Raw genomic sequence first — 57,671 nt, 5'->3', positions numbered from 1 at the left:
ATTCGGCTAACGGTAAGTCCAAATAGGCTATTTAATACCATATAGTGGTTATGTTGGGCAGGGCGCTTGCTAGGTACTTTCGTATATGGAATATCCTGGCCTAAGAGGCGGGTGTAGTATATGGAAACGGGTCGGTTATTATTGTATTTCTTCTGTTTTCTTTAAATGGGAAAGGGCTTTGGATCCCAATCGGGATTTTGAGGGTTGTAGTGTTGGAATGGCCCATGTTATTGTGAATAGTTTGTAATAATCCCTTTATATTTAGCCTGTCAAAATTAATTTTTGTACCGCAATAAAAACAAGGCAATGATGAGACAGCAAGGTACCCAAAAAGGGAATGTTGGTAGGGAACCGCGTATAGAAGTGGTTGCTGAAAAGAAATTGGTGGGTATATATCTGCCAATGTCCTTGTCACAAGACCGTACTGGGGAACTTTGGGGAGCATTTATGTCGAGAAGAAAGGAAGTACTATCTCCCATTTCAACTAATTTGATCTGCATGCAGATCTATGAAGGGCGGCCGAGCTTTTCCCAATTTAATGCGGAAACGGAATTTGTAAAGTGGGCAGCTGTTGAGGTGAAGGATGCTGCTGAGGTTCCGCATGGTATGGAAGCCTATACCTTGCTAGGAGGTATGTATGCAGTATTTGTACACAAAGGCTTACCAAATTCCTTTTCACAAACTGCTCAGTTTATTTTTGGGAATTGGTTGCCTAAATCAAGATATGAGCTGGATAATAGGGAGCATTTTGAGGTTATGGGGGAAAGGTATAGGCGCAACGACCCTAATTCCGAAGAAGAGGTTTGGGTGCCAATTAGGATTAGAAAATAAAATAGTAGGATATGGGAACAAATTGGTTTATGGGTATTTTGATACTGGTTTTTCAGTTGAATTATGCCCAAGAGGGTACAGAAATGATTTGGTGGAACCCGGCAAACACGGACGAAATGGTAGTAGAGGGGCAGGCGTGGCCAGGTCAGGTATCTTCTTTTTATCATAGGTTGCCAGAGCATGCCAAAGAAGTGGTGCGCCCTGCCGTTTGGAATCTGTCCAAACATTCGGCTGGACTTTCTATAAGGTTTAGTACGGATGCCCAAATTATTAAGGTACGGTATAAAGTGAAAGGCAGGCATGCTATGCCCCATATGCCGGCAACTGGGGTTAGCGGGTTGGATCTCTATGCAAAGACAAGTGAGGGGAGTTGGTTGTGGCATAGGGGGAAGTATTCCTTTTCCGATACCATACAATATCATTATGCCAATATCGACCCAAAGGATAAGTTTCATGAAATGGGCAGGGAGTTTCAATTGTATCTGCCGTTGTATAACGAAGTGGAATGGTTGCAAATTGGAGTGCCTAAAGATGCTGTGTTGGATCCACTGCCTTTAAGGCAGGAAAAACCCATAGTGGTATATGGGACTTCTATAGCCCAGGGTGCCTGTGCCTCCCGTCCTGGTATGGCATGGACCTCTATTCTGGGCCGTAAATTGGATAGGCCACTTGTTAATTTGGCTTTTAGTGGAAATGGGCGATTGGAGAAAGAACTGATAGCGTATATTGCCCAGATAGACGCCAAAGTATATGTGCTGGATTGTTTGCCTAACCTGGGGGCCACCAAAGATCGTTCGTTGAACGACGTGCGACAGCTTATTATGTCTGCTGTGAAACAAATAAGAACAAAGCGTCCCACTACCCCCATTTTAGTCGTAGAACATGATGGATATTCGGATGCCACTGTGGATGCGCAGCGTCATAAAACCTATACAGATCTTAATAGAATAGCCAAGGAGGCCTTTGCTCAATTACGGGCCGGTGGAGTAAGGGGTGTTCATTTGTTGACCAAGGAAGAGCTGAATCTGTCCATGGAGAGTTTTGTAGATGGCACCCACCCTACGGATTTGGGAATGATGGAATATGCGGTCGCCTATGAAAAAAAGATTCGGCATGTAATAAATGAGCCTATTGGGACTACATCCACAACCATACCGGTAACCCAAGCTAGGGAGCCGGGATTGTACCACTGGGAAAAACGTCATCAGGAATTGTTGAAAATGAATCGGGAAAAAGCCCCTCGCATCTGTTTTTTCGGAAATAGTATAACCCATTATTGGGGAGGATCACCTGAAGCCCCCTTGCGTAATGGGGCCGATTCTTGGAAGAAGAATTTGGAAGGGCTTCAGGTTCGTAATTTTGGTTTTGGTTGGGATAGAGTGGAAAACGTACTCTGGAGAATATATCACGATGAACTGGATGGCTTTGACGCGGAGCAAATAGTGCTGATGATTGGCACCAACAACGAACATTTAAATACGGATGAAGAGATTCTCAGTGGATTGGAAATGGTGATCAATGCCGTGAAAGTAAGACAGCCTAAGGCAAGGTTGTTATTATTGGGTTTGTTTCCAAGGGTAGATAAGGAGGATCGTATGCGTAATTTAAATAGGAGAATGGCTACACTGGCGACCTCTAAAAATGTGGATTATGCAGATATCGGTGGCGTGTTATTGGGCAAGGATAAGAAAATAGATGCCAGTTTGTTTTCGGATGGTTTGCACCCCAATGCAAAAGGTTACCGAAAAGTGGGCAAAAAATTACAATCAATACTCAAGAATAATGAAAATTAGACTATTTAAAAACACCGTGACATCACTACTGGGCCTATTAATGTTGTGTTGTAATGTAAAGGAAGATTCGGCCTCCAAAAATCCATCTCTGGAAAATATTGCGCTGGAAAGTGTGCAGAATAGGCAGGAGGCTCCCATTATGGGATGGGCGAGTTGGAACAATTATAGGGTGAATATCAATGAAGAAATAATTAAATCCCAAGCCGACGCTATGGTGGCAACGGGCTTAAAGGATGTTGGTTATTCCTTTATTAATATTGATGACGGATTTTATGGGGGAAGGGATAGTATTGGGCGTTTAAAGGTTCATAAGCGGCGGTTTCCATCAGGTATGAAATCCTTGGCGGACTATATTCATTCCAAGGGTTTAAAGGCGGGAATTTATTCCGATGCCGGAATCAATACCTGTGCTTCCTTTTGGGATAAGGATACCATAGGTTCTGGAATGGGGCTTTATGGCCATGACCAAATGGATTTGACCCTTTACCTTAAAGAGTGGAAATATGACTTTATAAAAGTAGATTGGTGCGGAGGGGAATGGTTGGGATTGGACGAGGAGACACGGTATACTGAAATAGGAAGGATGATTAAGAGTATCAATCCCAATGTGGTGTATAACGTATGTAGATGGAAGTTTCCGGGAAAATGGGTGACACAAGTAGCTGATTCCTGGAGAATTTCCGGTGATATATCAAACAAATTTGAGTCTATACTGCATATTGTAGATTTGAATGCGGATCTTTGGAAGTATAGCTCCCTGGGTCATTACAACGATATGGATATGTTGCAAGTTGGAAGGGGTATGACGGAAGAAGAGGATAGAACCCATTTTTCAATGTGGTGTCTAATGCAATCGCCTCTTTTGTTAGGGAATGATTTAACAAATATGTCTCAGGAAACCTATCAAATTGTTTCCAACAGGGAGATGATAGCCATTAACCAAAGTCCTTTTGTCTATCAGGCCAGGCGAATTACGGACAAGGGCGACCTGGAGGTATGGGCCAGACCTATGGTGTCTACTATGAGTGGTGAAGTGGTAGTGGGGCTGCTAAACAGATCGGAACAGCCTTCGGTTATTTCCTTTGATCTTTCCAGTATAGGGATCAATTCCTCAGCAGGTTACACCCTTAGGGATATTTGGAAAAAAAAGGATTACGGTACTGCTACTACCGAAAACATTACTAGGGAGGTTCCAGGGCATGGTATTGTAGTACTAAAGATTAAGGGGGCAGCGAAGCCCTTTAATGTATTTCAGTATAAAGATCAATAGGGGTAGGGCACTATATGTCATGATTATAAGGGGCGTGCAACCATAATTCCCGTATTGCTTTTAATGCCCTTTAGGTAATCGGATAATGGCAATTGTGAGACTTCCACTTCCATAGACCCTGTGGAAGCATGCAATAAATGAATTCTACCATCTGCCTCCCTGCTTGCTATTCCAGTGTGTGTTATGTCTAGCCCGTTAATAGAGGTGGTCAGTGCAATAATGTCGCCAGACCGAATCAAATGTTCATTGGCCTCGATCTGGTCCTGTGGCAAAATACAGAGCGATTTATGGTTTAGAAATTTTTCCGAGGCTTGAATTTTTCTAAAGTTGTCCTCATTTTTAAGAAAGGGATAAAGGTCCCTATGTGTGCTCATAAAATTGATTTCTTTGTTGGTCTCCACACCGCCTATTTCTGAGGTGATATTTCTTATGAGCCCCTTTTTTTCATTGTTGGCGATCCATTCGGAAAAATAATGTAAGCGGGAGGCATACCCATCCAATTTTCCATTTTTATACCGTATGGTTTCCATAAAATGGGTGAAGGATTCAAAATCGGTTTTATGCTGCAGTAGCATTAGGTTAAAGGCCAGGACGTTCTCCACAAAGGTGGTGCAATCCAATTGGCGCAGATTAATTACCAGGGATTCTGTTGCGCCTATTTCCAAGGTTTTGGCCACATAGGGGGTGCCCATAAACATCTTACCTATGGCCACCATATTATCACCTATTGCGGCTCCTTCCAATGGGGAGATGGCTTCCATTCTGGCAGAAAATGCCTCCCGGTCCTGAATGGGGCAAATTATATTTTGGGCAAATCCCAATTGTAGAATAAAGACAATAATTAAAAGTAACGACCATTGTTTCATGACGATCTGTTTAAAGTGTTGGTTTAAATTTTTTTTATAAATATCTAAAATATAAATATATATAAGTTTATTTATACTATTTGGTATTAAAAATGTTCAAGGATCTGTAACACGCATATATTCTTAATTTGTTCAATGATTGTGATCACAGTCTTTGGGTTGCAACTGAGTTGTTCTTCTTAATGCATAAAACCCGCATAGGAAGAAGGGTCGTTCACAATGGCCCGTGGTCTGTTCCTTAAATTATACTCTTCGGTAGTTAATTTTATGATCTCCTCATCAGTACTAATGTCCGTTATATTAAATCCTTTGTTTATATAGAATGGCCGTGTTTGAATATTTCTTGAATTACGAAATACCAATAAGTACATTTTTCCATTGTTTCCATAGCTGTCCTTGTCCTTTACCTTGAACATATATCCTTTGTAATCTGTACTGGGATAGTACATTTTTTGGTCATTGACGAATTCTATTGTGTATTGTTCTTTATTTAATTCTAGCTGTTTGAAAAGTATTGCTTCGGCTATGGATTTTTGACTTCGGTATTGGGCCGGAAAAATGTGCAATCTACCATTCTTTTTTAATTTGTTGAAAAGTGTAAGGCGGGTACTGGGATCTTCGCTTAATTTAGAGATTAAACCTTTTGGTATGTTGTTTGTTCCTCTTCCGTGATTTCCTTGATGTTTGGCAAGTAAGGCAATATAGGACATTTGTATGTTGGGGTCTTCTACCAAGGAGAGTCTTCTGAAAAATGCGGCCACTTCACCTTCTTCAATATAGGGATAAAGAAGTATGGCATAGTTTTCCAAGATATCGTAATTGTTGTTTTTCGTTCTTGGCGATTCTTTTTGTGATAGCAGGTCCTGGGCCAAACTTAATTGTCTTTTTAGTTGAATCTTGGCGTCGTTCAGTATTTGGTTTTTATATTTTTTGTAGCTCTTGGGCTTTACCAGACCACGGGACATTAGCTTTGCCAACATGGAGAAGATGGGCGATTTGTATTCCTCTATGGCACTATAATCCAATATTTCGGGATATAATTTTTTGGCAAGGGGCAGGCTGTCCAGATAGGGTTGAAATATATTGTTTATTTCCTGTTTGCTCGAAACCAGGGGCAGGTCGGTTTGCATAAGGCGTAGGAGCAATTCTGCGGAAGCCTCGTCCTTCTTCTTGGCAATGGCCTGTAATATTTTGGTTTGGGCCTTGGAGTTGTTATAGGACTTTGTGTAATAGGCTTCAAAGAAGGCTGTAGGGTCTACTCCTTTTAGTTGGGCCAATTTTTCTATGAGGTAGGATCGTAAGTATCTTTGATTGTCTTTAAAAGCGTAGGTCCCAATATAGTATTTTAAGGAATCTGCGTGTTTTTTATAAAACTTCACAAAGGGATAGCCATCTAGCAATATACTATCGTTTTGGCGAATGGCCTTAAAGAATTGTGGTGTCTTATCCGCTAGTATGGAAGAACCTATAAGGGTATCCGAGGGAGTGAAGTTTTGGAAAAACTCCGCAACAAACCTATTTGGCTGTGTTAAGGTATCCACAATTGCCTTGACCTCGTACAAGAGTCCGCCTTTCACAATATTTTTTATAAGGATTCCCCTGGTACTGGCCGTATCGGTCAATGTTAAATTAATTTCATGGTACTTGTTGTTGTATTGTGGAATCTGCTCCCTGCTAATATGAAAGTTTTTTTGGGAGTACAATTTTTTCCTAAGTGCCCATACCGAATCGATATTGGGAAACATTAGGAAATCATGGGCCTTGTTGACCGTGACCAAAATGGCTTGGTTATCATGGTGCTGGTAAACCGACTTCTTGGTATAAGCGCTATACGGTTTAGGTTTTTTGTGACGCTCGTAATAGTTGATGCTGTTTTCTACAAATTTTGGAGGACTAATGGGGCTAATAGTGGAGAAGAACATGGCGGTATCCCTAATTTTTTTAAACTCATTGGTATATTGAGGTTGCTGCAGGGTAAAGGAGTCAAAATATTCTTCGGACAGGGAGCTGTCCTGGGTAACACTTCCCAATAGGTAGTAATTATTTGCATCTATTATAGTCTTTAGGTAAAGTCTTTGGTTGACATTGGATCCAAACTGTGCGGAGGATTTTAGGCTATGGCCGTCTATGGATCCGTACTCGGGTTTTAACTTGAGGTCCTCGTAGATTCTGTGCTGGATTTGCTTTAACTCAAAGCTATCTTGCTCTATAAAATTAAAATCATTAAGGGTAGCCTTTTTGAGAAAATAGTAGGATGAGGTTTCAGGGTCAACCGCCTGGATCAACCTATTTCCCTTCCTTTTTTGGTTGGTAAAACTGTAGTTGGACGGCATCTCGACCTTAAAATCCCGGAATTTTGAAAAAAGTACCGTTCGTTTTTTTATTGGCTCCCTAAAACTGATGCTATTAAAAATAGTGTCGGAGTGCCGGGGTACAAAATCCCCTTTTCCGCTCATTTTAAATAGTAGGATCTCCAAAGGGGTTATATAAATTTGATAGCGTTGAAAATCCCCATTTTTTAATTGGTTCCTAATGTCCATTCCGGGATAACGGGAGTTTTTCAATCTCGATTTTTCTAGGATGGTACCGGGAATATTCTCAAACAAAAGTTTGTCTATGTCGTCCAAGGTGTAGGTGTGGTCCTTTTTTAAATAGGAAAAGGTGGGGATCCTGTTGACCATCACATAACTCCCATTGGCAAGGTCCGGTGAAACGTAGGTGGTGTTCTTGTATTCTGCTATGGGGTAGAGCTTATTGGGCAGGGCTATGCTGAAAAGCTCGTCGTCTGGAGTCCGCTGGTCATATTGATTGATCAGGATCCTGCTTTCCAAGGAGTCTTTTAGCGCTTTTCCCTTATAGGAATACCTGGAGGTTAAGGGTTTAACGGTATACCCCTTATTTCGCAATAATTCGATAACCCCATTTTTTCCGGGTAAGTGGGCGGCGCCTATACCGGCAAAGACTTTTTTTATGCCTATTAGAGAGTCTAGTCTGGCAACCATATTCCTGTTCCGCGCATAGAGCATGTTTTTTAAATAATGATCGGTATACATGGCCTGGTCCAAGGAGTCTATCAAATTGATGTTGCGTTCCCTATAGGCGTCCTGTAGTAGGGACATTACATCTTGGGATTGCATCTTTTTTTGTAACCATTCATCCGGTTTGGGCTTCATGGCGTTCATATTGGCCTTGCCAACAAGGGCAGTGGATTCTTCCAAGTCTTCCAAGGCCACAATGGGTTTGTGGAATTTTTTCCCGGCCTGGTATATAAACATATCCAGATAGGTCTCTTCCTCAAAGTTTTGAGAGGTTTTATTGGTGCGGTAAAGAATGTTGTTTACCAATTGGTCATCCAAGGACAAATAGGCGGCCAGTATTTCTTTGGAAGGGTTTTTAAAGGAAAATGGGTGTACGTAAAACCCCTTGGTGATAAAACCTGTCTTGAGGCCCATGCCGGGTTTTTGAATTTTGTCATAATCGTCCAGCCATTTGTCCGGGTCCGATTCCAATGCTACCACTTCACTTTGGTAAAGGGCGTCATAGAATACGTCGTCCAATCTGAAAGCTATCTTTTGGCTAACGTGCATGGTCCCGTACAAATAGGATGTCTTGTTCAAATGATTTCCGGAAATTTCCCATAAAAGACTATGCTTTTCCTGTGAAAAAGAACCCTGGGTTATGAAGAAGAGAATAAAACCCAAAAATACGCGCATACCAATCTGTAAATTAAGCGTTAAAAATGCCTATAATTTTTATAGAAATAAAAGCTTAGTACATAATTAACTTTTTATTTGTATTAACCCATCAATAATTATACCGTTTGTATTAGTTGTTTTTGTCTTCTTTTATATTGTTCTTAACCTCAGTGCCTTGGGCAATGTAAACACGGGAGTGGGCTAAACTCTCCGGATAATTTTGTTGTAAAAAGCTAATTAATTTTTCCCTGACCAGCACACGCAGGTCCCAAGCGGTGGGGGAGTCCACTGCGCTCATAAGAGCCCTTATTTCCACGCTCTGTGGCTTGGAGTCTGTGACCTGTAGCACGTTTACCTTGCCGTCCCAAAGATGGGTATCCTTTAAGATGCGGGTTAATTCTTCCCTGAGCTCCTTAAAAGGAACCCGATAATCTGTATGGAGATAGACGGTTCCCAATATGTCGGACGAGGTTTTTGTCCAATTCTGAAAAGGGGTCTCTATAAAATAAGTGGTAGGCACTATAAGTCGCCTTTTATCCCAAATATTGACAACCACATAGGTCAAGGTTATTTCTTCTATACGCCCCCATTCCCCCTCAACCACCACAACGTCGTCAAATTTTATGGGCTGGGTGATGGCAATCTGTATTCCGGCTAAAATGGTACCTATGAGTTTTTGGGCAGAGAATCCTATTATAATACCGGCTACCCCGGCAGAGGCAAAGACACTTATCCCAACTTCCCGTATACTTTCAAAACTCATTAAGGCGGCCCCAAGGGCCAAAATTATAATGAGGAATATAAAAATGCGCTCCAAGATATTGAATTGGGTGTATATCTTTCTCGCTCTTAAATTGTCCGAAGCCTCCACGTCATAATTATGCACAATTAGCTTCTTGGTAATTTTTAGTGCCACTATTATAAGCCAAGTGATAGAAAATATGATCAATATGGTGCTTATTTTAGTGATGGTAGGGCTAAAATCGCTTAAAAGTAAGAGGGAATGTATAGATTTTGATCGGATCAATAAGGACAGGAACAATATTAATAACGGATTCATAACCCTTTTCATGGCATCTTTTGGGATTAGGTATTTTGGATTCCTTCCCAATTTTCGCAGGGTGTAGGTGATGAGGATATACAGTACGGCCAAAAGAACAAAGGTTGCCGAGGCATATATCAATGTTTCATTGTCTACATTTTTCAGAATATTTTCCATTTAGTTGCAGTTTTAGGTTTTGTAACATACTAAAAACCAGTTAATATATGAACCCTAATCGGTATAGGTTTTATCGTTGTTGGAAATTTTGTAGTAAACATTCCAGAACACTTCTTAATGGCTATTGTAGTTAGGTTTTCAATTCAACTATTATACTTTTCGGTATTTAATTGACTTGGACATTCAATAAAGCCTATCAATTGGAATTATCTATGGCCGTATAGAAAAACAAATTATGGGAATTAAATTATAGTTCCTGTGCAAATGTTATTTTTGTCTGGAAAGTAACAGTTTAAAATAGTAAGATGAAAGGAGTTTTGTTGGTAAACCTAGGTTCCCCTGATAGTCCCACACCTAAGGATGTAAAGCCGTATTTGGACGAGTTTTTAATGGATGAAAGGGTGATAGATGTGCCTTTATGGTTGAGAAACATTATAGTTAGGGGGATTATTTTGCGGACAAGACCTAAAAAATCGGCCGAGGCCTACCGGAAAATATGGTGGGAAGAAGGCTCTCCCCTCATTGTTATATCGGAACGTTTTAGCCAAAAGGTGAAGCAGAAGACCCAAATCCCCGTTGCCTTAGGAATGCGGTATGGGAGTATGACCATCAAGAAAGCAATGCAGGAACTTCATGCAAAAGGTGTGGATGAGGTGTTGTTGGTGCCATTGTACCCTCACTACGCTATGTCCTCCTTTGAAACTGTAGTGGTCAAGGCCATGCAGGTCAAGGATGAGTTTTTTCCAGATATGGCCATTACCACACTTCCTGCCTTCTATAAGAACGAGGACTATATAGATGTTCTTTCCAAAAGCATAGCTGAGGGGCTCAAGGATTTTAAGTACGATCATATTTTGTTTTCTTACCATGGTATTCCGGAAAGGCATATAAAGAAGTCCGACCCCACAAAATTCCATTGCAAGATAGATAGCAACTGTTGTAAGACCAATTCGGTGGCACATCATACCTGTTATCGCCATCAGTGTTATGAGATGACCGAAAAAGTAAAGGAAAATCTTGGCCTTTCCAATGATAAGGTGAGTCTGTCCTTTCAGTCCAGGCTCCCCAATGACCCTTGGCTAAAGCCGTATACCGATTATGAGTTTGAGCGTTTTCCAAAAGAAGGTATTAAGCGCTTGGCTGTCATTACGCCGGCCTTTGTGGCGGATTGTTTGGAAACCTTGGAGGAGATTGCCATGGAAGGGAAGCATCAGTTCCAGGAAGCCGGTGGGGAAGATTATAAGCACATACCTTGTCTTAACGACAACCAAGATTGGGTAGATGTAATGGTGAAGTGGATAAAAGACTGGGAGCTTAAGGAAACACTTCCAGTATAATGGCAAGGGTTTCTGCAGAACAACTGGGCAGTGAGCCAATAGGTAAATTACTTGTTAAGCAGGCGGTACCGGCTGCTATAGGTATATTGGTCATGTCCCTGAACGTACTGGTCGATTCTATCTTCGTTGGGAACTGGATAGGATCTATTGCCATTGCTGCCATAAATGTAGTACTGCCAGTGTCTTTTTTTATTGCTGCCCTGGGAATGGCCATAGGTATTGGTGGTTCTAGCATTATTTCCCGGGCATTAGGGGAAGGTAACAAACAAAAAGCCTTAAAGACCTTCGGAAATCAAATAGCCTTAACGCTTTTGGTCACCATTTCCATGGTAATACTGGGACTGTATTATGTAGACAGTCTTATTCCAATTTTCGGTGGAAAGGGTGAGATATTTGCCTCGGCAAAGATTTACTATATCATTGTATTGTACGGAGTGCCCTTTTTGGCGCTTTGTATGATGGGCAATACCGTAATCCGGGCAGAGGGGAAACCAAGGTTTGCCATGAATGCCATGATAATTCCTTCGGTTGGTAATCTCTTAATGGATTATATCTTTATCTATCTTCTGGATTGGGGTATGGAAGGTGCTGCCTGGGCTACCACTATTGGATATTTTCTGTGTTTTGCCTATATACTGTATTTTTTTCTATCCAAAAATTCCGAATTAAAGCTCAATTGGTCCCATTTTGGACTGGATGGAGCTATATTAAGGGAAATAGGTGCTTTGGGCTTCGTAACCTTGTCCAGGCAAGCAGTAATCAGCCTAATTTATTTGTTGATGAACAATATCCTCTTTGGCTTAGGTGGTGAAGCTATGATTGCTGTCTATGCCATTATTGGTAGGATGCTCATGTTTGCGCTCTTCCCTGTTTTTGGCGTCACCCAAGGCTTTTTGCCTATTGCAGGTTTTAACTATGGTGCAAAAAAATACCAAAGAGTACGAGAATCCATTAATACCGCCATCCGGTATGCTGCAGGTCTGGCATTTATTGTATTTATAGGGTTAATGATCTTTCCGGAAGGCATCGCGGCACTGTTTTTAAGTGACCGCCCCGATATGTCGTCCCATGAACTCGCCATGAATGCTTTTGTGTTGGAACACACCCCCTCTGCCATGCGCTTGGTATTTGCGGCAACTCCCATAATAGCCGTTCAATTGATCGGTGCAGCTTACTTTCAAGCTATCGGAAAAGCCGTACCCGCACTATTGCTGACCTTGAGCCGGCAAGGCTTCTTTTTTATACCACTTATATTAATTTTGCCAAATTACCTAGGGGAACTAGGGGTGTGGATTTCCTTTCCCATCGCAGATGTCCTAGCTACCCTGGTTACAGGTTTTTTCTTGAGGAAAGAGATACAAACCACTTTGGTAGAACACCAAGCCTAGGCAGTCAATATGAAAGCAATAGGTAAACAAGCGGTTTATTACTAATTAAAAAACTTAAAAAAGGGGTTGGATTTTCTATTTCTGTATCCGTGGAACAATATTACGGACAAAAGAATTGCACTACACGCCAATGCGGTATTTGCCAAGATTTCCAAACTGTTTTGGTGCCTAATATAAATTGCGAACAGTGCCCAGACACCAACAGCTGCAAATTCGCGCATGTTTCTTTTGTAAATGATGACCAGGTTTATCAGCGTGGCAACGACAATAAGTACAATGGTCCATTGTAGTTCGGTTAAATATCCGCCCTTCCAACCTATTTTGGTGAGATAAAGGGCAACATTGGCAATGGTGGCTACGGTAATCCATCCGCCGTAAAGACATATGGGCCACCAGGAAAAGGCTATTATTTCTTTGGGGGCATCCCACCGTTCCATGTTGGTGTTGATAATAATTTTGAGAAGGGAGAATAGTATTCCCGCAATAATAACAACCGTTAGGCCCATGTAATCATAGGCAAAAACAATGACCCATAGGGCATTTAGCACATTGGCAATGGCAAACCAATACCCGGTCTGTTCTATATACGCCAGTTCTTTCCTGTCAAATACAACAACTTTTATTTGATAAAGGGCATAGGCCATTAAGCCTAAAAAGATAAGGCCCCAAATAGCAAATGCATAACTGGCAGGGGTAAAAAGATTGGTATACCGCTGACTTGTTTCCCCAATAGTGGTATCGTTAATTTTCAGGGCTTGTGATGCATAATTAACGGCAATGACCAAAATCACTGATATTAGGTTTATAATGGATAATTTTTTTTGCATGTACCTAAATTACGGAACTTTATAGGGAATCCCGTACATGTTATAAATATAGTCCCTTGCACAGTTCAAAATTTCATTGCTGCTGCCCTTCCTTATTGGGGTTAAGGAATTGTGGGTGAAATATGAAGGAAAAACCCGGGGGCTTAAGTATTGCTTCGGTATATGAGACATTGTTTATAAAGATGAAAAGCGCTTGGGGGCCAAAGATTAGTTTTATATTAATGCGTCTACTATCTTTACCGTACAATTGTCTACTTATGACCGATTATTACAATTATATTAAATCCTTGCACCTTATTTTTGTGGTTACCTGGTTTGCGGGATTGTTTTATATACCGCGATTGTTTATCTATCATATTGAGGCCAATCAAAAATCCTCCCCGGAGAAGGAAATACTAACCCGTCAGTTAAAGCTGATGACCAAGCGCCTATGGTTTATTATTACCTGGCCCTCCGCTGTTTTGGCAACCTTCTTTGCTATTTGGTTGTTGATATTGTATCCTGCATGGTTACAGCAACCATGGATGCACATTAAGCTTGTCTTTGTACTCTTACTAATTGCCTATCACCTAAAAAATCATCAGATCTTTAAACAATTACAGCGGGATGAGGTAAGATATACTTCAAAATTTATGCGCATATGGAATGAAGGGGCCACCTTAATACTGTTTGCCGTGGTTTTTTTGGTGATTTTAAAAGGAACCTTTAATTGGATTTTTGGTGTTGTGGGGATTGTAGGCTTGGGCGTATTGTTAATGTTGGGCATTAAACTCTATAAACGGATCCGTGATAAAAACCCGGATGCCTAAGTTTACTTCAATGTATTGTTGATTTGTTTTGGCTTGATAATTGCTACCTTTATTATAAAAATTAATTTCAATTGCTGACGAATATTTCATTGCGTTCCCGAATTTTTGTTTCCATGATCTTTTGGGTGATCGTTGCCTTTATTCTTATTGCTTCGGTTACCATTTATCAATACAGTGAGCAAAATAGGGATTACCATGCTGAACGAATGGAGCGTAAGGAAGAGCAGATAAAGCAGAGTATTGATCTGGTGCTGCAAAAAACTACTTATCCGGTCACTACGGAAAATTTAGGGCATATTTTTAAGGATGAGATCTATGAGATTGCCTTGGTTCAGAATATTAATTTTAACATATATGACTTGCAGGGCCAGCTCATTAAGAGCTCCAGGCCCAAATTTGAAATAGATTCAATATCTACCTGTTTGGATGCAGAGGTGTTGAACAAATTGGCTAGCACGCCCACAAAGCGATACGTGGAGCAAAAGTCGGCTGCAGGGTACCATTATCAGGCTTCTTATACTTATATTAATGATAGGAGATTTAAACATGTAGGGATATTGAATCTCCCTTATTTTGAGGATAATTCCTTTAATGACAAGGAGTTAAAGGAAATCTTATTAAGGCTTACCGGAGCGTACCTCCTACTGATGCTATTGGCTATTGGGTTGGCATATTTAATTTCGAAGTATATTACCAGGTCTTTGCAGACTATTTCCGATAGGTTGGATCAGACTGACCTGACCAAGAGGAATGAGAAAATAATCATAGAAAATCCCAGTGAGGAAATTGGGAAGTTGATCACCTCTTATAATGAAATGATTGATGAGTTGGAAATTAGTGCGGCCAAACTGGCCAAAGGAGAGCGGGAGCAGGCATGGCGTGAGATGGCCAAACAAGTGGCCCATGAGATAAAGAATCCACTCACACCAATGAGATTGAGTGTTCAAAACTTTGAAAGGAAGTTTGATCCCAATGACCCGGATATAAAGAAAAAGGTGTCTGAATACTCCAAGACCTTGATTCAGCAAATAGACACTATGAGTAGCATAGCTTCGGCTTTTTCCAACTTTGCTAAAATGCCTGCCCAGCAGAACGAAACACTGAATGTGGTGAAGATCGTAAAAATGGCGGTTGATATATTTGATGAAAACTATATCCAGTTTTCTTCGGATGAGGAGGAGATAATAGCTAAATTAGACCGTACACAGCTCATTCGAGTGGTGACCAACTTGGTTAAGAATGCTACCCAGGCCATTGCTGGGCTAGAGGAGCCCAGTGTGTTGGTGACGGTTAACAAGGACGGGGATTATGTTAAGATTACCGTAGGGGATAATGGGGTAGGAATACCTATGGAGTCCAAAGAAAAAGTGTTTGAGCCCAAATTTACTACTAAGACCAGTGGAATGGGCCTAGGCCTGGGAATGGTTAAAAATATTGTGGAAACCTATAACGGTAGTATTCAATTTGTATCCCAAGAAGATAAGGGGACGGTTTTTACGGTGCATTTTCCCTTGGCAAAGGACTAGGCAGATCAATATATTTTCACTAAGGCTGTAATTGTCTAAGTGGTTTTCATGAGAATTTAAAAGGACTAACAACTAAATTATAAAACAATGCAATATCAAAATTTATTGGTGGAAACGGATTCAAAGGTATCCTTGATTACCATAAATAGGCCATCCAAACTAAACGCGTTAAATAGTGCTACCATAGAGGAATTGCACCAGGTATTTAAGGTCTTGGAAGAGGATGGGGACACCAAGGTAATTGTATTGACCGGTAGTGGAGAAAAGGCCTTTGTGGCAGGGGCCGATATTTCTGAATTTTCTAATTTTTCGCAAGAGGAAGGGGAGAGATTAGCGCTTGAAGGCCAGCGGAAATTGTTCGATTTTGTAGAGAATTTAAGTAAACCGGTCATTGCGGCCGTGAACGGTTTTGCCTTGGGAGGTGGACTGGAATTGGCCATGTCATGTCATTTTAGGGTAGCCAGCCACAACGCTAGAATGGGCTTGCCCGAGGTTTCCTTGGGGGTTATACCTGGTTATGGAGGTACTCAGCGCCTACCACAACTTATTGGTAGGGGCAGAGCCATGGAAATGATTCTTACCGCTGGGATGATAGACGCCGCTAGGGCTTTGGAATACGGACTGGTAAACCAAGTGGTGGAACAAGAACATTTGTTGGATCTTTGTGAAAAGTTGGCAAGCAGGATATCGAAAAACTCCCCAGTTGCAATCGGCTACGCAATAAAAGCGGTAAATGCTGGTTTTAACAATAGCATTAATGGGTTTAAGACAGAAATAGAGGCTTTTGGCAGCTGCTTTGGAACCGCTGATTTTAAGGAAGGCACAGAGGCCTTCCTTGAAAAACGTAAGGCCGACTTCCCCGGAGCTTAACCCTTGATTAAATATCTTGTTATGAATCTTAGGAAAATTCTTGGGTCACTTGTATTCTTCACGTCTTTTATCTTCTTGACAAATGCTCAGGAAATGCCCATAAAATATAGCTTTGGAGAGAAATATAACGATAGGTATAAGTATTCCAACCTCTTGGAGATTTCTGATGACGGCATGGGAGGTTCCATTCTGGTAAGGTCCTACTATACGGGAATTATACTAAAACCCAAGGGCTATTTTATTGAACATTACAATAAGGATCTGGAATTAATTGGGGAGTATAATTACAAAATGAAGGGGGTAGATTTTGTAAACGCCTTTGTGAAAAACGGTCAATTGCATCTGCTGCTCTTAAAATATGTTGCAAGCAAGGGATCTTATGACTACGTGGTACACAGTAGTCCTATTGGAAATTTCAATTTTGTGACCAAAACAATTCTTTCCATTCCCTCTGAAGAGGTTACTAGTCCTACGGCCCATAATTACTATAGAAGAAATTTTTCATCTGGCTTTACCACAGCCACCTTTTTCAACGAGAATAAGTCGGCCTTCGTTATTAGCACCCACTTTAAAAAAGGACGTGATGAAAGACATTTTATTTATTTGTTTAACAGCGGTTTGAACAAGTTGGCTGAATATGATTTTTCCGATCAGATAGAAGAAAAGAATTATGCCTGGGAAAATGTTGTGACTTCCAAGAATCTAGAACAGGTGTATTTGGTAGGAAAGGCCTTTTATAAAAAGAAACGTTTTGCTGTAACCGATCGTAAATTTCAATACGAACTGTTGAAAATTTCCAATAATAGTGGCACAACACAGACCTTTGACGATCCGGGGAGATTTTCAGAGGCCTTGAAACCTATTCTGATCGATAATAAATTGGTTTGTGTTGGCTTTTATGCAGATAGAAAGGACAATAGGTATAATGGCTTGGCCTATTTTGAATTGGATAAAAACTCCTTGGCAATTAAAGAAAAGAAATATAACCCCTTCTCACAGCAGTTTATGGATGATAAGTTTGGTAGGGGAGAGGGAACCGAGATTAAAAATCTAGTGTTTAAGAATGTAAGCATTACAGATGACAATGACATTCTTTTCAATGCCGAGGAATATTTTGTGACCTCCAGTGTACAGCAGGATCCTACTGGCTCTAGGGTAAAAATAGAAAGGTTTCACTACAATGATATTGTAAGTGCCAAATTAAACAAGAATGGGGATATTATATGGGCCAGAAACATAAATAAGTCGGAGGTTACCCAAGGAGATGCCGCATATACTTCATATAGCTCTTTTGCCCGTGGGGATAATACCTATTATCTTATAAGTACGGCCGCGGAGAATCCGCAATTGTTGAGTGGCGAAAGGCTGATTTTTAAGCAAGGTCTTAGCAGGAACCGAAATGTTTTTATGATACGCTTGGACGAAGAAGGGAGAATCAGCTACGAAAAAGTAATAGATGACCGTGAAGCCCGACTCCCTTTAATGGTTTCCATGCCTTTGAAGGACCAAGAGAACAATAGCCTTTTGTACTACGCTAAAAGAGGTAACAAAAAGCAATTGGTAAAAGTGGACATTGGAACACCTTAGATGGCCCTGTATTTTTATAAAGTCCTCTATTGGTTTAAAGTTCTTGGGTCATGTTCTTGTTGCCCACACTTGAGTAACGCTTTGCGCCTGGGGGCAAGGGACCTCTTATGTTTTTCCAATAATCTGTTCCGTATTCCTTATCTATTGCCAAGTATAAACTATCCAGTTGTTCGCCGGTAGGTTGCGTTGTTTTATGTTTTCTAAAGAAGTCTCCAATTTTTTTAGCGATCTGTCCCTCTTCTGATTGTTGATAGGCGGCCATTGCGGCAACTTGTTTTTCAAATTCAGCCTTGGTCATGGGCATCAAAGGCGGTTGTGAAAGGTATTTGGCCAATTTAGGATCTGTGCCCTTCAGGGAAGACATTGTGGAATCTCTTGGATGTAATATTATGCTTCCCTCCAATAAGTTGTATTTGTCAATAATGGCCTGTGCCTCTTCTATGGTAAAATCAGTGCCATCTTCCAAATCTCTTTTTTTCTGGGCGTTGCAACTATAGCTAAATACTATAAAAAGGATGATTGCCAAGCTTGGTGTGGATTTTTTAATAGCTGTATGTTTATTGCTCCAAAATGTGGAAAGCGTCATCACTCTTAGCGCGAAATGCCAAAGCGAATAAAGTAGAAACAATAATACAATAATTTTTTTCTATTAACACCGTATAACCATAGTGATACCTACTAACACCCTGATAATAACTTGGGTTTCATTTTTTTAAATCCCCATATTCTTAATTTTTAAATCCAAAGCGTGAAGGCGCATTTTTGGGTTTGTCTTATAATTGCATTACGGTAGATGTGATATCTGGGCACCCATTAAAGCCTATTCAGTTAAAGGGTTATGTTGTCTGCAATAGTGAAATGTTGGCGCATTAAAGTGAGTGGTGCTTTCGTTGATTGGGAGTTACTTTTTAATTTGTAATTATTCCTATGTTCTTAGATTGTTAATTTCAAACATTCTTTTCTTTCAATAATAAATCACCTTGAGGGTGTTGGAAAAATTCCATATTTTTGGATAAAATCCAATAATTTGAAGTCAGATCGCTTTATAAAAGGCCGTGGTGCCCAGCACAACACCCAAAATAGTTTTCTAAAATTCTCCAATGAAATGAGGGATGATTTTTTGGAGTTTTGTCGCGTTTCCGGGGAAGAGGCAGACAATAATAAGACTCAATATATATCCATATTTCCAAAGTCTATCGTCAACAAAGTGAACAGCCCGGATGTGGGTATGTCCTATTCCCTGAATCCTTATCAGGGCTGTGAGCATGGGTGTATCTACTGTTATGCACGTAATAGTCACGAGTATTGGGGTTATGGGGCCGGACTTGATTTTGAACGTAAAATACTGATTAAAAAAGACGCTCCAGCCCTTTTGGAAGCCAAACTAAAAAGTAAAAGTTGGAAGGCTTCCACCATCGTACTGTCGGGAAATACGGATTGTTATCAACCGGCAGAGCGCGAATATGAAATAACCCGCGCCTGCTTGGAGGTGTTTCTGAAATATAGGCATCCAGTTGGGATCATCACCAAAAACGCATTGGTATTGCGGGATTTGGATATACTGGTAAAGCTGGCGAAAGATAACTTAATTGGCGTAAATGTATCTGTTACTTCTTTGTCCGAAGATACTAGAAGGGTACTGGAACCCAGGACAACCACCATAAAGAAGAGATTAAAGACCATTCGTGTACTATCTGATAACAACATTCCGGTAAATGCTATGTTGGCCCCCATTATTCCGGGGATTAACAGTCATGAAATATTTAATTTGGCCAAAGCCGTTTCCGAAAATGGGGCGCTTTCTTTTGGGTTTACCCTGGTTAGGTTAAATGGGGCCATAGGTAAAATTTTTGAGGATTGGATACGGAAGGCAATGCCAAATAAGGCCGATAAAGTATTGCAGCAAATTGCGGACTGTCACGGCGGTAGTTTAAACGATAGTAGATTTGGTATACGCAACAAGGGGGAGGGAATCATTGCAAAACAGGTGCATGATATGGTGCATTTGGCGCGACTAAAATTTTTTAAGGGAAAATCTTTTCCCGAATTAAATGCAGATTTATATGGTGAAAAAAAGGATAATCAGTTAAGGCTGTTTTAGTAAATGGTTGGTATTCCAAAAGTATATAATAGTTGTTGTAAGGATTTGTTCCGAACTTTGTCTAATTGAAGACTAACAAAACAATACCAATAAGTACATTTGTACCTTAAGCATGAATAATATGGAAATAAAAATCTGGTCAGACATACGTTGTCCCTTCTGTTATATAGGGAAAAGAAAATTTGAGGAAGCTCTAAAAGGCTTTGAACATAAGGATAGGGTTACTATTAGCTGGAAGAGTTTTGAACTGGACCCCAATCTAAAGACGCAAGTCAATATAAAGGCCCTGGAGCACTTTTGTAGTTCCAAGGGTATAGGAGAGGAACAGGCATTGGAAATGTTCCAACATGCAGCGGGTATGGGTAAGGATGTTGGGTTGGATCTCAAATTTGCTGATGTGGTAGTGGCCAATTCCCTCAACGGTCATAGGCTTATTAAATATGCAGAAAGTAAGAACAAGGCCCCGGAAATGAAAGAGGTCTTGTTGCAGGCCCATTTAACAGATGGGAAAAACATTGATGATGTGGAGGTATTGGCCAATTTGGGGGCTGAAGTTGGTTTAGATAGCAAAGCGGTACGCAGTATGTTACTATCCGATGATTATACCTATGAGGTTCGCCAAGATCAACTGGAGGCTCGGAATTTGGGTATAAACGGGGTTCCCTTTTTTGTGTTGGATAATACCTATGGTATTTCAGGTGCACAGCCCACTGAAGTGTTTCTGGAGAGTCTGGAAAAGGCTTGGGAAAAGTCTACTGATACCAAGGAGAAAACAGATGTAGCCGAAGGCGATTCCTGTAATGTGGATGGGGAATGCCGGTAATTGTATCGTTTTCAAACTACGGCAAAACCCTTCTTGAGTTATTGATGATACTTAATAGGTTATAAATTATACTAATAGGTATAGTGGCTGTACCTTAGGCATTGCCATTCCATTCCTTAAAGAATTGCTCTAAGTATTCCAGCATAAACTGATGTCGTTTTTCGGCTAGTTTTTTGCCAGAATCGGTGTTCATCTTATCTTTTAAGAGCAGCAGTTTTTCATAAAAATGATTCAGGCTTGGTGCCTTGGATTTTTTGTACTCCTCCTTGGTCATTTTTAAATTGGGGGGGATGTCCGGGTTGTACAGTTCCCTGTTTTTGTACCCGCCATAGTTGAAGGCCCTTGCAATGCCTATAGCGCCAATAGCATCCAAGCGATCTGCATCCTGAACCACTTTTAGCTCTTGGGAGCTAAAGCGCTTTTTGGAATCCAAACTGGATTTAAAAGAGATATTTTCAATAATTTGAACTACATGCTCTATTAGCTGTTTTTCTACCTGTAGGGTGCTTAGGAAGTCTGCCGCCATTTTAGGTCCAACGGTCTCGTCGCCATCGTAGAATTTGGCATCTGCAATATCATGCAGTAAGGCGGCTAGGCTAACTACAAGAACATCCACCTTTTCGTCTTTCGCAATAAGAAGGGTATTATTAAAAACACGTTGAATATGAAACCAATCGTGTCCGCCTTCTGCCCCTTTCAGTGTTTCTTTTACAAAGCGGATTGTTTCTTCAATGATCTTGGTATTTGTCATGCAGAGGGAATTATGGCTTGGGTTACAGTTTTCTCTACTTCCTCCAATAGCTGGTTTATGTCTCCATGGGACGTTATAGGGGGGTGGACTTCAAAAGTGATATGGTTTCCCAGTCCAAAGGGGAATTTGCCGTATTTTAACATTTTCCATGAATTGTTAATGCTAATGGGCACTATTAGGGCCGAGGGAGCCTTTTTTATAAGTACTTTTAAACCTGTGGTGTGGAATTTTTTAGGATCCCCTGTCTTGGATCGGGTACCTTCAGGGAATATAACGGCGGTTCTATTATGCTTTTCAATATAGGTGCCCAATTTGGCAATTTCGGTCAAGGACTGCCTACTGTCCTTTCTATTTATTAGTACAGAACCGCCATGTCTTAGATTGTAGGACACGCTTGGAATACCCTTGCCCAATTCTATCTTGCTCACAAATTTGGGATGGTGTTTTCGCATATACCAAATAATGGGCGGGATGTCGTGCATACTTTGATGGTTAAGCACAAAGATAGCGGGCTTGTTGGTTGGGATCTGTTGTTGGTTTTTAAAGGAATATCGAGTGCCAAGTACATGGGTGCATCGCATTAGGGAAAGATTTAATAGGGCCACGCTTTTCCTGTGGGCCTCATAACCAAACCAATTAAAGCATATCCATTGTAGGGGGTGGAACAATAGCAAGGTGAGCCCAAATAACAGTAGATATAAGGCAGACAAGGGATATGCTAGTGCTTTTTGCATGCTACAAAAATAAAAAACCGCTCTATTGCAGAACGGTTTTTATTCAAGAATATTTTCAGAATTTATTAGTCCTAAAAAAGACCTAGCAAAATTCGTTATAAGCCTCCATTAAATTCTCTGCAATAACTTCTGCAGGACGGCCTTCTATGTGGTGACGCTCTATCATATGTACCAACTCTCCATCTTTGAACAGGGCCATACTTGGCGAGGAAGGAGGGAAGGGGATCATAGCGTTTCTGGCTGCATTTACAGCTTCGGTATCCACGCCCGCAAAAACGGTGACCAAATTTGATGGTTTTTTGGCGTTCTGTAAGCTCATTTTGGCGGCAGGCCGTGCATTGGCGGCAGCACAACCACATACAGAGTTTACCACTACCAAGGTAGTTCCTTCTTTGCCAAGGGCAGCTTCAACCTCATCGGCGGTAAATAATTCTTCAAACCCGGCAACTGCCAAGTCCTGTCTCATTGGTTTTACTAATTCCGCAGGATACATAATATATATTTTTATTCGATTATTATTAAAGTGCTCAAAGATAACCATTTTGGAACATTAAAATGGAATACCTTAACTTTTCATTAGACCTTCCGTTGTAAGCTAAAATTATATCTTTGCCAAAATTTATATGTCAGATGATTAAATGGTTTGCCGCAATACTTGGGTATTATACCTTTAGGTTCCCAGGGGCTATACTGGGTTTTATTATAGGGAGTTTTTTTGATAATTTAAAAAGCTCTGGAAGTGGAGGGGCAGGATCCATGTTTAGGGATATTACCCAACAAAACGTATCACCGGCCGATTTTGAGCTTAACCTGTTGTCCCTGTGTTCTATCGTTATAAAGGCCGATGGCTCGGTCAGTCAGAATGAAATGGACTATGTTAGGCGCTATTTTGTAAGTACCTATGGTAAGGATAAGGCCAATGCCATTTTTAGGACTTTTAACGAGGTGGTGAAAAAAAGGGAAATATCCGCAGAACGTATTTGTACCTATTTAAATCAACGTACCCGATACGAGGTACGTCTGCAGCTATTGCACTTCTTGTTTGGTATTGCACAAGCAGATGGCAGTCTACGTCCCGCCGAAATAAATAAGATTTCAGAAATTGCAGGATTTTTTAGGGTAAGCCAAATTGATTTTGAAAGTATTAAGGCCATGTTTATCAAGTCGGCAAACAACGCCTATAAAATTTTGGAAATAGAAAAATCGGCAACAGACGATCAGGTAAAAAAAGCCTATAGGAATATGGCTAAAAAGTACCACCCGGATAGGGTCAATACAGAAAACGAAGCCATAAAAAAAGGTGCTGAGGAGAAGTTTAAGGAAGTTCAGAAGGCATATGAGATAATCCAACAGGAAAGAGGTCTATAGTCTTGGCACAACAATAATATGAACAGTCAATAATTGATATAACAAATGGATAATTTTTGGTTTTATATACAGCTGGGATTGGAACACGTTCTGGATCTTGATGCCTACGATCATATTTTATTTTTGGCGGCCTTGGCCATTCCCTTTACTTTTAAAAGTTGGAAGAAAGTATTGATTTTGGCTACTGTTTTTACCGTAGCCCATTGTTTTTCACTTGGCCTATCGGTTTATGAGCTAGTGGTTGTTGATGCGGGAATAATAGAATTTTTAATACCGATCACTATTTTTTTTACGGCCATCCACAATGTTTTCAATGCCAAAAGGGTAACCGAAAAAAAGAATATGCAGGCCTACCTTATCGCTACCGGGTTTTTTGGGCTTGTCCATGGCTTTGGATTCTCTAATTACTTTAAAATGTTGATGGCTGGGGAAGAAGAGAAAATAGTGCCCTTGATCGGGTTTGCGACCGGAATAGAATTTTCCCAAATCTTGATTCTGTTGGTGGTACTGTGCCTAACCTACTTTAGTGGGGCAGTATTTAAGATAAAACAGCCGCCGTTTATCCAATTTATGTCCATTATTATACTTTGTATCACAATACCTATGTTGATTACAACGTTTCCTTGGTAGGGTTTGGCTAAACCTTAACCTTTTTGAATTGCAGTACTTGTTGGTAGCCACTACCTTAGTGGTGTTAAAGTTTGGTTTTAAACCCTGCCAACAAATATTTTCCTTAAAAAGTTAAATTACCTTTGTAAGGAGAATCGGAGCTAAGGTAATATGTTGCCTTTTGGTTTCGTTGGCAATCCATAAAACGGAAAATTTAGGATGAAGGAATTAAAACAGGAAAAATACGATAAGGCTTATTTGCGAATGGCAAACGAATGGGGCAAGTTGTCCTTCTGTCACAGAAAACAGGTTGGGGCCATCATAGTAAAGGATAGAATGATCATTTCTGATGGATACAATGGAACACCTACCGGTTTTGAGAATATTTGTGAGGACGAAGAGGGCTATACAAAATGGTATGTACTGCATGCAGAAGCCAACGCTATTTCCAAGGTAGCCTCCTCTACCCAATCCTGTGAGGGAGCAACTTTGTACATCACTTTATCGCCTTGCAAGGAATGTAGCAAGTTAATTCACCAGTCTGGCATAAAACGTGTGGTGTATCAAACAGCCTACAAGGATAGTTCGGGGCTTCAGTTTCTTGAAAAAGCTGGAGTGGAATTGGTGCATATGCCCGTAATTGTAAATGTTTAATAAGATATCTGGGAAAAATGAGAAATAAGAATTCCTACTTATGGCCAACCATAATAGCAATGGCATTGTCGTTGGGCATTTTTGTGGGTGGGAAACTGCATTTTAACGACTCCCCGGAAAAGCTATTTACTACAAACTCCAAAAAAGACAAGCTTAATAGGTTAATAGATTATATAGACTACGAGTATGTTGATGAAATTAATACGGACAGTATAGTAGATGTTACCGTAAACAATATTTTGGAAAAATTAGACCCTCATTCCGTTTATATACCCAAGAAGGAAATGGATAGGGTGTCGGAGAACATGAAGGGCGATTTTGTGGGGATAGGTGTTAATTTTTATATGTACCGCGATACCATTTCCGTAATAAGAACTATTGAGAACGGGCCAAGTTTTTTAAAAGGACTTCAGCCTGGGGATCGTATTTTAATGGCGGACAATGATACTTTGTACGGAGAAAATATTCCAAATGATGTGGTGATTCAAAAGCTAAAAGGGGAAAAGGGGTCTCCAGTAAAACTAAAAGTGTTCCGTAAGGATGACCAAAAAACCTTTACCGTGAATGTAAAACGGGATGTGGTGCCCATTAAAAGTGTAGAGGCGTATTATATGCTTACAAAGGACATGGGGTATATTAAGGTTAACCGCTTTGCGGAATCAACCTATAAGGAGTTTAAGGCTGCCTTGAGAAAATTGGAGGCACAGGGAGCAAAAAAATTAACCTTGGATCTAAGGGATAACCCGGGCGGCTATCTTGGGATAGCAGAACAGATGGCCGATGAATTTCTTGGCGATGGAAAGCTTATTTTGTTCACAAAAAATAAAAAGGGAAAAATAGATAAGGTCTTTGCTACAAAAAAAGGCAGTTTTGAGGACAAACCGGTGTATGTACTCATCAATGAACGCTCGGCTTCAGCCAGTGAGATAATAGCCGGTTCCTTGCAAGATAATGATTTGGGTACCATAATAGGTCGCCGATCCTTTGGTAAGGGTCTGGTGCAGCGGGAAATGGACCTGGGAGACGGGTCGGCTGTGCGTTTAACGGTCTCTAGATATTATACACCCACGGGACGCTCTATTCAGAAATCCTATGACAAAGGGAACAAGGATTACTATCAGAAGTTTATGGAGCGCTACCACAGTGGGGAGCTTATCTCGGTAGACAGTATTAAAGTGGCCGATTCCTTGAAATTTAAAACCCCAAAAGGCAAGGTAGTATATGGTGGAGGTGGCATTATTCCAGATGTTTTTGTTCCTATTGGGTCCAATGAATCCGAGGCGGTGGAAAGCATGGAAAGCTTAGGCTTCTTGTCTTATTTTGTCTTTGAACACTTGGACGGGAACAGGGCGCAGTATAAAGGTTATACCAAGGAGGAGTTTATTTCAAATTTTAGGGTAGACGACATTCTCTTCGAAATCTTTGTGGACTACTGTTTGGAAAGGAGTATAAAGATGGACTTCTACGCCTTTGAGGATAAGTTAAAATTATACATTAAGGCCACCTTGGCAGAACAGCTTTTTGATCCCAATTCCTATGCCAAGATCAAGAGTGCGGGAGATGATATGCTGAAAAAGGTCTTGGAATTGGACAGTCCTGCCATACGGCAACAGGAGGCCGAAAAAATTGAAGCCAGGAACTAATCTTCCTCTACTTTTTTCTGAATTTTCTTTGAGCTGCTGTAGATGAGTAACAGTAGTATGGCACACAATGATGCTACAATTCCTATAAGTGCTATGATGCTATTGCCCTTAAAAGGCTCGTTAAAATCTACAAGGGTTACATTGTAGGCGATAAGCGCCAATCCCAATACAATTAGTATTATTATTACAATTCTGTTCATTCCAATAATTTTTCAATTAACACCTAAAATAACTGGTTGATATTCGAGGCAAACAATTTTACCGCTATGGCCAATAGAATAACTCCAAATATTTTCCGAATTACATTAAGTCCGTTTTTGCCCAAAAGCCGCTCTATTCTACTAGAGGATTTTAGAACAATGTATACAAAAATAACATTTATTATAATGGCTACAATGATATTCTCTACATAGTATTCCGCTCTTAGTGAGAGCAGGGTGGTCACCGTACCTGCGCCTGCAATGAGTGGAAAGGCAATGGGAACTATGGAGGCGCTTTCCGGTTGGTCGTCCCGGTATAAGGTAATGCCCAAGACCATTTCTATGGCCATAAAGAAAATTACAAAAGCCCCCGCGACGGCAAAGGAATTTACATCTATACCAATTAAGTTCAGTATTTCTTCCCCAACAAACAAGAAGGCGACCATTATACAGGCCGAAACAAAGGAGGCTTTTCCAGACTGGATGTGGCCTACCTTGTTTCTTAACGAGATAACAATGGGGATGCTCCCTATGATGTCTATAACGGCAAATAAGACCATGCTCGCCGTAATTATTTCCCGAAAATTAAAATTGAATTCCATCAAAAACTTAAATTCTGTTGATTGTGAAAAGTGTTTGGACTACAAACACCCGGCAAATTTACGTTTAATAAAGGGGTTTTGGATTTAATTAAAGGAAAATATATCCGTCTAAAGAATTATATTTGCAGCCTAATAAAAGAGTATGTTCCAACTTGGAAAAACAATTGTATCGGAGGAAATTATAGAGAACGATTTCGTTTGTAATATTAATGCCTGCAAGGGGGCTTGTTGTGTGGAAGGCGAGGCCGGGGCACCTTTGGAAGATGGGGAAACCCAGGTGTTGGTAGATATATATAGTAAGGTTAAACCTTTCTTAAGACCGGAAGGAGTAGCGGAAATAGAAAAGCAGGGCGCCTTTATAAAAGGAGAGGACGGGGAGTGGGAAACGCCCTTGGTAAATGGCAGTGAATGTGCCTATGTAGTGTTTGCCGAGAATGGAACCGCCAAATGTGGCTTGGAAGAGGCCTATAATCAAGGGGCAACCAAATGGAAGAAACCGGTATCCTGTCATTTATACCCTATACGCGTACGGGAATATTCAGAGCTTACTGCGGTAAATTATCATAAATGGGAAATTTGTGACGCGGCCTGCTCTTTGGGAGAGGAGCTTAAGGTGCCTATTTATAAGTTTGTAAAAGAGGCTTTGATCCGGAAATTTGGAAAAAAATGGTATGCGGAGCTGGAGCAGACCGCCAAAGACTACCAGGCTAGTAAGTAGGGATATGTAATACTACCTTGGTGCCCAATGAAACCTTGTCGGCATCGTAAAGGTCAATAATTTCAACTTGGAAAGAGTTCTCGAAGTCTTTAGAGAAATTGGCCAATCTTTCTTTGGTGATATCTATTCCAATAGATTTTCTTTTTAAGATCTTGCTTTGCTTTATCCTCTCGGAAGCAGCGCGACCTACCCCATTGTCCGATATGCTGATCATTATAAATTGCTCATTTTCCCTGCTTACATGAAGATGGACGTTTTTTTCACCGTCCTTGGAGGAGAGCCCATGCCACAAGGCGTTTTCCAAAAAAGGCTGTAAGATCAATGAGGGGATCTTCACCGTGTGTTGGTCTATGTCATCCTCTACATCTATCGTAAAATTGATCTCGTTGGAGAATCTAATGTTTTCTATGTTCATGTATAACTCAATGGTTTCCAGTTCATCGGCCAAAGATATTTCCTTTAAGGAGGAGGCTTCCAGGATTTTACGCACCAATTTGGAAAATTTATTGAGATAGTGAACGGCATTCTTTTTTTCGTTGTTAATGATGTAGAGTTTGATAGAGTTGAGCGAGTTGAACAAAAAGTGTGGGTTCATTTGGCTTCGCAACATGCTCTGCTCCAAGGTAAGGATCTGTTTTTCGTTCTTGAGCTCTTTCTGCCGATAAAGGATATACAGGATAAAGGTCAAAAGCGCCATCCCTAGGGCACCTATGATCAAGGTGTTGGTTTTTTTGCGCAATCGAAGGTTCATAAATTCATTTTCCCTTGCCAGCGCTTCAATTTGATTGGTTTTCTTTTCCGTTTCGTATTTTATGATCAAATCGTTGATGTACCTCCGGTTAACCTCACTATTGATTTCCTCATTATAGCGCTCTGCCAATTTGTAATAATCCAAGGCCTTTTTGTAGTCCCCTTTGTTTGCAGAGAGTTTGGAAAGGAAACCGTAAGCCTGCGCAATATAACTGGGGAAATGGTGTTTGATGGACATTTCCAGTCCGCGGTTCAGGTACTTTTCCGAGTCTGGGTATTGTTTTAACTCCATTAAGACCCATCCCATATTAATGTTGATGGCGGCAATAATAGACATGTCGCCCATAGATTCTGCTGCCAAAAGGTTGGGCTCTAAAATTTCCAGGGCTTCCTTTAATTTATTTTGTTTTATGTAGATCTGGGAAATACTATTTTTACATATAACCCTACCCTTGTCGCTATTTATTTCGTTGTTGTATTCCAGTGAGGTTCTGTAGTAGTGCAGGGCTTCCTCCAATTCCCCCTTGTGTTCAAGGCACTCGCCAATATTCTGGTAGTTGATGGCCAGGCCCAGCTTATTGCCCATCTCCTTGGCCGAGGCCATGGCCTTTTTAAATTGGGCAATGGCTATATCGTATTGCTTTAGGATTAGATAAAGGTTCCCAATACTATTTAAGGAAACATCTACACTGGTTTTTAGGTCAATTGAAGGGTTCTGCACGGTCTCCGCCAGCTCCAAGGCCTCCTGATGATAGTCTAGGGCTATTTTAATGGCATCACTTCTCCTGTAGACTACGCCCAACATATTAAGGCTAAGAACCCTAAATTCCAGGTTGTTGGCCGCCAATGCTGCCTGTAGTGCCTTTTCGTGTAGTGCTACGGCTTTGGAAAATTGGGAGATATCACGATATTTTCTCCCTAAATGGTTGTAGGCATAGGATTGCCCTATTAAATACTGGTTTCTACTGGCCTCATTGGCAAAATACCGCATATAAATGGTGTCGCCTTTGTTGTTGCCCAATACGGAAGCCAATTCCCGGTAGGTTATTGGAGCTGCTTTTATTAGACTGTCTGTTACTCTCTTAAAAGTTTCGGGAACTTGTTGGGAAACAGCCTGGTAAGTAGTTAGGGCGAATAGGAAGGAAAAAAAAAATGAGCCCCTTAGTTTTACAGGCCTATGAAGCTCAAAAAGCAAATATACTAAGGAGGGAAACTTCATATCATCGCTTATATTAAATCCAAAAAGTCTGATTTTTTCTGTCTTGAAACAGGGATTTTGTGGTTGGACTGTAGAATAACGTAACCGTCAGTTTTAAGGAACTCCTTTATCTTATTGAGGTTTATGATATAGGAATTATGGATTCTGAAGAAAGTATCCTTGGGCAACAATTGATTTACTTCCTTTAATTTCTTGGTAAGTAGTATTTTTTGCCCATCACTTAGAAAAAGAGTACTGTAATTACCATCGGATTCCGCAAAAAGGATTTCCTCGCTTTGCAAAAACAATAGCTTTCCGTCCGTATTAATGGTAATCTTTTTTTGAAGGGAATCTGAATTGAATTTCAATAAGATTTTCTCCAATTTTTCTGCCGTATAATTCTTGCTGTTAAATTTTTTTATTTTGGCAAGGGTAGCATTTAAATCATCGGTGTCTATAGGTTTTAAAAGGTAATCTATAGCCTCGTTCTTTAGGGCTTTTATGGCGTATTGGTTATAAGCAGTGGTAATTACCACAGGAAATTCCTTGGTTTTTATTTTCTGTATAAATTGGAATCCGTCCATAGTAGGCATTTCAATATCCAAGAACAGGCAATCTGGGGGATTGCGTTCCAAGTATTGTAAGGCCTCAATAGGATCTGTAAAAGAAGCTACAACCTTAATTTCGTCACTAAAGTTGGTCAGCTCCCAAGACAGACTCTGTAAGGCTTTAATTTCATCGTCAACTAAAACTGCTTCTATCATAGTAAAAAGAAAGATAGTCAAAAATAAAAATATTGCCAGTATGCATCCATATTTTTGTGTCAATGGAAATGATTCGAGTATGACTGGTGGGAAATGGTTTAAAATTGGACCTATTTAATAAATTATGGGAATTAGGGAAGGGTGGAATGGTTTTGGTTTAAAATTCCAACTGTCATTCATACAGAAAATAGGACCATTTACACAATTGGGGCCTCAGCACCCTTTCATTTCTTATACATTTGGTTTGTTAATAAATTCCCCTCATTAGAGGATGTTTAATGCATAGTGCAAAAATCTAAGTGATGAATAAATGTATTGTTTTTTTTATCGTTTTAGTTTTGGTTCTGGCCATAGCGGTAATAACCGACAAGCAGGGCGGGGATACTGTTAAAAATGATTTAGTGGAGCATAAGGCGGATGCCAATAGGACCTTGGAGGGGTATAAGGTAAAAGTTAGCAGGGGTTATTGATAATTTTGCATATTGTGGATTTTAGCAGGGAGTACAGGCTGTATCCATGAAAATAAATAATATTATAAACATTTAAAGTTCTGTCAAATAAAGTGCGATCCTCAAGGTATGTTTTAGTTAAACATGTCATTGTTGTAAAACAATCCCAAGATGTAGTTGTAACATTGAAAAACACAATCAACTTGTAGGATTCGGATTTCTCATAGTATTTAGGTTTCGGGGGAACTACCTAAGAATGTGGTTCCGGTTCTTGTAATTCAAAGTCTCACTTCATCATAGGGATCGCACAGTTTGGCAGTATTTTTAAAGCGTTTGGGCCCTGGCCAATTAAGGTCTGGATGTAAGCACAAGCCCCTAGAATTACCTTATTTTTTACCCTATAAATAATTTTCATTGATTTCTTCTCGGATAAACCTTATATTGTTATATCGTATAATATGGCAATGGAAGAACTGTGGGCAATGGAAAATTAAAAGAACAGATCGTAAAAATGTTCCTGCTGGCCATTTACTTTAACGGCCAGTTATTTCTTTATGCCCAAAATCAAATTAAATTTAGGCAGCTCTCCGTACATGACGGACTTTCACAAAACAGTGCCATATCAGTGGCCCAGGATAGTATTGGTTATCTATGGGTGGCTACCCAGGATGGTCTAAACCAATACGACGGTAGAAAATTCACTATACACCCCTATGCCTTTGTAGATATTACCCGATCCAATTTTAGCTATTTGGGCAAGGTCTACACAGATAGAAGGGGAGATGTTTGGATTATCCCAATGGATAGGAGGCCCTATAAATTAGATAGGGCTACCAATAATTTTGTGCCTTTACAAGGTGTTGGGGATGCTAGCTCCATATTCATGGACGGGGATTTTAATTTATGGATAGGAACCTATTCTGGAGATCTTTATGAAAAAAAGGCGGGGGAGGAAAAGGCGGTGTTGAGAGTGTCTAATCCAGAGATAAGGGGTGCTGTTTACAGTATCACCCAAAATCCAAGTGGGGTCCTTTTATTGACTATGGACAAATATATTGTGGAATTCAATGCTCATACCAATATCCGTTACCCCAAGAAGTTCCAAGATGTACAGGGCAGAATAATCCATGCCAATTACAGCGATGTAGTTTTTGATAGTCAGGATAGGGAGTGGATTGCGACCTTTGGGAATGGGCTATTCTATAGGACTACCAGTGAATCCGTTTTATGGCGATTAAATGATTTGCCCTTTAAGGGTAACTTGCCGGTAGATTTAAATATTACGGACCTTTACATGGATACCAAGCAAAGGCTATGGGTAGCCACCTATGGAGCTGGGCTATACCTGGTAGATTTTGAAAAGTATAACATAAGCCATTTTGGATCTGAAAAACACAATCCAACTGCAGTGCACTATAATGATATTCTCTGTATATATGAGGATTACACTGGAACCTTATGGTTTGGTACGGATGGGGCCGGGTTGAGTTACTATGACGAATATTTGGAAAAGTTTAATTCGTTTACCGATTACCAAACGCCTCAGGATGTAAGTATTGATGTGGTGCGATCTATTGCGGTGGACAACGACAATAGGATCTGGATAGGTACATCGGGAAAAGGGCTTACCCGTTATACACCGGAATCGGACAGTTGGAAAACTTTTAGAACGGACCGTGGCAGGGCCAATACTATTTCTTCGGATCGGGTCATGAGCCTCTTGCCGGATGAGGATGGGGATTTATGGATTGGGACACAGCAAGGTGGTTTAAACATTATGGACGCCTCAGGTAATATTACCCACTTTTCTGCTGAGGATAAAAGTCGTTTTCCAGGAAATACCATTTGGTGTATTTATAAGGATGACAGGGGGAAGGTGTGGATAGGCACCCGTGATCAGGGCTTGGTCCAATTTGATAAAAAGAAAGGGGTACTAAATCGCTTTAAACATACCCCGGATAACAAGCAGGGGATTTCCAGTAATAATATTAGGGTAATTACATCTGATGACAAAGGCAATTTGTGGATTGGAACAGAGAATCGGGGTGTTGTTTTTTTTAATAGGTCAACCCAGTTGTTTAAGTCATATCTATATGGGGAAAATGGAAATTCGTTATCCTCTAACGCCATAAAATCACTTTACTATTCGCCCAAGGGTATACTTTGGATAGGTACCAATGGGAAAGGCCTCAATGCCTATGATATTGCTAAGGATCAATTTTATGGTTTTAGTGTTAAGGACGGTCTTGCCAATGATGTAATTTACGGAATACTGCCCGATGATAGGGGTAATCTTTGGTTGAGTTCCAACAAGGGAATAACAAAGTTTGTTCCCAATGATACCATTGGGAATACCCCTACTATAACCAATTACAATAATTATGAAGGCCTGGCGACCGAGTTTAATACAGGTGCCTATTTTAAGGATAAGAAAGGAAATCTTTATTTTGGGGGCTTGGAGGGGTTTTACTGGTTTAAGCCCAATCAATTGAAAAAGAGTTCCGTTTTGCCTAAAACGGCAATCACGGGCTTTGATGTGTTTAACAAGCCGTTTCCCATGTTGGAAGGTCAAAAATTGCAGGCTGGGCAGAACACTATTTCTTTCACCTTTTCCAGTTTGCAATATGCCCTCCCCACCAAGAACCAATATCAATATAAACTAGTTAATTTTGATACCGATTGGGTTTTTTCTGGAAACCAGAATTTTGCACGATACACCAGCTTGCCCCCTGGTAATTATCAGTTTCAGGTTAAGAGCAGTAATTATGACGGACAGTGGAATCCGGAGCCGGTATCCTATTCCTTTTCTATTTTGTCTCCCTGGTACCTGACCCCTTTTGCCAAATTTGCATACATAGTAATTTTTATTTTACTGCTGTACGGCATATATAGGTACCTTATTTGGCAATGGCGCCTACAGCTGAACTTGCGGTTAAAGGTAGAGGAGACCGAACGGTTTAAACGGCTTAACGACTTTAAGTCCAAGTTGTATACAGATATTTCCCATGAATTTAGAACACCTTTGAGTTTAATAGCCGGACCGGTAGATGTAAAACTGGGGCAGGGCGGACTGTCTAAAATGGATTTTGCCAATTTCTCTATGATCAAACGTAATATTAACCGTTTGATCGCTTTGGTGGATCAGTTGCTTCATTTGGCGAGGCTGGAAAAAGGTAATTTAAAACTGAAAATAGCTAAAGGAGATCTGGGCCTATTTTTAGGTATGTTGGTGGCAACCTTTAAATACAGGGCAACCGTTAAAAGAGTGGATTATGAAATAGAAATAGACCGCATCCCCAATGCCTGGTTTGACGAGGATGCCCTGGAGAAAATAATTACCAACCTCCTCTCCAATGCCTTTAAATATGTCAATGAGAGCGGGGTGTGCCGTTTTTCTGCACACAATAAACAGGGAAAATTGCATTTGAGTGTTCGGAATTCTGTTGAGGATTTTTCCCAGGTTGATTTGGATAGGTTGTTTACCCGCTTTTATCAGCAAAATGAATATTCGGAAGGGGCAGGTATTGGTTTGTCCCTGGTTCAGGAGTTGGTAAGTTTGTATCAGGGAAGCATTGTGGTTGAAATGGAAGAGGGGGGCATTATCCATTTTAAGGTTGTGCTTCCAATGTCTAAAGAGGATTTTGAGGATATTGATCTGGTGGAAGTGGAGTCGGGAATGGGGGGATCCATTTTTGGTACGGGGCAAAAGGTTGAGGAAGGGGGTGTGGTTGCCAAAGAGTTGCCCAGTGTTTTGGTGCCCTTAAGTGAAGCGCCACTACTGCTTATTGTGGAGGATCATGAAGAGGTGAGGGAGTTCTTAAAATCGGTTTGGGCTGGAAAATACCGGATACTGGAGGCTAAAAACGGGGAGGAAGGTATGGCAACGGCCTTGGAGGTAGTGCCAGACCTTATTATATCAGACGTGCGTATGCCTATTTGCGGGGGAATCGAACTTTGCAATAAGTTAAAGACCGATGAGCGTACCAGTCATATACCTATTGTTCTTTTAACCGCAGGTATAGGGGAAGAACTGGAATTGCAGGGGCTTGAATCCGGAGCGGACGACTTTATTACCAAGCCCTTTAAGTTGCGTATCCTTCAGACAAGGGTGGAAAATTTAATAGGCCTAAGAAAACTATTGCGCAATAGATATAGTCAGGAACTCGTTATTGAGGCCAAGGATATTGCCGTTTCGCCAACGGATGAGGCCTTCCTTGGCAAACTGGAAATGGTACTGGATGAAAATCTGTCGGATCCCCAGTTCAATGCAGAGGTGTTCTGCCGAAAATTGGACATGAGCCGTATGCAGCTACATAGGAAACTCTTGGCCTATACGGGACTTTCTACAACGGCCTTTATTAGGTCGCAACGCTTAAAACAAGCCCTTCAAATCCTTAAAACATCAGATGCCTCCGTTAGCGAAATTGCTTATGCCGTAGGTTTTAATACGCCGTCCTATTTTATTAAATGCTTTAAGGATGTTTATCAGAAAACCCCAACGGAGTATTTCCAGTCCACAAATAAATAGACTTCCGGTCAATGTTACATTTATTGCAAAGATTGTTACATATGAGATATGTTCTTTACTGGGCTTGTCATAGATTTGGTATCCTGCTTCAAAAGGTTCCACAAGCTTGGGATTGTTAGCTTTTTGGATGGCCCTTTATAATTATGGCCCGGGAAAGATGAAAGGGAATGGCATTTGCGATTGGGTGTCTTTACGGGAAACAACAAATTAAATTAACTCAAACTCCACTATTATGAATACTAAAAATGTTAACGGGATTACCTTGGTTTTTTTGGCAATGCTCGCCATATCCATCATTATGATTTTAATGGCGCTATCGCTCTAATTTTCCATATGCTTATGGGATTGCTGCAAGAGTGAACTTTGGATGCCCTTTTTGCCTTTTTTAATGTGTAGACCAGGGTGTGAAAATACTAAACCAAAAAGTATGTTTTTTATATACTTTTTGGTTTATTTTTTTTCAATAAATATTTTACAAAAGTGGCCGCGTGCGCTAAAGTTAATGAACATCACTTGTGAGTCCACATTTCAACATTCTGTGTTAAAAACTTTGTATTAAATATAAAGAAAGGGCTTTAGTTATTGGGGCTATTTTGCAATCTTTGTTATTCCCTACCGAGGGCTATATTTCGCCTTAGTTTTAAAAATTTTATAAATACAAAAGATATGTCAGCAGCCATTGAGCCGATCCTGCAAGAAAACCTTAACCGATTTGTTATCTTTCCTATTAAACATCATGATTTATGGGACTGGTACAAGAAATGCGAGGCGAGTTTTTGGACGGCAGAGGAAATAGACCTGCATACCGATCTAAACGATTGGAATAATAAATTAAATAGTGACGAGCGTTATTTTATAAAGCATATACTGGCCTTTTTTGCGGCTTCTGACGGAATTGTCAATGAAAACTTGGCAGAGAATTTTGTTAGTGAAGTACAATATGCGGAGGCAAAATTCTTTTATGGGTTTCAGATAATGATGGAAAACATTCATTCCGAAACCTATTCCCTTTTAATAGATACCTATGTTAAGGACGAAAAGGAAAAAGACCTACTTTTTAATGCAATAGAAAACTTTCCTGCCATTAAGAAAAAGGCCGAGTGGGCCTTAAAATGGATAGAGTCGCCTAGTTTTGCGGAACGACTTATTGCCTTTGCCGCAGTAGAGGGTATTTTCTTTTCCGGGGCATTTTGTTCCATATTTTGGTTAAAGAAAAGAGGATTGATGCCCGGACTTACCTTTTCCAATGAATTGATATCCAGGGATGAGGGTATGCATTGTGATTATGCCGTGCATCTGCACAATAACCACTTGGTAAATAAAGTACCAAAGGCACGTATAACCGAGATTTTGGTGGATGCCTTGAATATAGAAAGGGAATTTATAACAGAATCACTTCCTGCTAGTTTGATTGGAATGAATTCTAAATTGATGACGCAGTACCTAGAGTTTGTTACGGACCGTTTGTTGGTGGAGCTGGAGTGTGATAAAGTGTACAACTCTACCAATCCGTTCGACTTCATGGATATGATATCCCTACAGGGCAAAACCAATTTCTTTGAAAAAAGGGTTGCCGAATATCAAAAAGCAGGGGTAATGAACAAGGATAAGGACGATGACTCACAAAAAATCAGCTTCGATGCCGATTTTTAACCTATAGAGCCTTTGGTTTAAATCCCCTTTGGGTTATAAGGGGATTTTTAAGCAATGAATTTGATATGTTAAAAATTTTAACATATCGCCCCCTAACCCAAACTTATGTATCATTTTTAAAATTGTAGCGACATGTATGTAGTAAAAAGAGACGGCAGAAAAGAGCTGATGATGTTCGACAAGATCACGGCCAGAGTACGAAAATTATGTTATGGACTTAACGATTTGGTTGACCCATTAAAGGTTGCCATGCGGGTAATTGAGGGTCTTTATGACGGAGTGACCACGTCTGAATTGGATAATTTGGCAGCAGAGATTGCAGCTACTATGACCACTACACACCCGGACTATGCAAAATTGGCGGCACGTATTTCTGTTTCCAACCTACATAAGAACACCAAGAAATCCTTTTCGGAAACCATGAAGGATCTCTATGAATACGTAAACCCAAGGACTGGCAAAAAAGCACCTTTACTGTCCGATGAGGTATATAAGGTGATTTCGGAGAACGCCGTAAAATTGGATTCGACTATTATTTATAACCGGGATTTTGGCTACGATTATTTTGGGTTTAAAACATTGGAGCGTTCTTATCTTCTAAAACTTAATGGGAAAATTGCCGAACGCCCACAGCATATGCTTATGAGAGTTTCCGTAGGGATTCATTTGAACGATTTGGATGCCGCCTTGGAAACCTATGAGTTGATGTCTAAAAAATATTTTACACACGCTACGCCTACACTGTTCAATTCTGGTACGCCAAAACCCCAGATGTCGTCCTGTTTTTTATTGGCCATGAAAGACGATAGTATAGATGGTATATACGATACATTGAAGCAAACGGCCAAGATTTCCCAATCTGCCGGGGGGATAGGTCTTTCCATTCATAATGTTAGGGCTACAGGCTCCTATATCGCCGGTACCAACGGAACCTCCAACGGTATTGTGCCCATGCTACAGGTTTTTAATGACACGGCGCGTTACGTAGATCAGGGAGGTGGAAAGCGTAAGGGTAGTTTTGCCATCTACGTGGAGCCATGGCATGCCGATATCTTTGAATTTTTGGATTTAAAGAAAAACCACGGGAAAGAGGAAATGAGGGCCAGGGACCTCTTCTATGCTATGTGGGTACCCGATTTGTTTATGAAAAGGGTGGAGTCTAACGAAAATTGGACACTGATGTGTCCTAATGAATGTCCTGATCTTTTTACGCAGCACAGTGAGGATTTTGAAAAATTATATACAAAATATGAGGCAGAAAACAGAGGGCGTAAGACGGTTAAGGCACGGGATTTATGGGAGAAGATTTTAGAGTCCCAAATAGAGACCGGCACACCTTATATGTTGTACAAGGATGCGGCCAATAGAAAGAGTAACCAAAAGAATTTGGGGACTATTCGCTCTTCCAACCTTTGTACAGAGATATTGGAATATACCTCCCCCGATGAGGTGGCGGTATGTAATTTAGCATCCATTGCATTGCCAATGTTCATAAAGAACGGGGAATTTGATCATAAGGAATTGTTCAAGGTTACCAAGCGTGTGACCAAAAACTTGAACAGGGTAATAGATCGTAATTATTACCCCATTAAAGAGGCCGAAAATTCCAATATGCGACATAGACCAATTGGATTGGGAGTGCAGGGCCTTGCAGATGCCTTTATAATGTTGAGAATGCCTTTTACCAGCGATGCGGCAAAGGCGCTTAACCAAGAGATATTTGAGACTTTGTATTATGCTGCCGTTACCGCTTCTATGGAGATGGCCAAAGAGGAAGGCGTTTACTCTACCTATGAAGGTTCACCTATATCAAAAGGAGAGTTCCAGCACAATCTTTGGGGAGTTAAGGATGAGGAATTGTCCGGAAGATGGGACTGGGGTAAATTGCGCAAAGAGGTTAAAAAGAATGGAGTTCGTAATTCCTTATTGGTAGCTCCAATGCCAACCGCCTCCACATCACAAATCCTGGGGAACAACGAATGTTTTGAACCCTATACCTCCAATATTTATACCCGTAGGGTGCTATCTGGGGAGTTTATTGTGGTAAACAAACATTTGTTGGAAGATTTGGTTAACCTAGGACTGTGGAATGAGAATATGAAACAGGAATTAATGAGGGCCAATGGGTCTGTACAACATATTCAGAATATCCCGGACGAGATCAAGGAATTGTACAAAACGGTTTGGGAACTTAGTATGAAGGATATTATAGATATGTCCAGGCAACGAGGGTATTTCATTGATCAAAGTCAGTCCCTTAACTTGTTTATGGAGAATGCCAATTACTCCAAACTAACTTCCATGCACTTTTACGCATGGAAAAGCGGACTTAAGACCGGTATGTATTATTTAAGGACCAAGGCTGCTGCAGACGCCATTAAATTTACCCTGGACAACAGCAAGAAGGATGAGCCTGTTGCCAAGGAAGTGGAAATTGGATTGGGTACACCTGAGGTGGCCAAGTCAATAAAGGTAGAGGCAGTTGCTGCTGATAATAAGGATGTGGATGTGCAGCCAATGACAGCGGCTGAGATGAAGGAATTAATAGCCCGAGCTAAAGAGGGTCAGGCAGATGATGATTGTTTAATGTGCGGCTCCTAAACGCTCTATAGGAGTGGTTATTTGTTATAACAACAGACCCCCCAAGGAATTCCTTGGGGGGTCTGTTGTTTTTGGTGTATAGGTGTTTTAGGGGCTTTCTACCCTATTATATTGGTTAATTGGGTGCCTATCTGTTAAATATGTAGGGTTTTAATACCAGGGCACAAATAATGGCAATGCCGTAAATCGTCAATATGGTAATATGATTGTCCATTTTTATACCCTAAGCTCAATGTTCTTTATATTTTATATACGGGCATAAAGGGAATCTGGACTATGGCCATAAGAATACAGTCCATTCAACCATTGTCACTTTTTAAAATGGTGATGGCATAGCAACCTGCCTATTATGAAGAGTATACAGTATAGGCCTATAACATAAAAATAAGTTTCCATTTCATTGCTTTGACGAATGAACAAAATGGAAACTTTCTAAATACAACGTTAAATCGTTGATTTTTAACTTTTTTTTGTAGGGTTATAGGAAGTTGTCTACGCTCTTATACGCATTAATAACTGCCAACTCTCCTTCTTTGTTAGGTTTGGAATTGCCGTGTTCCATACCCAATACGCCCTTAAATCCTTTTTCATGGATATATTTGAAAACATTTTTATAATTGATCTCTCCAGTGGTGGGTTCTTTTCTGCCTGGATTGTCCCCTATTTGTATGTAGTCTATTTCATCCCACGTTAGGTCCATATTGTGTATTAGGTGCCCTTCGGTTTTTTGCATATGGTAGATGTCGAACAATATTTTACAGGAAGGACTGCCTACCGCTTTACAGATCATATAGGTTTGGTCTGAATTCTGCAAATAGAGATCTGGGGAATCCGATAAAGGCTCAAGGACCATTGTTAAGCCGTGGGGTTCCAAAATCTCGGCGCCTCTTTTTAGCGCTTCAATAACATTGCCATCCTGAACGCCTATTGGTAGCTTTCTTTCAAATCCGCCCGGCACTACGGTCATCCATTTGGCATTGACTCGTTTGGCCACTTCCACGGCCCTTCTACAGCCGTCCAGAAATATATCTATATATTCTTGTTTACCTGCTGCTAAGGTGTTGGCCATATTACCGCCTTTGTCTATTACAAAGACGCCCATGGTCATATTATGCTTGGCCAAGGCTTCTCCAATTTTGGTTTGGGTGGCCACGTCCCTTTTCATCATGCCATTGTCTTCAAAAGCCGTAAACCCTTGGTCGGCCATAAAGTTGATCTGGTCAATTAAGTCGTTTCCTGCCAGGTTTTTGAACATGCCAAAATGTGGGGCATATTTCAAGTTAAAAGAATGTTTCGCCTCTAAATTGGGCTGGGCTCCGTAGGCTAAGCTGCCACCTAAGGTTACGGCGCTACTTCCCAAGGCGGTTTTTTGAATAAAATCTCTTCTTTTCATTTTTTAGTATATGGTTGGAATTCTATTATTAAATAACGCCAAAACAACTAAATAACAATGGTTATCCAGTTGTTCTGGCTTTTTAGTCAATTTTACCTTTGTTGTAATTTATAGTGACCACGCCTTGCCTCCGGTCAATTCCTGAAGGTCGCCACATGCAATGTATTCGCCTGGCACCGGTAGGTAAGACAATACATTTTCGCCTACATATTCAGAAGACTTATATGCTAAAATGGTCAGCCCTCTTAGGTTGTTGGCGAAGGCAAATCTGGATACCTCATCATCAAGGCTTGCCGTTTCCCCCGCTTTTACGGATTCGGTATAGGCATTGATGACCTTAAATTTTTTGGCTTCATCTTCTTTAGAGATTTTTAGGGCGGCAGACAGTACCGGTTCCAGATGTTCCGGGCCAAGATCTGCAATCTCTTTTTTGCCGGAATCCTGTAGGGCCTTGTCCAGAAATTTACCCATGGTCATTTTAAAAAGGTCCTGCTGTTCTTTTTTCATTACTTGATCGGCAAAACGGTCTATAAAGATGTGTACCTGTACCTCGGAAGCAGATGGGGTGTCGGTTTTTGGAAGAATTATATCTACCAGCTGGGTAAGCATTGAACCTTCTGTTGGGGATAAAAAATCTGGTGTCCATGTAATGGCCGCATCCTGCTTACAACTTTGTACTATGCTGATCAGTGTTGGGGTGGCTACCGTATATCCCAGTGCCAAGCCCATGCTTTTAAGTGCTTTTCTTCTGTCCATTATATATTTCCTTTTTTAAGTTCTTTTACCGCGTGGTCTGCGGCCCTGGCAGTGAATGCCATATAAGTGAGTGATGGGTTTACGCAACTGGCTGAGGTCATAAAGGCTCCATCTGTTACATAAACGTTGGGCACATCGTGCAATTGGTTGTTCCCGTTAAGGACAGAGGTCTTTCTGTTGCGCCCCATTCTGGCAGTACCCATTTCGTGGATGCCCAAACCTAGACCAGTAGGTCCGTCGTGTCCCTTAACATCCCTAAATCCTGCTTTTTCCAGCATTTCTACAGCAGATTCCTGCATGTCTTTACGCATTTTGAACTCGTTTTCCTGTAAATCGGCATCAAAAGTTACCGTAGGCAGCCCCCAATCGTCCAATTTGTCGTAATCCAAAGTCATTCTATTGTCTTCATAGGGGAGTACCTCGCCAAAGCCGCCAATTCCCATTCTCCATCCACCTGGTTGAAGTATACTGTCTTTTAGGTCTTTTCCGTAAGAGAGCTCGGCAACGGTCTCTTCCCAATTCCCTCTGCTGGCTCCTCCTTGATATCCGAATCCACGCAGGTAATCCTTTCTGTCCGTATCCCCTCCTAGGTTTCTAAACCTTGGAATATATATCCCGTTGGGGCGTCTTCCTTTGTAATATTTGTCTTCAAAGCCATCAAATTTACCAGAGGCACCCACTCCTAAATGATGGTCCATTATATTGCGGCCCAATTGATCGGAGTCATTACCCATACCATTGGGGAAACGATCGGATTTGGATTGCATTAAAATAGCGGTCGAAGCTATGGCCGAAGCACATAAGAAGATAACCTTGGCTTTAAATTCGTGGGTTTCCTTGGTTACCCTATCAATTACCTTTACCCCGGTAGCCTTTTTTGTGTCCGGGTCGTATATCACTTCGTGAACAATGGAGTCTGGCCGTAAGGTCATATTGCCTGTGGCTTCTGCCGCGGGCAGGGTAGAGGACAAACTACTAAAGTACCCGCCGAAAGGACATCCTCTGATACAGCGATTTCTGTACTGACATTTGGTACGTCCGTCAAAATTTTTGGTCCCAGTTATATGTGCAACCCTACCAATGGTAACGGCACGTCCGTCAAACCCCTCTGTTACTTTATTTTTAAAATGTTCCTCCACACAGTTCATTTCCATGGCCGGCAAAAAATCACTGTCCGGCAACTGCGGTAGGTTAAGTGCCTCCCCACTAACGCCAATGTAGTTCTCTACCTTGGAATACCATGGTGCAATATCTTTATAGCGAACGGGCCAATCCACTGCAATGCCATCCCTTTTGTTGGCCGTGAAGTCAATATCGCTCCATCTATAGCTTTGTCGCCCCCATTGCAGGGAGCGCCCACCTAAGTGGTATCCCCTCATCCAATCAAACCTTCGTATTTCATTGTATGGGTGCTTTAAATCGTTGACAAACCACATTTTACTGGCAGCGTTCGTAGTATAGCCCGTTCTATTCTGTTTGGGCTGTTTTTCAATATCCTCCCTGGTGGGCTTACCGGCATTGGGAAAGTCCCACGGGTCCATGTTGGCCGTCTCATAGTCCTCAATGTGCTTAACCATCCTTCCGCGTTCCAAAACCAAGGTTTTTAATCCTTTTTCGCACAATTCCTTGGCTGCCCACCCCCCACTAATTCCGGTACCTACGACAATTGCATCATAAGAATCCTGCTCTTCGTTGTAATAAAACTTGCTCATTTATAAAATTGTTTATTTAATAAATTTATTAAATATAAAATTAATTTTCTACATTTAAACCTTATATTTCCTAATACTTCAGCACTATAACGTTTTAGTTGTTGGTAATTAATTGGTTTAATAATATTTAATGAAAATGAAAGGTAAAAATTTAAAATTAACGGGATTAAAGGTAGGTTTGGTTGTATTGGCATTGGGTGTTTTTTCCTGTAAGGAAGCTCCCAAGGATAAGTCGGACAACAAGGAGGTTACGGAAGTGGCCGTAAAATCCGAGGAGCCCTTTTTTAAATTGTCCCTGGCGCAATGGTCTATGCATAGAATGGTAAGGGAAGAGGGAGTGGACCCCTATACCTTTGCCGAGAAAGCCAAAGAATGGGGTTTTTCCGGTTTGGAATATGTGAGTGGCTTGTATTATGACGAATTAAGGGCTGCCAATTTCTCCGAGGAAGCAATGGCTGCCTTTGTGGAGAAATGTAATGCGGAAAGCAAGAAGCACGGTATGGAAAATGTATTGATCATGATTGATGGTCAAGGTGATCTTGCTACAACCGATGATGCAAAAAGAAAAGAAGCGGTAGAAAACCATTATAAGTGGGTAGATGCTGCTGCTGCCATGGGATGCCATGCCATTAGGGTAAACCTCTCCGGAAGCAAAGTGCCCGAAGAATGGGTGGCCAGTTCTGTTGATGGCTTAACCCAATTGGCCACCTATGCCAAGGAAAAGAATATAGAGGTCTTGGTTGAAAACCACGGCGGATTGTCTTCCAACGCCGCTATGCTGGCAGAGGTTATGACCAAGGTGAATATGAAGAATTGCGGTACCTTGCCCGATTTTGGAAATTTCTGTATAGAAAGAAGTAAGGATGGATGTGCCAATGAATACGATATATATAAAGGTATTAGTGAGCTGATGCCCCATGCCTTGGCGGTAAGTGCCAAATCCTACAATTTTGATGCCCAGGGCTACGAAACAAAATTGGATTATCCAAGAATACTAAAGATAGTGAAGGACGCTGGGTATACCGGCTATATTGGTGTGGAATATGAAGGGCACGAGCTAGGAGAGGAAGCAGGGATTCTTGCCACCAAAAATCTCTTGTTAAAGGCAGCTAAGGAAATAAACTAATTGTACGGGATTTGCTATGAAGGCTTTTTTTAATCAACTTTTCGATTACAACTTTTATTGCAATAAAAAATTGATTGAAGAGTGTCATAAGCTGGAGCATGTTCCGGACAGGACCATTACGCTATTTAGTCATATTTTAAACGCCCATCATATATGGAACGCCCGTATTCTTGATAAAGAGATAGAATACGGCGTTTTTCAGATTCACCCTTTAAAGGACTGGGGAGAGGTGCATTATGAAAATCAAAGAAGCTCCTTTGAGATTATTACCAATGCAGATAATTTTGATGCGCGTTTGGATTACGAAAATACCAAGGGAAGGTTGTTTTCCAACACCATAACCGATATGCTTTTCCATATCATAAATCATTCAACCCATCACAGGGGGCAAATTTCGGTCGATCTAAGAAACAATGCCATTGAGCCGCCTATGTTGGATTATACCTTTTATAAAAGATAAATAGAACCGCCAGCCGTGAAGGTAAACACCAAACTTCAACTCTCCTTGATGATGTTTCTCGAATTTTTTATTTGGGGAGGTTGGTTTGTTACCTTGGGTACGTTTTTGGGCCATAATCTAAAAGCCAGTGGTGCGGAAACGGCCATGGCGTATTCTACCCAATCCTGGGGGGCCATTATAGCCCCTTTTATAATAGGATTGATAGCGGACCGGTTTTTTAACGCAGAGCGCATCTTGGGGGTTTTGCACCTTATTGGCGCCTTGCTCATGTACCAGATGTACGCTGCGATAGACTTCGCTGGTTTTTATCCGTATGTGCTGGGGTATATGATACTGTACATGCCCACCTTGGCGCTGGTGAATTCCATAGCCTTCAGTCAAATGAAAAATCCGGCCAAGGAATTTTCTTTTGTAAGGGTTTTTGGAACTATTGGTTGGATTGTGGCTGGGCTGATCATTAGCTATGTGTTTCTTTGGGACTCAGAGGTGTCAAGGCAGGAAGGTTTATTAAAAAATACCTTTTTAATGGTGGCCATTGCTTCGGCTATATTGGGTGTTTTTAGTTTTTTCCTTCCCAAAACACCGCCAAAGGTAGGGAAGGATGAAAAAGTGTCCGTTTCCAGTATTTTGGGATTGGATGCCTTAAAGCTTTTACGGGATAGGAATTTTTTCGTTTTCTTTATTTCATCAATTCTTATCTGTATACCCTTGGCTTTTTATTATCAGAATGCCAATCCGTTTTTGTCAGAAATAGGGATGGACAACCCTACGGGTATAATGACCATTGGTCAGGGATCCGAAGTGTTATTTCTGTTGCTATTGCCCTTTTTTTTTAAGAGATTTGGCTTTAAGAGAACCCTAATTGCCGGAATGTTGGCATGGACAGTACGATATTTGCTTTTTGCATATGGAAATGCGGACGACAAGGCATTTATGCTGATTATAGGGATTGCCTTGCACGGAATCTGTTATGACTTTTTCTTTGTGTCCGGGCAAATTTATACCGATTCCAAAGCAGGTGCTAAATATAAAAGTGCGGCTCAGGGATTAATTACCCTGGCAACCTACGGGGTAGGTATGTTGATAGGATTTTGGGTGGCCGGTGAGATTACGGATAGTTATTTGGTGCGTGAAGGGGAACATAGCTGGGTTGATATTTGGAGTTTTCCAGCTATTTTTGCACTAGGGGTCATGGCCTTGTTTACCTTGTTTTTTAAAAACGTTCAAGTAGAATATAAAAGTAATTAGGAATAAATATATTATGGGTAAAAAAATTAAATTAGGAATTTTAGGGGGTGGAGGAGACTCCCTTATTGGGGTATTGCACAGGGTGGCATCCCAGATCAATGATAACTATGAAATTGTAGGGGCTGTCTTTAACCCTGATTTTGAGGCCAATGTAGCCTTTGCAAAGGAGATAGATATCCCAACCAACAGAATTTATAAGGACTTTGACACTTTGGTGGAAGAGGAATTAAAACTTCCAAAAGAAGAGCGGATACAGGTGTGTTCAGTCCTTACACCTAATTTTTTGCATTTTCCAATGGCGAAGAAACTGTTGGAAAACGGATTTCACGTTATCTGTGAAAAACCTATGACCACCACCTATGAAGAAGCTGTAATATTGCAGGACACCTTGGAAAAGGCCAAGACCGTTTTTGCCGTAACGCACACTTATACGGGTTATCCAATGGTCAGGCAAATGAGAGAGATGATCAAGGCCGGGGCATTGGGTAAAATACACAAGGTAGATGCGCAATACTATCAAGGATGGATCAATACCATAATCCATGACAAGGCCAAACGTTCTACCGTTTGGAGATTGGATCCCAAAAAAGCCGGAATTAGCTCTTGTATGGGCGATATTGGGGTGCATGCATTTAATATGATAGAATATACCACCGGATTAAAGATCAAATCTATATTGGCCGATTTCAACTATCTGTACGAGGATAACCAGATGGATGTTGATGGTACGGTATTGATCCGTATGGACAAACACGTTAAGGGATTGGTAAGGGCAAGTCAGGTCGCTACAGGTGAGGAAAACGGTTTAAGCATTGCCATCTATGGTGAAAAGGCTGGATTGCGTTGGGAACAGGAAAACCCCAACTACCTCTATGTACTTAGCGATGACAAGCCAGCTCAGGTTTACAAGCCTGGTCATGCCTATAACTCGGATTTGTCTTTGGATGGTACCAAATTGCCTCCAGGACACCCAGAGGGTATTTTTGACTCCATGGCCAACATCTACCTTGGGGTTGCCAGAGCCATTAGGGGAGAGGAATACAATGATGGCGAATTCCCTACTATGATGGACGGGGTACGTGGACTCGACTTTATTGAGAGTTCTGTTGAATCCAATAAAAAAGGAAATGTTTGGGTGGATTTAAAATAGAAATTCATCTTCCAAAATAGAAAAGGGCCACAAATTGTGGCCCTTCTTAGTTTTCTGAGGTAGCTATGGCTTAGCCGTATACTTTTTCAAAAGTTACACAGACCACAATCATACTCTCCTTGGGAACGCGCTTAAAAGTAGCTAGTTCACGGGCAAAGTAATTCCAATATATATTTTTCCACTGGTCTAGGCTCTTGTCGCCCTCCCCTTCCAATTGGGCATAATCCCCATCAATACTAAACAAGGGCTTTAGCTTTACCGAAGTGGTTTTTACAATGCATTTGGCGGTGCCCTCCCAATCTGTTAGGACAATGAACGATCCAATTTTTGGTAAAGGTTCGTTTCTGTTCTGAAGACCCAGAAGGGACTGGGACATAGCTTTTTTGGTTTTGTTAATTACTAGGTCCAAGGAGTGATTGGCGTCCTTTTCATTGTCAAAAAAATGCATCACCTTGGGAGCTTCCACAAAGGCGTATTCTAAGTGGGCATCTAAAAAATCGCCCCACATATTTCTGGCTGTGCTGTTTTCCATTAAGAAAGTTTGCTTGATTTTATTGTTTCTACAGCATATTTGGCTGTTTTTTTTGGGTTAGGACGCTGGGTGAACAAGACATTCGTGTAAAGTAATGACAAGACCCCATGTCCGTGAATTGGGGCTTTATGAAGGCTTGGGTTTATATGGTTTTTTAACAACATGGAATTAACTGTCTTTAATCGATATACTGTGCTCTATAAGTCTAATAAATGTTATAACGATTTTGGGGGGCAATATATTTTAAGGATTAATGGTTTGATCTAAATTCCTTACATTTTGGCAGATTGATTCATGGCTTATTATTCTGATAATTCTATTGTAATTCCTATATTTATAACTTCACATTAAAACAAGTGTGTAATTCAAAATTACAGTCTAAATATAGGGTTTAATTATTAATTATATCAAATCCAATACAGCAGGTAGTGGGGCTGGTACAAAATTATTATAAAGCCCTGTGCAAATGGGGTGCTGTCTCTATAAAATGGGGTATTTAAAGAGGTAAGGAGCTTTAAAGGATGAGTAATTTGACTTTTTGGGAAACAACTAAAACTATTTAGATAGGTGTAAGGGAACTTCCTTTGGGGTGTTGCCTTTGTCCGGAGAACAATTTAAAATAATAAACAGAAATAAATGAAAACAATTAAGGGGCCAGCCGTATTTTTGGCGCAATTTGTAGATGAAAAAGCACCATTCAATTCGTTGGATGGATTGTGTAAATGGGCATCCGATTTAGGATACAAAGGAATACAAATACCTACTTGGGTAGATTTTCTAATCGACTTGGATAAAGCCGCAGAGAGTCAGACGTATTGCGATGAACTGAAAGGGAAAATTAATTCTTACGGACTGGAGATTACCGAATTGTCTACCCATCTTCAGGGGCAATTGGTAGCGGTGCACCCCGCATATGACCTAATGTTCGACAATTTTGCACCTGACAAGGTAAAGAATAATCCCAAGGCACGTACAGAATGGGCGGTAGACGTGGTTAAAAAGGCGGCAACGGCGAGTAGAAGGCTTGGCTTGTCCGCACACGCCACCTTTTCCGGTTCCCTTTTGTGGCATACCGCCCACCCTTGGCCACAGAGACCTGCAGGATTGGTAGAAATGGGATTTGAGGAATTGGCAAATAGATGGCTGCCCATCCTAAACCATTATGATAAGGAAGGTGTGGATGTATGTTATGAAATACATCCTGGCGAGGACCTGCACGACGGCGATACTTTTGAACGTTTTTTGGCCGCCACCGGTAACCATAAGCGAGTAAATATCTTGTATGACCCCAGCCATTTTGTGCTGCAACAATTGGATTATATTGCCTATATTGATCACTATCACGAATTTATTAAATCGTTCCACGTAAAGGATTCCGAATTTAATCCAACCGGGAAAAAGGGTGCCTTTGGAGGATACAATGATTGGGGCGATCGCGCAGGTAGATATCGTTCCCTTGGTGATGGACAAATCGACTTTAAGACTATTTTCTCTAAGCTAACCCAGTATGGTTGTGATGTTTGGGCTGTTATGGAATGGGAGTGTTGCATAAAAAGTCCGGAGCAAGGGGCTAGAGAAGGAGCCAAATTTATACAGGACCATATTATTGAAGCCACGGAAAAAACCTTTGATGATTTTGCCGGTGCCGAAATAGATAAGACCGTATTGAAAAAGATACTGGGGCTATAATACTGTTAAATCATAAACAAAGAAAAATGAAAAATTTACTTTATACGGCCTTGATCGCTATGCTGATCGTAGGCTGTAAGGATAAAACCGATAAAAAGAGTATGGAGGTAGACTCTGATCCCATGGCAAATTCCGAAAAAGGAACTCCACCACCACCACCAACTGCCGCGGCAGAAGGTGAATGGAAGGTGCTTTTTGATGGGACCAATTTTGATGCCTGGAAACGTTACAAGGAAGACGGTGTTGGAGAGGCTTGGAAAATAGAGGATGGCGCTATGGTTTTTTACCCGCCCAAAGAACGTAAGAAGGGGGAGAAATACAACTTAGTGACCAAAGAGGAATTCACCAATTTTGTTCTATCTGTAGATTGGAAGATCTCGGAGGGTGGCAATAGTGGTATATTTTGGGGCGTAAAGGAAATAGAAAGCCTTAAGGAGGCTTACCATTCCGGACCGGAAATCCAGGTGTTGGACAATGAAAAACATCCGGATGCCAAAAATGGAACCACCCATCAGGCGGGCGCCCTTTATGACATGGTTGCTCCGAGTGAGGACGTTACCAAGCCGGTTGGTGAATGGAATACCTGTGTTATTACCGTTGACCACAATACCAATCAGGGAAATGTAGTGCTGAACGGAACGGAAGTGGCATCATTCCCCGTACATGGTGAGGAATGGGAAGCTATGATAGCGAAATCCAAATTCAAGGGCTCTGAGCATTTTGGTAAGTACAAAACTGGAAAATTAGGCCTACAAGACCATGGCGATATAGTATCTTATAGGAATATTAAGATAAAAGTATTGGATTGATCCATTATATAATCATACTATGGTGAAGAAACTAGGATATATCCCTTTCCTATTAATTTTGGCATTGGCCTGTAAGGAAAAGGTGGCCGTAGACCCTCTGGAAGCAACCGCAGGACCGGCTGCTGCCGATGGGGTTATAGTACATGAAGAGTATACGGGAGAGGAACCTACCACCCCCGAGGAAACCGAATATTATAAACCGGTACCCCCAGTAGTGAAACCCAATGTATCTTTTAGTAAGCCGCCCAGTGATGCCATTGTGTTGTTTAACGGGGATAATTTGGACAATTGGATTAGCTCTAGGGACAGTACGGCAGCCAAATGGATTGTTAATGATGATGGCAGTATGACCGTAAGTAACAAAACCGGAGATATACAGACCGTTCAGAATTTTGGGAGCATACAACTGCATTTGGAGTGGAAGTCGCCCAAAGAGATACAGGGCAAGGGCCAGAGTCGCGGTAATAGCGGGGTATTCCTGAATGGATTGTATGAGGTGCAGGTGTTGGATAACAATGATAACGATACCTATGTTAACGGTCAGGTGGCATCTATTTATAAGCAGCACGTACCATTAGCTATGGCCTCCGTGCCAACAGGTGAATGGAACAGTTATGATATTATTTACCACGCACCGGAATTTAATGAGGCCGGACAAAAGATAAAATCAGGGACTGTAACGGTCCTACACAATGGAATCCTGGTACAGGATCATGTTGAAATTAAGGGCACAACGGCCTATATTGGCTGGCCAAAGAATCCTGCCCATGGTAAGGGCCCCTTAAAGCTTCAAGATCACGGGGATAATAGTAGGGTGAGCTATAGGAATATCTGGGTAAGGGAGCTTTAGGTGGAGTGGGCGTTTTTCTTGTCGGCAGCAGCACCCGGTCTGGTTTTATCCATTCTTTCCTGGATCTATAAAATACATCCACCCAAGAGCATCAATCTTTTCTATGGCTATAGAACACGTAGAAGTATGCGGAACCAGGAAACGTGGGATTTTGGCAATCTTATTGGGGCCAAAATGATGTTGTGGGTTGGTGTATCATCTTTTATAGTTGGTATAATTGCCCATTTCATTGCTCCCCTTTGGTCTATGGGTATTTCCACTTTTTTCTTAGTTGTTGCCATATTTCTGGGTATATTTTGGTGTGAACGGCAATTGGAAATTCATTTCGACAAAAATGGAAAGCCTTTAAATAAAGGCAAGTTATGACATTAAAGAGGTTTTTATAACATGTATTAGGAGCTGTTTATAAGAGTTTTGGTAGTTTAAAGCTATAAAAGAATTCAAACCTCAATTTTATTTACCTTTGCCAAAATCTAAAATCAATATATGATCCAATCAATGACAGGCTTTGGGAAGAATGTAATACAACGTCCTTCCAAGAAAATTACCATTGAGATTAAATCGCTAAATAGTAAAAATCTCGATTTAAATGCAAGGATTCCATCTGCCTATAGGGAAAAGGAATTGGAGATGCGCAAGACCATAGCCAGCTCTCTGGTAAGGGGGAAGGTAGATTTTGGTTTATATATTGAAAATACGGGAGCAGAAGCTTCGTCCGAGGTCAATGAAGCTGTAGTGCGACAATATATGGAACAGTTGGGCAGTATAGCCTCTGGGGATCAAATGGCCCTGTTGGAGATTGCCATGCGTATGCCCGATACCATGAAGACCGAGCGGGAAGATATAGATGAGGAAGAGTTTGCTGCCATTAAGGAAGCCTTGGTGGAGGCGCTTAAGGAGATCAATACCTTTAGAACAGAGGAAGGGAAGGTTTTGGAGGCGGATTTCCAGGGCCGTATAGAGGCTTTAAAGGTATTGCTGGATAAGGTGTCATCAATGGACCAGGAAAGACTGGCTACCGTTAGGGAACGTTTGGAAAAGGCGGTGGCAGATCTAAAGACCGATTTGGATTCCAATCGGTTTGAGCAGGAACTTATCTACTATTTGGAGAAGTATGATATTACCGAGGAAAAGGTGCGCTTGTTAAACCATTTGGATTATTTTGCTGCAACCCTAAAAACGGATGACTCCAATGGAAAAAAGCTGGGGTTCATTTGTCAGGAAATAGGGAGGGAGATAAATACCATTGGCTCCAAGGCCAATTATGCACCCATGCAGCAGCTGGTGGTGCAAATGAAGGACGAGTTGGAAAAAATTAAGGAACAAATGCTTAACGTCTTATAATGCAAGGAGGAAAACTAATTATTTTTTCGGCCCCATCTGGCAGTGGAAAAACAACTATAGTAAAACATTTGCTGCAACAGCCGGAACTCAATTTGGCCTTTTCCATTTCTGCTACCTCCAGACCACGGAGAGGAAAGGAAAAGCATGGAGAGCACTATTATTTTATGAGCCTGTCCGAGTTTAAAAACCATATAAAGCAGGACGATTTTTTGGAGTGGGAAGAGGTCTATAGGGATAATTTCTATGGTACCTTAAAGACTGAGGTAGACCGACTCTGGGCAGAGGGTAAAAATGTGATATTTGACATTGATGTAGCTGGTGGACTTAGGATTAAGAAGAAATTTCCAGAGCAAACCCTGGCAGTTTTTGTAAAGCCCCCAAGTATAGATGAGCTAAAGATCAGACTAAAAAAACGTAGTACGGAATCTGAGGATAAGATAAACATGAGGATTGCCAAGGCTTCCGTAGAATTGGCAACTGCCCCTCAATTTGATAGTATCATTAAGAATTATGACTTGGAGACCGCATTGAAAGAGGCGCATAAATTGGTTGCCGATTTTGTGGGTGCCAAGGTAGCCGATGGGCAATAAAGCAATATCTTCAGATTGGCCTTTTTTTAGGGACTTTTTACGGAAGAGTTGAATGAATAGAAATACGGAATAGTAGCTGCTTTGAACAAGAAAATAGGACTTTACTTTGGCACATTTAATCCCATTCATATTGGGCATTTGGTAATTGCCAATCACATGGTAGAATTCTCTGATCTGGACGAGGTATGGTTCGTGGTCACCCCACAGAGTCCGTTTAAGACCAAAAAATCGCTCTTGGATAACCATCATCGCTATCAGCTGGTATATGAAGCTGTTAAGGAATACCCCAAATTAAAGCCCAGTAAAATAGAATTTGAGCTTCCTCAGCCCAACTATACGGTAAATACCCTAGTGCATTTACAGGAAAAATTTGAGAAGGGCCATGAATTTAGTTTGATTATGGGGGAAGACAATTTAAAGGGGTTCCATAAGTGGAAGAACCATGAGGTAATTTTGGAAAATCATAGTATTTACGTTTATCCAAGGATCTCTGAGGGAGAGGTGCAACATCAATTTAAAGGTCATCCAAAGATCAGCAGGGTGTCTGCACCCATAATGGAAATTTCATCCACCTTTATCAGAAGCCAGCATAAATTGGGAAAGAACATAAGGCCTTTGCTACCAGAATCTGTTTGGAAGTATATGGATGAAATGAATTTTTACAGATAGTAAACAGGTTTTAAGTGCCATTTTGCAGTTCTGTTGCGCATTGCGTACTATATTCCCTTTTCTAGGTGTTTTAAGGTTATTCGAGGCCTTTTTTTTATGAAAAGGTCTTTAGGGTGTTTATTCTGGAATGGTTTCTTCAGAAATCTTTAAAAGGCCTCATGGCTGCCAAGGCAGTAACAGGGCATTGGGCCAATAAAACTTTAATTATTTACAATCCTTGGGTTTGGTAGATCCCAGGTATGTGCTGCTGCTTAAGGGACACCTTAAAAAGGTAATCCGGTTGCTGTTTGGGTCAAGTTGTACTGTGGCTTTAATTAAAAAAGTCCCTTGGATACAACCTAATAACTCAAACAAACAACCGGATTAGGTGTTTTGCTAACTTGTAATCTTTTATGCTTTACCTACTAAGTGAGAAGCAGCTTTTACACCAAGGGAATCGTATTCACTATTTTCCCTTTTCTGCCCCAACGGCTACTCACTTGAGGTAATTGGATTAATGAAGTTCTAGTTTGGCCGGTTTAACAGAGCTATCGTGCTCTTGGTAATACAGCTCTAAAAGGTTCATTGTGGCATTGATAAAATCTTTGGTCTCCAGAAGAAAAGTGAAATACAGGGTGGTATTTTTTGGACTGGATTCCTCGGTACGGGTTCTCGCGATCTGGGTCTCAATTTTTTGGGACACCAGGTCCAGCAATTCTTGTTTGCTTCCAAATATTACCCCTATCTGTTCAAATGACCTTGTTTCAAAGGCTACTTTGGTTTCGCTTAATAATTTCTCAAGCTTAAGGTCTATTTCCTTCAGTTCTTTTATCTGATTGTATTTTAATTTTTTATGGTTGTTGTTAATGTGCTTATGGCTTATTTTGGTGAGGTATTCCAAAGACTGCGCCATATCCTGTAGGTAACCAAGGATATTGATGTAGAAATTACTGGCGCCCACACTGGCCTCATCTAAATTCTTTATAAAATAAAAGATATGGTCCCTTAATTCATCTACCTCATTGGAAAGTTTAACAACACCCTTTTTGTTCTTTTTAAGAAGTTCCAGGTCTTGTTTGGCCAATCCGTCTATAATGTTCGTGTAGATTTTATTGCTCCTTTTGGCAACGTTGGAGATGTTGTCCGCACTTTCCTCGATTACACCTTGGATAGAGCTGCTTTCAGCCTTTCTTAGGCTATCTTCGGCTCTTATTTCTTTGGATTTTTTATTGTGCGAGATATAATTTCTTGCCAATAATAACACGGCGATCAATAATAGAATGGCCACCATAGAAGGCACGTGAATGTTTATAAGGTAAACAATTATGGCGGCAGAAATAAATGCTATAAAAGCGGTAAAGAACCAGCCCCCAATTACATTTAGTACTCCGGCAACCCTATAGACAGCACTTTCAGCACCCCAGGCCCTATCGGCCAAAGAGGAGCCCATTGCTACCATAAAGGTTACGTAAGTAGTGGATAGTGGTAGTTTGTATGACGTGGCAATTGAAATAAGTACCCCGGCAACCATAAGGTTTACTGCCGCACGAACCATATCAAAAGCAGGTAGTTCAAAAGTCTTGTCCTTGGATAGTGGAATAGAGGGTTTTTTAAAGTTCTCATCTATTTTTTCCTGTAGCGACTTTGGGATAATGGATGTTGTAAATGTAGAAAGCAGTATGGCTCCCCTTACAATTCCCCTGGACAGGAAGTTAGGTTGAAATCTCTCCTTGGATTCGCCTTCACGGGAAAGGTTGATTTCCGTTTGGGTTACGTATCTCGCTTTTTTAGAGAACCATAGTGTAAGAACCATCACCATTCCGGCAAGAAACAACAGCAGGGTTGGCGTTGGTACTTTGGCTGCAAGTACGTTCATACTAAATTCAGATGCCGGTAAGCCAGAAGCTTGCCAAGCCTCAAAAGACTGCCAGGCAGCAATAGGCACCCCAATAAAGTTAACCAGGTCGTTTCCGGCAAAAGCCAATGCAAGCGCAAAGGTTCCCACTATGATAATTAGTTTGTAGACATCAAATTTTAATACTGTGGCAATGATATAGGCGATTACCGTCCAAACAGCAAAACTGCCAAGGACAATCAGCATTGTATTGCCTTTGATAAAGTCCAATAGATCAGCACTAACAAAAGTGGCGCCCTTTAGGCCTTTTATCAGTATAAAATACGTTATGGCCGTTAAGGCTACGCCCCCGAATATGGCGCCTAGTGATTTGGCTTTTTTTCTAAAATTAAAAGAGAGCATTAGGCGCGATAGGTATTGTACAAAGGCCCCGACAGAAAATGCGATAACTACCGAGAGTAAGATGCCCAAGATGATCTCTGTGGCTTTGGAGGTATTGATATAGTTGTATATATCTACATAATTCCCGCCTTCACCGGCTATTTTTATAAGCGACATGGCTACCGAGGCACCCAAAAGTTCAAATACAATGGATACGGTAGTAGAGGTAGGCATTCCCACCGTATTGAAAAAGTCGAGCAACAAAATATCCGTTATCATAACGGCCATAAAAATAATCATGATCTCGCTGAACATAAATTCGCCTGGATGGAAGATTCCTTTCCTGGCAACCTCCATCATACCACTGGAAAATATGGCCCCAACGGCTATTCCAATACTGGCGACGATCATTATGGTCCTAAAGGATATGGCTTTGGATCCAATTGCCGAATTTAAGAAGTTTACAGCGTCATTACTAACACCAACCACCAAATCTGCAACAGCTAAAAAAGCCAGTGCAATAATCATTAATAAATATAAATTGTCCATAGTCTAAGTAAAAATAGTTTGCAAATATCAATTGTCCGTTTGTGCGCAACGTTATCTTAAGGTTATTTTTTTAGTTAAAAATGAACCTCCATTTGTAATCTGAACATGAATTCATTGAATCCTTCTTCAACGGATAGATAACTGATATCCGATTGAACCTTTAATTTATGTCCTACAATGAATTTTGACAGTCCCAAGGTGTATTGTTGTTCCAGGTTTTCTCCTGTAATATTTTTGTCTAGCCCTATGCGGGTATAGCGCCCAGATACTTCCCAGTTGTTTCTAAATAAATAGCCGGTCTGGAGATTTAAACCACTGCCTACCTGCACTACATCCCCGGTAAGGGAGCCATCGGCGTTAACGGCTAAGGGATCGTCCGCATCCCTATGGGCGTATTCGGCCATAAAAGAGTAGC

At 40.9% G+C, this 57,671-nt stretch carries 49 protein-coding genes (1 of these 49 cut by a window edge); 31 read left to right on the top strand and 18 right to left on the bottom strand.

Annotated elements, in window-relative coordinates; translation table 11 throughout:
• Window positions 1-306: 306 nt before the first annotated feature.
• The 3 genes from EHW67_RS03060 to EHW67_RS03050 are packed head-to-tail and all read left to right on the top strand — an operon-like array spanning window position 307 to window position 3,894.
• Window positions 307-831, top strand: coding sequence for a GyrI-like domain-containing protein (locus tag EHW67_RS03060; protein ID WP_202911904.1), 525 nt, complete (start codon window positions 307-309; stop codon window positions 829-831).
• Between the two features lie 11 nt (window positions 832-842).
• Entirely contained in the window at window positions 843-2,624 is a 1,782-nt protein-coding gene (locus EHW67_RS03055) for an SGNH/GDSL hydrolase family protein (RefSeq protein WP_126160861.1), read from the top strand.
• Window positions 2,614-3,894: a glycoside hydrolase family 27 protein gene (locus tag EHW67_RS03050; RefSeq protein WP_238389826.1), complete on the top strand. Its 1,281-nt coding sequence runs from the start codon at window positions 2,614-2,616 to the stop codon at window positions 3,892-3,894. Before EHW67_RS03055 ends, EHW67_RS03050 begins: the two co-directional genes overlap by 11 nt.
• A 23-nt stretch (window positions 3,895-3,917) precedes the next feature.
• Here EHW67_RS03050 and EHW67_RS03045 read toward each other — a convergent pair whose 3' ends face one another.
• The 3 genes from EHW67_RS03045 to EHW67_RS03035 all read right to left on the bottom strand — a co-directional run bounded on the left by EHW67_RS03045 (window position 3,918) and on the right by EHW67_RS03035 (window position 9,674).
• Window positions 3,918-4,760 (bottom strand): N-acetylmuramoyl-L-alanine amidase-like domain-containing protein, encoded by an 843-nt coding sequence (locus EHW67_RS03045; protein ID WP_126160860.1) that lies wholly within the window; start codon window positions 4,758-4,760, stop codon window positions 3,918-3,920.
• Between the two features lie 179 nt (window positions 4,761-4,939).
• Window positions 4,940-8,473: a TraB/GumN family protein gene (locus EHW67_RS03040; RefSeq protein WP_126160859.1), complete on the bottom strand. Its 3,534-nt coding sequence runs from the start codon at window positions 8,471-8,473 to the stop codon at window positions 4,940-4,942.
• A gap of 112 nt (window positions 8,474-8,585) precedes the next feature.
• Complete coding sequence (locus EHW67_RS03035; protein WP_126160858.1) at window positions 8,586-9,674, bottom strand: mechanosensitive ion channel family protein; 1,089 nt, start codon at window positions 9,672-9,674, stop codon at window positions 8,586-8,588.
• A gap of 305 nt (window positions 9,675-9,979) precedes the next feature.
• On the opposite strand from EHW67_RS03035, the gene hemH reads away from it, so the two are divergent.
• Both hemH and EHW67_RS03025 read left to right on the top strand, forming a co-directional pair.
• Window positions 9,980-11,011, top strand: coding sequence for a ferrochelatase (gene hemH / locus EHW67_RS03030; protein WP_126160857.1), 1,032 nt, complete (start codon window positions 9,980-9,982; stop codon window positions 11,009-11,011).
• Window positions 11,011-12,399, top strand: a complete 1,389-nt coding sequence (locus tag EHW67_RS03025) for an MATE family efflux transporter (protein ID WP_126160856.1) — start codon at window positions 11,011-11,013, stop codon at window positions 12,397-12,399. Before hemH ends, EHW67_RS03025 begins: the two co-directional genes overlap by 1 nt.
• Before the next feature lie 41 nt (window positions 12,400-12,440).
• Here the strand turns inward: EHW67_RS03025 and EHW67_RS03020 are convergent, their stop codons facing one another.
• Window positions 12,441-13,226 (bottom strand): TspO/MBR family protein, encoded by a 786-nt coding sequence (locus EHW67_RS03020; protein ID WP_126160855.1) that lies wholly within the window; start codon window positions 13,224-13,226, stop codon window positions 12,441-12,443.
• Window positions 13,227-13,483: 257 nt separating this feature from the next.
• Between EHW67_RS03020 and EHW67_RS03015 the strand changes: the two genes are divergently transcribed.
• From EHW67_RS03015 to EHW67_RS03000, 4 genes are all read left to right on the top strand, one after another.
• The gene (locus tag EHW67_RS03015) at window positions 13,484-14,035 is read left to right on the top strand and encodes a CopD family protein (protein WP_126160854.1); all 552 of its coding nucleotides are present in this window, start codon (window positions 13,484-13,486) and stop codon (window positions 14,033-14,035) included.
• 113 nt (window positions 14,036-14,148) lie between these two features.
• Entirely contained in the window at window positions 14,149-15,561 is a 1,413-nt protein-coding gene (locus tag EHW67_RS03010) for a sensor histidine kinase (protein WP_126160903.1), read from the top strand.
• Between the two features lie 87 nt (window positions 15,562-15,648).
• Complete coding sequence (locus EHW67_RS03005; protein WP_126160853.1) at window positions 15,649-16,431, top strand: enoyl-CoA hydratase/isomerase family protein; 783 nt, start codon at window positions 15,649-15,651, stop codon at window positions 16,429-16,431.
• 21 nt (window positions 16,432-16,452) lie between these two features.
• A complete protein-coding gene (locus EHW67_RS03000) occupies window positions 16,453-18,018 on the top strand; it encodes a hypothetical protein (RefSeq protein ID WP_126160852.1) in 1,566 nt (521 codons plus the stop codon).
• A gap of 34 nt (window positions 18,019-18,052) precedes the next feature.
• On the opposite strand, the gene EHW67_RS02995 is transcribed toward EHW67_RS03000, so the two are convergent.
• The gene (locus EHW67_RS02995; protein ID WP_126160851.1) at window positions 18,053-18,544 is read right to left on the bottom strand and encodes a hypothetical protein; all 492 of its coding nucleotides are present in this window, start codon (window positions 18,542-18,544) and stop codon (window positions 18,053-18,055) included.
• A 501-nt stretch (window positions 18,545-19,045) separates the two neighbouring features.
• Here EHW67_RS02995 and EHW67_RS02990 point away from each other — a divergent pair.
• Both EHW67_RS02990 and EHW67_RS02985 read left to right on the top strand, forming a co-directional pair.
• Entirely contained in the window at window positions 19,046-20,119 is a 1,074-nt protein-coding gene (locus tag EHW67_RS02990) for a PA0069 family radical SAM protein (RefSeq protein WP_126160850.1), read from the top strand.
• Between the two features lie 121 nt (window positions 20,120-20,240).
• Complete coding sequence (locus EHW67_RS02985; RefSeq protein ID WP_126160849.1) at window positions 20,241-20,942, top strand: DsbA family oxidoreductase; 702 nt, start codon at window positions 20,241-20,243, stop codon at window positions 20,940-20,942.
• A gap of 94 nt (window positions 20,943-21,036) precedes the next feature.
• Here the strand turns inward: EHW67_RS02985 and EHW67_RS02980 are convergent, their stop codons facing one another.
• The 3 genes from EHW67_RS02980 to EHW67_RS02970 form a co-directional block, all read right to left on the bottom strand.
• Window positions 21,037-21,693, bottom strand: coding sequence for an HD domain-containing protein (locus EHW67_RS02980; RefSeq protein ID WP_126160848.1), 657 nt, complete (start codon window positions 21,691-21,693; stop codon window positions 21,037-21,039).
• Window positions 21,690-22,427, bottom strand: a complete 738-nt coding sequence (locus EHW67_RS02975; RefSeq protein ID WP_126160847.1) for a lysophospholipid acyltransferase family protein — start codon at window positions 22,425-22,427, stop codon at window positions 21,690-21,692. The genes EHW67_RS02980 and EHW67_RS02975 overlap by 4 nt, the downstream gene beginning before the upstream one ends.
• Before the next feature lie 82 nt (window positions 22,428-22,509).
• Window positions 22,510-22,920, bottom strand: a complete 411-nt coding sequence (locus tag EHW67_RS02970) for a BrxA/BrxB family bacilliredoxin (protein WP_126160846.1) — start codon at window positions 22,918-22,920, stop codon at window positions 22,510-22,512.
• A 137-nt stretch (window positions 22,921-23,057) separates the two neighbouring features.
• Here EHW67_RS02970 and EHW67_RS02965 point away from each other — a divergent pair, with 137 nt between their 5' ends.
• From EHW67_RS02965 to EHW67_RS02950, 4 genes are all read left to right on the top strand, one after another.
• On the top strand, window positions 23,058-23,795 hold the full coding sequence (locus EHW67_RS02965; protein ID WP_126160845.1) for a TerB family tellurite resistance protein: 738 nt from the start codon (window positions 23,058-23,060) through the stop codon (window positions 23,793-23,795).
• A 45-nt stretch (window positions 23,796-23,840) separates the two neighbouring features.
• Window positions 23,841-24,425 (top strand): HupE/UreJ family protein, encoded by a 585-nt coding sequence (locus tag EHW67_RS02960; protein WP_126160844.1) that lies wholly within the window; start codon window positions 23,841-23,843, stop codon window positions 24,423-24,425.
• A gap of 198 nt (window positions 24,426-24,623) precedes the next feature.
• Entirely contained in the window at window positions 24,624-25,058 is a 435-nt protein-coding gene (locus EHW67_RS02955) for a deoxycytidylate deaminase (protein ID WP_126160843.1), read from the top strand.
• A gap of 17 nt (window positions 25,059-25,075) precedes the next feature.
• Window positions 25,076-26,701: a S41 family peptidase gene (locus EHW67_RS02950; protein WP_126160842.1), complete on the top strand. Its 1,626-nt coding sequence runs from the start codon at window positions 25,076-25,078 to the stop codon at window positions 26,699-26,701.
• On the opposite strand, the gene EHW67_RS02945 is transcribed toward EHW67_RS02950, so the two are convergent.
• Together EHW67_RS02945 and EHW67_RS02940 are read right to left on the bottom strand one after the other, a co-directional pair.
• Window positions 26,698-26,901 (bottom strand): hypothetical protein, encoded by a 204-nt coding sequence (locus EHW67_RS02945; RefSeq protein WP_126160841.1) that lies wholly within the window; start codon window positions 26,899-26,901, stop codon window positions 26,698-26,700. The two genes, EHW67_RS02950 and EHW67_RS02945, sit on opposite strands and share 4 nt — an antisense overlap.
• A 23-nt stretch (window positions 26,902-26,924) precedes the next feature.
• On the bottom strand, window positions 26,925-27,503 hold the full coding sequence (locus EHW67_RS02940) for a MarC family protein (protein ID WP_126160840.1): 579 nt from the start codon (window positions 27,501-27,503) through the stop codon (window positions 26,925-26,927).
• 142 nt (window positions 27,504-27,645) lie between these two features.
• Between EHW67_RS02940 and EHW67_RS02935 the strand changes: the two genes are divergently transcribed.
• Window positions 27,646-28,221 (top strand): DUF3109 family protein, encoded by a 576-nt coding sequence (locus EHW67_RS02935; protein WP_126160839.1) that lies wholly within the window; start codon window positions 27,646-27,648, stop codon window positions 28,219-28,221.
• Here EHW67_RS02935 and EHW67_RS02930 read toward each other — a convergent pair.
• Both EHW67_RS02930 and EHW67_RS02925 read right to left on the bottom strand, forming a co-directional pair.
• Window positions 28,211-30,190 carry a tetratricopeptide repeat protein gene (locus tag EHW67_RS02930; protein ID WP_126160838.1) on the bottom strand — a complete coding sequence of 660 codons (1,980 nt, stop codon included), beginning with the start codon at window positions 30,188-30,190 and terminating at the stop codon, window positions 28,211-28,213. The genes EHW67_RS02935 and EHW67_RS02930 overlap by 11 nt on opposite strands.
• An 8-nt stretch (window positions 30,191-30,198) precedes the next feature.
• Complete coding sequence (locus EHW67_RS02925) at window positions 30,199-30,933, bottom strand: LytR/AlgR family response regulator transcription factor (protein ID WP_126160837.1); 735 nt, start codon at window positions 30,931-30,933, stop codon at window positions 30,199-30,201.
• A gap of 302 nt (window positions 30,934-31,235) precedes the next feature.
• On the opposite strand from EHW67_RS02925, the gene EHW67_RS20310 reads away from it, so the two are divergent.
• The 4 genes from EHW67_RS20310 to EHW67_RS02910 all read left to right on the top strand — a co-directional run bounded on the left by EHW67_RS20310 (window position 31,236) and on the right by EHW67_RS02910 (window position 40,164).
• Window positions 31,236-31,403, top strand: coding sequence for a hypothetical protein (locus EHW67_RS20310; protein ID WP_158285061.1), 168 nt, complete (start codon window positions 31,236-31,238; stop codon window positions 31,401-31,403).
• 454 nt (window positions 31,404-31,857) lie between these two features.
• The gene (locus EHW67_RS02920) at window positions 31,858-35,910 is read left to right on the top strand and encodes a two-component regulator propeller domain-containing protein (protein WP_126160836.1); all 4,053 of its coding nucleotides are present in this window, start codon (window positions 31,858-31,860) and stop codon (window positions 35,908-35,910) included.
• 666 nt (window positions 35,911-36,576) lie between these two features.
• Window positions 36,577-37,563 carry a ribonucleotide-diphosphate reductase subunit beta gene (locus EHW67_RS02915; protein WP_126160835.1) on the top strand — a complete coding sequence of 329 codons (987 nt, stop codon included), beginning with the start codon at window positions 36,577-36,579 and terminating at the stop codon, window positions 37,561-37,563.
• A gap of 132 nt (window positions 37,564-37,695) precedes the next feature.
• Window positions 37,696-40,164 carry a ribonucleoside-diphosphate reductase subunit alpha gene (locus tag EHW67_RS02910; protein WP_126160834.1) on the top strand — a complete coding sequence of 823 codons (2,469 nt, stop codon included), beginning with the start codon at window positions 37,696-37,698 and terminating at the stop codon, window positions 40,162-40,164.
• Window positions 40,165-40,642: 478 nt separating this feature from the next.
• On the opposite strand, the gene EHW67_RS02905 is transcribed toward EHW67_RS02910, so the two are convergent.
• The 3 genes from EHW67_RS02905 to EHW67_RS02895 all read right to left on the bottom strand — a co-directional run bounded on the left by EHW67_RS02905 (window position 40,643) and on the right by EHW67_RS02895 (window position 44,025).
• The gene (locus EHW67_RS02905; RefSeq protein WP_126160833.1) at window positions 40,643-41,557 is read right to left on the bottom strand and encodes a hydroxypyruvate isomerase family protein; all 915 of its coding nucleotides are present in this window, start codon (window positions 41,555-41,557) and stop codon (window positions 40,643-40,645) included.
• Window positions 41,558-41,665: 108 nt separating this feature from the next.
• The gene (locus EHW67_RS02900) at window positions 41,666-42,313 is read right to left on the bottom strand and encodes a gluconate 2-dehydrogenase subunit 3 family protein (RefSeq protein WP_126160832.1); all 648 of its coding nucleotides are present in this window, start codon (window positions 42,311-42,313) and stop codon (window positions 41,666-41,668) included.
• Window positions 42,313-44,025 carry a GMC oxidoreductase gene (locus tag EHW67_RS02895; protein WP_126160831.1) on the bottom strand — a complete coding sequence of 571 codons (1,713 nt, stop codon included), beginning with the start codon at window positions 44,023-44,025 and terminating at the stop codon, window positions 42,313-42,315. The genes EHW67_RS02900 and EHW67_RS02895 overlap by 1 nt, the downstream gene beginning before the upstream one ends.
• 136 nt (window positions 44,026-44,161) lie before the next feature.
• Between EHW67_RS02895 and EHW67_RS02890 the strand changes: the two genes are divergently transcribed.
• From EHW67_RS02890 to EHW67_RS02875, 4 genes are read left to right on the top strand one after another with little or no spacing between them, the layout of a single operon-like run.
• Window positions 44,162-45,151 carry a sugar phosphate isomerase/epimerase family protein gene (locus EHW67_RS02890; protein ID WP_126160830.1) on the top strand — a complete coding sequence of 330 codons (990 nt, stop codon included), beginning with the start codon at window positions 44,162-44,164 and terminating at the stop codon, window positions 45,149-45,151.
• A gap of 16 nt (window positions 45,152-45,167) precedes the next feature.
• On the top strand, window positions 45,168-45,611 hold the full coding sequence (locus EHW67_RS02885; protein WP_126160829.1) for a DinB family protein: 444 nt from the start codon (window positions 45,168-45,170) through the stop codon (window positions 45,609-45,611).
• A gap of 15 nt (window positions 45,612-45,626) precedes the next feature.
• Window positions 45,627-46,859 (top strand): MFS transporter, encoded by a 1,233-nt coding sequence (locus EHW67_RS02880; RefSeq protein ID WP_126160828.1) that lies wholly within the window; start codon window positions 45,627-45,629, stop codon window positions 46,857-46,859.
• A gap of 13 nt (window positions 46,860-46,872) precedes the next feature.
• Entirely contained in the window at window positions 46,873-48,009 is a 1,137-nt protein-coding gene (locus EHW67_RS02875) for a Gfo/Idh/MocA family protein (RefSeq protein ID WP_126160827.1), read from the top strand.
• 70 nt (window positions 48,010-48,079) lie between these two features.
• Here the strand turns inward: EHW67_RS02875 and EHW67_RS02870 are convergent, their stop codons facing one another.
• Window positions 48,080-48,541 carry an ASCH domain-containing protein gene (locus tag EHW67_RS02870; protein WP_126160826.1) on the bottom strand — a complete coding sequence of 154 codons (462 nt, stop codon included), beginning with the start codon at window positions 48,539-48,541 and terminating at the stop codon, window positions 48,080-48,082.
• 636 nt (window positions 48,542-49,177) lie between these two features.
• Here EHW67_RS02870 and EHW67_RS02865 point away from each other — a divergent pair.
• From EHW67_RS02865 to nadD, 7 genes are all read left to right on the top strand, one after another.
• The gene (locus EHW67_RS02865) at window positions 49,178-50,230 is read left to right on the top strand and encodes a sugar phosphate isomerase/epimerase family protein (protein ID WP_126160825.1); all 1,053 of its coding nucleotides are present in this window, start codon (window positions 49,178-49,180) and stop codon (window positions 50,228-50,230) included.
• Between the two features lie 26 nt (window positions 50,231-50,256).
• Window positions 50,257-51,039, top strand: coding sequence for a 3-keto-disaccharide hydrolase (locus tag EHW67_RS02860; protein WP_126160824.1), 783 nt, complete (start codon window positions 50,257-50,259; stop codon window positions 51,037-51,039).
• A gap of 22 nt (window positions 51,040-51,061) precedes the next feature.
• Window positions 51,062-51,889, top strand: a complete 828-nt coding sequence (locus EHW67_RS02855; RefSeq protein ID WP_238389830.1) for a 3-keto-disaccharide hydrolase — start codon at window positions 51,062-51,064, stop codon at window positions 51,887-51,889.
• Window positions 51,890-52,255, top strand: a complete 366-nt coding sequence (locus EHW67_RS20970; RefSeq protein ID WP_126160822.1) for an SdpI family protein — start codon at window positions 51,890-51,892, stop codon at window positions 52,253-52,255.
• Window positions 52,256-52,375: 120 nt separating this feature from the next.
• Window positions 52,376-53,233 (top strand): YicC/YloC family endoribonuclease, encoded by an 858-nt coding sequence (locus tag EHW67_RS02845; RefSeq protein WP_126160821.1) that lies wholly within the window; start codon window positions 52,376-52,378, stop codon window positions 53,231-53,233.
• Window positions 53,233-53,823, top strand: coding sequence for a guanylate kinase (gene gmk / locus EHW67_RS02840; protein WP_126160820.1), 591 nt, complete (start codon window positions 53,233-53,235; stop codon window positions 53,821-53,823). The genes EHW67_RS02845 and gmk overlap by 1 nt, the downstream gene beginning before the upstream one ends.
• Before the next feature lie 81 nt (window positions 53,824-53,904).
• Entirely contained in the window at window positions 53,905-54,492 is a 588-nt protein-coding gene (gene nadD, locus EHW67_RS02835; RefSeq protein WP_126160819.1) for a nicotinate (nicotinamide) nucleotide adenylyltransferase, read from the top strand.
• A 493-nt stretch (window positions 54,493-54,985) separates the two neighbouring features.
• Here nadD and EHW67_RS02830 read toward each other — a convergent pair whose 3' ends face one another.
• Together EHW67_RS02830 and EHW67_RS02825 are read right to left on the bottom strand one after the other, a co-directional pair.
• Window positions 54,986-57,256 (bottom strand): inorganic phosphate transporter, encoded by a 2,271-nt coding sequence (locus tag EHW67_RS02830; RefSeq protein ID WP_126160818.1) that lies wholly within the window; start codon window positions 57,254-57,256, stop codon window positions 54,986-54,988.
• A 74-nt stretch (window positions 57,257-57,330) separates the two neighbouring features.
• A protein-coding gene (locus EHW67_RS02825; protein WP_126160817.1) for a porin crosses the window boundary here: on the bottom strand, window positions 57,331-57,671 show its final stretch. It continues 865 nt past the right edge of the window; only the last 341 of its 1,206 coding nucleotides appear in the window; its start codon lies off the right edge, out of view; its stop codon occupies window positions 57,331-57,333.

This window comes from Arenibacter aquaticus (assembly GCF_003957295.1).
GTDB classification, from domain to species: Bacteria; Bacteroidota; Bacteroidia; order Flavobacteriales; family Flavobacteriaceae; genus Arenibacter; species Arenibacter aquaticus.
This window is presented reverse-complemented; position numbering and strand designations above follow the sequence as displayed.

Excerpts from the sequence above, each read along its gene's own strand:
- EHW67_RS03000 (WP_126160852.1), top strand. The coding sequence starts at position 16,453 with ATGAATCTTAGGAAAATTCTTGGGTCACTTGTATTCTTCACGTCTTTT.
- EHW67_RS02830 (WP_126160818.1), bottom strand. The coding sequence starts at position 57,256 with ATGGACAATTTATATTTATTAATGATTATTGCACTGGCTTTTTTAGCT.
- EHW67_RS02980 (WP_126160848.1), bottom strand. The coding sequence starts at position 21,693 with ATGACAAATACCAAGATCATTGAAGAAACAATCCGCTTTGTAAAAGAA.
- EHW67_RS02870 (WP_126160826.1), bottom strand. The coding sequence starts at position 48,541 with ATGGAAAACAGCACAGCCAGAAATATGTGGGGCGATTTTTTAGATGCC.
- EHW67_RS03010 (WP_126160903.1), top strand. The coding sequence starts at position 14,149 with ATGATCTTTTGGGTGATCGTTGCCTTTATTCTTATTGCTTCGGTTACC.
- EHW67_RS02940 (WP_126160840.1), bottom strand. The coding sequence starts at position 27,503 with ATGGAATTCAATTTTAATTTTCGGGAAATAATTACGGCGAGCATGGTC.
- EHW67_RS02885 (WP_126160829.1), top strand. The coding sequence starts at position 45,168 with ATGAAGGCTTTTTTTAATCAACTTTTCGATTACAACTTTTATTGCAAT.
- EHW67_RS03020 (WP_126160855.1), bottom strand. The coding sequence starts at position 13,226 with ATGCAAAAAAAATTATCCATTATAAACCTAATATCAGTGATTTTGGTC.
- EHW67_RS03025 (WP_126160856.1), top strand. The coding sequence starts at position 11,011 with ATGGCAAGGGTTTCTGCAGAACAACTGGGCAGTGAGCCAATAGGTAAA.
- EHW67_RS02925 (WP_126160837.1), bottom strand. The coding sequence starts at position 30,933 with ATGATAGAAGCAGTTTTAGTTGACGATGAAATTAAAGCCTTACAGAGT.
- EHW67_RS02965 (WP_126160845.1), top strand. The coding sequence starts at position 23,058 with ATGATTAAATGGTTTGCCGCAATACTTGGGTATTATACCTTTAGGTTC.
- EHW67_RS02975 (WP_126160847.1), bottom strand. The coding sequence starts at position 22,427 with ATGCAAAAAGCACTAGCATATCCCTTGTCTGCCTTATATCTACTGTTA.
- EHW67_RS02895 (WP_126160831.1), bottom strand. The coding sequence starts at position 44,025 with ATGAGCAAGTTTTATTACAACGAAGAGCAGGATTCTTATGATGCAATT.
- EHW67_RS02945 (WP_126160841.1), bottom strand. The coding sequence starts at position 26,901 with ATGAACAGAATTGTAATAATAATACTAATTGTATTGGGATTGGCGCTT.
- EHW67_RS03045 (WP_126160860.1), bottom strand. The coding sequence starts at position 4,760 with ATGAAACAATGGTCGTTACTTTTAATTATTGTCTTTATTCTACAATTG.
- EHW67_RS02890 (WP_126160830.1), top strand. The coding sequence starts at position 44,162 with ATGAAAGGTAAAAATTTAAAATTAACGGGATTAAAGGTAGGTTTGGTT.
- EHW67_RS02960 (WP_126160844.1), top strand. The coding sequence starts at position 23,841 with ATGGATAATTTTTGGTTTTATATACAGCTGGGATTGGAACACGTTCTG.
- EHW67_RS02970 (WP_126160846.1), bottom strand. The coding sequence starts at position 22,920 with ATGTATCCTGCGGAATTAGTAAAACCAATGAGACAGGACTTGGCAGTT.
- EHW67_RS03040 (WP_126160859.1), bottom strand. The coding sequence starts at position 8,473 with ATGCGCGTATTTTTGGGTTTTATTCTCTTCTTCATAACCCAGGGTTCT.
- EHW67_RS02900 (WP_126160832.1), bottom strand. The coding sequence starts at position 42,313 with ATGGACAGAAGAAAAGCACTTAAAAGCATGGGCTTGGCACTGGGATAT.
- EHW67_RS02930 (WP_126160838.1), bottom strand. The coding sequence starts at position 30,190 with ATGAAGTTTCCCTCCTTAGTATATTTGCTTTTTGAGCTTCATAGGCCT.
- EHW67_RS03055 (WP_126160861.1), top strand. The coding sequence starts at position 843 with ATGGGAACAAATTGGTTTATGGGTATTTTGATACTGGTTTTTCAGTTG.
- EHW67_RS03035 (WP_126160858.1), bottom strand. The coding sequence starts at position 9,674 with ATGGAAAATATTCTGAAAAATGTAGACAATGAAACATTGATATATGCC.
- EHW67_RS02935 (WP_126160839.1), top strand. The coding sequence starts at position 27,646 with ATGTTCCAACTTGGAAAAACAATTGTATCGGAGGAAATTATAGAGAAC.
- EHW67_RS03060 (WP_202911904.1), top strand. The coding sequence starts at position 307 with ATGATGAGACAGCAAGGTACCCAAAAAGGGAATGTTGGTAGGGAACCG.
- gmk (WP_126160820.1), top strand. The coding sequence starts at position 53,233 with ATGCAAGGAGGAAAACTAATTATTTTTTCGGCCCCATCTGGCAGTGGA.
- EHW67_RS02985 (WP_126160849.1), top strand. The coding sequence starts at position 20,241 with ATGGAAATAAAAATCTGGTCAGACATACGTTGTCCCTTCTGTTATATA.
- EHW67_RS02875 (WP_126160827.1), top strand. The coding sequence starts at position 46,873 with ATGGGTAAAAAAATTAAATTAGGAATTTTAGGGGGTGGAGGAGACTCC.
- EHW67_RS02845 (WP_126160821.1), top strand. The coding sequence starts at position 52,376 with ATGATCCAATCAATGACAGGCTTTGGGAAGAATGTAATACAACGTCCT.
- hemH (WP_126160857.1), top strand. The coding sequence starts at position 9,980 with ATGAAAGGAGTTTTGTTGGTAAACCTAGGTTCCCCTGATAGTCCCACA.
- EHW67_RS02910 (WP_126160834.1), top strand. The coding sequence starts at position 37,696 with ATGTATGTAGTAAAAAGAGACGGCAGAAAAGAGCTGATGATGTTCGAC.
- EHW67_RS03050 (WP_238389826.1), top strand. The coding sequence starts at position 2,614 with ATGAAAATTAGACTATTTAAAAACACCGTGACATCACTACTGGGCCTA.
- EHW67_RS02950 (WP_126160842.1), top strand. The coding sequence starts at position 25,076 with ATGAGAAATAAGAATTCCTACTTATGGCCAACCATAATAGCAATGGCA.
- EHW67_RS02905 (WP_126160833.1), bottom strand. The coding sequence starts at position 41,557 with ATGAAAAGAAGAGATTTTATTCAAAAAACCGCCTTGGGAAGTAGCGCC.
- EHW67_RS02955 (WP_126160843.1), top strand. The coding sequence starts at position 24,624 with ATGAAGGAATTAAAACAGGAAAAATACGATAAGGCTTATTTGCGAATG.
- EHW67_RS03015 (WP_126160854.1), top strand. The coding sequence starts at position 13,484 with ATGACCGATTATTACAATTATATTAAATCCTTGCACCTTATTTTTGTG.
- EHW67_RS02865 (WP_126160825.1), top strand. The coding sequence starts at position 49,178 with ATGAAAACAATTAAGGGGCCAGCCGTATTTTTGGCGCAATTTGTAGAT.
- EHW67_RS02915 (WP_126160835.1), top strand. The coding sequence starts at position 36,577 with ATGTCAGCAGCCATTGAGCCGATCCTGCAAGAAAACCTTAACCGATTT.
- EHW67_RS20310 (WP_158285061.1), top strand. The coding sequence starts at position 31,236 with ATGAATAAATGTATTGTTTTTTTTATCGTTTTAGTTTTGGTTCTGGCC.
- EHW67_RS03005 (WP_126160853.1), top strand. The coding sequence starts at position 15,649 with ATGCAATATCAAAATTTATTGGTGGAAACGGATTCAAAGGTATCCTTG.
- EHW67_RS02860 (WP_126160824.1), top strand. The coding sequence starts at position 50,257 with ATGAAAAATTTACTTTATACGGCCTTGATCGCTATGCTGATCGTAGGC.